The following is a 57,671-nucleotide window of genomic DNA, read 5'->3' on the forward strand; positions in this document are numbered from 1 at the left end:
CGCCGCAGGTCCATCCATAAGTGGCAGATTGCTCCGCCTTTCTCATCTCCCTCATGCGAGGAAAATGCCTATCTGGTATTAGCTCACGTTTCCGTGGGTTATCCCAGTCTTATGGGCAGGTTACCTACGTGTTACTCACCCGTCCGCCGCTAACCATCAGGAGTGCAAGCACTCCATCAAGTCCGCTCGACTTGCATGTATTAGGCACGCCGCCAGCGTTCGTCCTGAGCCAGGATCAAACTCTCCGTTAAAGTTAAGTTTGAACTGCTCATATCTTTTGACGAGGTATTGCTACCTCATTCACAAACGTTGCTCGTTGTTCAGTTTTCAAAGAACTTGTATTTCTATTTAAGCAGCTAATGTCTTGTGTCATCAGCGCTTAATTATTATATCCAATCGACATTTTCTTGTCAACAACTTTTTTTAAGTTGTTTTTGTTGTTTCTTTCAACAAGTTTCGTGTCGAAGTGACAAGAAATAATTTATCATATATCCCCCTATACTTGCAATAAGAAAAAAATTACATTTGATATAAAGTGATGAAGAGCGGTATATAATATGCCGCCCTTCATCCTTATTACCTATTAGCCGCTGTCATTCTGTCTGTTTGGTTCACTGTAATACGAGAATGCTCTCCGTCTCCGGTAATCAAAGCACCATCCTTAATCGTAACGATCCGATCACATAAGTCGAGCACACGCTCATCGTGGGTGACCATGACAGCAGCCTTTTGTCTAGATTTCACTTCGGCAGCGAGCATCTCCACTACTGCTCTGCCCCGCTTGGAATCAAGGCTCGCTGTTGGTTCATCTGCTAGTATAAGATTAGCGTCATTCATCATCGCTCGTGCGATCGCAACACGCTGCCGCTCTCCGCCAGACAACTTATCCGGATAGTGATGCATGCGATGCACCATATCCACTTCTTTCAGCAGTTCCACCGCTCTATCATTCGCAATCTGGTCGCTGCATTTCGCCAGCTTCGCCACTAGACGCAGTTGGTCAATTACCGTTAGATAAGGGACTAGATTAGAGGATTGAAATACAAACCCGATATGCTCTAACCGAACACGGTTAAGCTTTCCCGGAGATACAGCAGTAACATCCGTTCCTCCAATCATAACGCGGCCGCTCGTTGGTGTAAGCAGTGCACCTGCAATAGAAAGAAACGTACTTTTCCCCGAGCCCGATGGGCCTACAACCGCCACAAACTCACCTTTTCCCACACGAAGTGATACTTGCTTAAGTGCCGTTACTACCGTGTCCCCTTCCCCATAGCTTTTACTCACTTTATCCATTACGAGTATATCTGTCATCTACTCCACCCTCCCAATCGCTTCTATGGCATCTACCTTCGCAATTCTACGAAGTGACAATAACGCGCCTACGATGGAGACCCCGATAAGCAGTGCCGAGTATGGCGCAAGTACACCTACTCCCAATTCAAACGGCATCGTATCCGGGAACATAGAGGTCATCCCGAAGGTTAACCCAATACTGAGCGCAACCGATACAATCGCAAGCATTGCCACTTGACCTATTAGATTGGTGGCCAGGTAAGAGGTGCTCGCCCCAATCGCCTTAAGAACGCCGAACTGATTCGTTTTTTGCAACGTAATAACATAGAAGAACACGGCTTGAACAAACGCCGCTATCACTACTAAGAAGGACAGCATCATGGAAAGCGAGCTCTGTTCTTCCTTATATCCTGGAATCCCCTTCAGCGCTTCCTGCTTCGTTGCGATCTGAATTCCTTCTACTTTATCAGTAAGAGTCTGTTTGATTGCTCCATCTCCCGTAACCGCTACTGCATTTAGATTCGGCATTCGCTGGTCAAGGGAAGTCATAAGCGAATTCAATCCCTCCATGTCCATAAAGACGACCGGCATATGACTTATCGACTGATGCTCCGCAAAACCTACTACATTCAAAACTGCGTCAGTATCTTTAATATGAAGCGTATCTCCCAGTTTGACACCCTTCACCTTAAGCGACGCATCCACTACAACCTCATGGTTCCCGCTTCCGGACAATGATTTCCCTTCCGTAACCTTCGGCATAAGAATGCTGTTATGTTCAATGGCGAACAGCGTTACATCTACTTTCTTGTCCGCCTGCTCTGACGCCACTGTTAGCATCGTCTGAATAAGTGGAGCTGCAGCCGTTACTCCTTCTTGTGCTCTTATCTCTTCAAGCTTCTCCTCCTTAAGTGAGGAACGATTCAATTTATTATCGCTATCTGCTTGGAAGACAAGATAGTCTGCATTCATTTCCTTAATGGCTGACGTTGTTGCAGCTGATAGACCATTCGCAAGCCCTGATACGATAAACGTCAAACAGGCAACCAGCACCATAATGAGTCCAATCAGCATAAATCTCGATTTGGCATGCTTCATTTCTCGAATCGCCAAGAACATCTCTCTTTCACTCCTATCTACTACAGAATATGAATTCAAAGGCAGCGGCCTACCGCATAGCAAGCCTCTTCTGCTTCGGTATTCCGAGTCAAGCTCTAACCGAACTTCTCTGTGAACATGTTCTTATTGTAGATAGGCTTCATGAACCGAATATGAACATCCGATTACAGTTCGACTTATATAGAAGGAAGAATTAAAGTTATCAGCGTGTTCGACATCTGATCATGATTGAATGGGGAAAGCAATAATAGTTCTTATGAAGGAACAAGTTCACCGTGGATACGGAGCACAAATTTTCATTGTCCAAGTGAAGAGGCGATCGTTTGCCTACAAAAAAAGAGCAAGTATTTACCCCATGATGAGATAAATACCCGCTCCTATTCTTGCAGCAATTAGCAATTACATTGTTATATTCAATTCGATACGAGCTGCACTCTCTGGAAGCTTCACACGAAGCTCCTGACGTGCTGCGTCATAGCTCCAACCGGAAACTTGCTTAGCCAACTGCTCAGCAGATACGGATCCGCCGAGTTCGCCAACGCTCTTCGGAGCAGATGCAAGACCGATCAGGCGGAAACAGATGCTGTCGCGCTCGGACTCATAGCCACGTGTTGTATATTCCGTAGACAACTGAATGCACTGTTCGGACTCTGTCACTTGGATCAACATTTTGTTCCATTTGCCGTTCTCATATTCGAACGTCAAGCCGTCATCTTCATACCATTCAAATTGAGAAGTATGGCCTGCGCCTTGCAAGTAAGCGACTGCTGCCACATACTCTTCTGCAGCCTTCTCGCCTGCATGCTGACGTACTGGGCCTTGCAACAGAATAGCTCCTGAACGAACGAAGATCGGAAGCTTCTCAAGCGGTGCATGCACATGAATATGCTGCTTGCCTGCAAACCGCTCCCCGTTCCAGTAGTCCACCCACTCGCCTTCTGGTAAATATACGGAACGGTATTGTGTATTTGGACGATAAATTGGCGCGATGATAACCGAATCACCAACCAAGAACTGATCGCACAGGTTGTATACTTCAGGATCTGTCGGGTATTCCAGTACAAGCGGACGCATGAATGGAAGACCTGTTGTAGAAGCTTCATAGAACCAGTGGTACAGGTAAGGCATCCATTCGTAGCGCATCGAAATGTACTGCTGGCAGATCTTCTCGATTTCTTCACCGAACGACCATGGCTCCTGACGAAGCATATCAATCGCACTATGGTTGCGGACATATGGGAAAAATACACCCATTTGCGTCCAGCGAGCAAGCAATTCGCCGCTAGTATGGTGTGCAAATCCACCGATATCCGGACCTGCAAACGGTACACCGGATACGCCCAGGTTCAATACCATTGGCATTGCCATAGACATATGTTCCCAGAAGCTGCGGTTGTCGCCTGTCCATACGGCTGCATAGCGCTGTACACCGCTGTAGCCTGCACGTGTCAAGACGAACGGACGCTTGCCTTCAAGCAACGCCTTTAAGCCTTCGTAGCTTGCTTGGGACATGAACATGCCGTACAGATTGTGAATTTCACCATGCGTCTTGCGGTCGCCTTCATTTTTATGAATGACGTTCACGTCCATCGTCTTCGTTTCATTGAAGATTGCTGGCTCGTTCATGTCGTTCCAGATGCCATCGATGCCGAGTTCGGTATAGAAGCTCTGCTTCTCCTTCCACCAGTCACGCACGCGTGATTCCGTGAAGTCTGGGAATGCACTCTCTCCAGGCCATACTGGCCCTGTGTAGATTTCGCCTTCCGCTGTCTTACAATAATAGTCGTTGTCGACACCTTCCATATATACCGCGTACAACGGATCCTTCTTCACGCCTGGATCGACGATCGGCACGATGTGGAAGCCAAGCTCTTTGAGCTGATCCATCATGTCCTTCGGATTCGGGAAACGATTCTCATCGAATGTGAAGACACGATATCCGTTCATATAGTGAATGTCGAGATGGATAACATCACATGGAATTTCCTTCTCACGGAACGTATGAGCCAAGTTCAATACTTCCTGCTCATCCATGTAGCTGTAACGGGATTGGTGATAGCCAAGTGCCCATTTTGGCGGCAGTGGCATACGTCCTGTCAAATCACCGTAGCGGATAATAACATCCTTCATCGATGGCCCTTCGATCCAATACAAATCAAATTCGCCTGTCGATGTTTGCATCATCGCCATATCGGCAAACGTACGCATATCAAATACGGTTTTGCCTGGGTTATCCAAGAACAAGCCATAACTATTGCCTTGGTTCAAGACCGTCAAGAACGGGATAGATTGATACAATGCTTCCATTTCCGGTACATGCGGTGCATATACATCTGAGTTCCACATCGTATAGCGCTCGCCGCGCTTGTCGAGGAAGCCTGTTTTCTCACCTAGTCCGTAAATATGGTCGTCCTTGTCCAGGGCAACAAATGCCGTATAGTCGCCCACGGATTCACGGTTACGCTGCAGGCTGACCAATTCTACATTTGGCTGGCTCTCGTTGCTAATGCGGAACGCACCAGATTGACGATCCACTTCGAGAAGCGTGTGGCCGATTGTAATAGATACAAGCTCCTCCGTAGTAGACCACTTCATCGTTTGTGGAATACGACTGTCCTTGTTCACGATTGCCGGGGACGTCTTCCAGTCCGGCTGATGTCCTCTATATGTCTTGATGCGGATTACTCCGGCACCAACTGAAGTGATTGCGAGATTGAAGTATTTACCGACTAGCCATAACGAACCATCTTGCTCAGCAACACGAGAGATCGCTCCTAGCTGTACACCTGTCTGTGTATGTGTCTGTTCACTTGCATTGTCCGGATGTATAGCTGCACTAGTATCTTGCATGATAATCCCTCCGCTGTTCTACCCTAGAATTTGTATCGTCCGCTTTTTGATCACGAGATCATTTACGATGCAACCGGGCATCGAGTCTTGCATTTACTCATGGAGTTCATGCAACCTTCCCAATGATGAAAAGCGGACTTTCTTTCTGCCTAAGTTAAAACCTTCATTTCCCTCTGCACATACCGCAGGCTCATCAGCCCTTGCTTGCACCTGCTGTCAAGCCTTCCACGAGGAAGCGCTGCAGGAACAAGTACAGTAGTGCAATCGGAACTGCGATCAATACCGCACCAGCGGCAAACATCGTAAAGTTCGTCGATGCATTATTGACCATGTCCCACAGTCCAATCGCCAGTGTGTAGTTCTCTTTGGAGCGAAGGACGAGACGGGCGAAAATAAAGTCACCCCATGCGCCGGCAAATGTCATTAGTCCCACGTACGTAATCATCGGCTTCGACAATGGCAGCATGATTTTACGGAATACAATCCAGTGCGTTGCACCATCGATGCGAGCGGATTCCTCCAAGCTCTTCGGAATCGTATCGAAGAAGCCTTTGACAACAAATGCCCCTAGCGGCGCACCCGCTGAATATACGAGAATCAACGCGAAATGCGTATCAAGCAAGTTCAATTGCATCAGCAAAATGTAAATCGCAATCATACTCATGAAGCCTGGGAACATCCCCAGTACAAGCATCCCAGACATGAGGTTTTTACGGCCATAGAACCGGAACCGAGATAATGCGTATGCCGTCATGACGACGAGAATGACACCGAAGATCATATTGAAGGTTGCAATCTTCAATGTATTCAAGTACCACAGTCCATATTGATATTCCTTAGAAGTAAACAAGCTTACGTAATGTTCAAAAGTCGGATTGCTTGGAATGAGCGAATCACTGAACAGCGAGGTACCCGGACGAATGGATGACATGACGATCCAAATTGTCGGATACAGGACGCATACTGCAATTGCAATAAGCAGCAAATAACTGAAGGACAGACGAATAAGCGACTTTTTCTTAGCTCCTGTACTCATTGGATCATGTCCTCCTCTTTGAATGATTTCGTCCGGCGGTAACTCCAGATCGAAAGAGATGCAACAATAATAAAGATGATAATACCGATCGCTGCTGCGATGTTGTACTTGTTGTTATCGAGTGTCAGCTTATATAACCACGTAACAAGCAAGTCGGTGCTTCCCGCGTACTGGTACTCACCATTTGGCGGGTTACCGTTCGTCAGCAAGAAAATAACGTTAAAGTTGTTAATATTACCTGCGAACTGACCAATCAAAATTGGTGCTGTTGAATACAGAATCATCGGCATCGTAATGGCCTTGAACTTATGCCATGCAGTTGCTCCATCTACCTCAGCCGCTTCATACATATCTTTAGGAATGGTTGTCAAGATCCCGATAACAAGTACCATCGTAACGGGAATACCTACCCACATGTTGACAATCAATACCGTTACTTTCGCCCAGAAAGGATCAGAGAGCCATGGAAGCTTACCTAAGCCGAAGTAGCTCAAGTATTGGTTGATCGGCCCAAATTCTCCGTTAAACATGTTCTTCATAATCAAGAACGACAACATTTGTGGAATTGCGTATGGGATGATGAAGATTGTGCGCCACATGGTCTTCATTTTCACACCCGGTTGTTGAATCAAGAGTGCGACCAGAATACCGCCGAAGTAGCAAGTAACGGTAGCAAGTATTGCCCAAATGATGGTCCATGTCAGTACGCCATAGAACGTGCCGCTCCATGTACCAAGCTGTAGAAGATCAACAAAGTTCTGGAATCCAACCCAGCTGACCAGATTTTTCGGTGGAACATGATCCGGTGCAGAATAGTTCGTAAAGGCAAGCAAAATCATAAAGATGATCGGCATGATCGTAAAGAACAATACCGCTGTTGCTGGCAGTGCCAGGAACAAGTAAGCAAACTTCGTTTCTTTGACATATGCCAAACTTTCAAGGAAGTTATTCGGTTTCTTGCCTTCTTCCCGCAGCTTCCCAACTGCTTTCGCGTCTTTGACGACGAGTACGTATATCCAGATGAAGATAAACAAGACAAGAAGTGTGATTAATCCGGTAATGAGCAAATGAATAGAATGGTCACCATGTACGGGTTTGTACACTCTCCCGACCTTAACCATTTGGGATGTTTGTGTTCCGAGCGTGTATATTCCCCATATCGCTCGCGGCAAATAGTTAATCAGGTAAAATAGTCCGACTGCTTCAAGCAGCATCAGCAAAATACCTTTGAGGTACTGACGATTAAAGAGTTGCCCCAATCCCCAGAACAGAGCAGACAACACAGCTGCCTTCTTGCCTGTGCCAGGCGAAGCTTTCATTGGCGACGGCTCTTGCGAAGGACTATTCGTATGGTTTGCGGTTGTCGACACCGATTGTGTAGTGCTCATATCGCCTTTCTCCTTTCCTACTCTCCAATAGCTATCCAATAAGTATGCATGGTAGGCATGTATCTAGGAGGTCTGTCTAACAAACAGCCCGGGCAAGCGTGATTCACTCCCCGGGCCACTTGTGTTACTCCTTACTTGATCGCATCTTTTATTTGTTTAACGGCGTTATCAAGCGCTGCCTTAGGATCTTTGCCTTTATTCAAAATGTCTGCCAAGCCTGCGGCCATTGGGCTCCACACGTTACCCATCTCAGGGATAACCGGCATTGGGTAGGAGTTCTTGAATTGCTCAAGTACAGCTACTGTGAATGGATCGCTTGTTACTTTTGGATCTGCTGCTGCTTCTTTATTAGAAGGAACAAGACCGTTCAATTCGTAGCTCTTCAATTGAGCTTCCTTCGTGGAAGCGAACTCTGCGAACAATTTCGCTGCATTTGGATATTTCGTGTAAGAGTTAACATACCAAGCTTTTACACCAGAGAATGTTTTGGACGGTTGGCCGTCAATGCTAGGAATTGGAGCTGCACCCAGGTTAATGCCTGTTTTCTTCAAGTCTTGGATTGCCCAAGGCCCATCGACGTTCATTGCCAATTGGCCGTTCGCGAACAAACCTTTCTTAACATCGCCTGTTACGTCAGACGTCGTAAGTGGAAGCACTTGCTTCGCAAAGTTTTGCAGGAACTGAGCACCCTTCAATGCGCCTTCGTTGTTCAAGCCAACGTCTGTCTTGTCAGTGCCTTCTTTACCGAATACATATCCTCCCGTGGAAGCGAGGAACAAGTAGTCATAGTAGAAGTTTCCGATTTCCCACATGTACGTATATTTTTTATTTTTCAAGTCATTCATTTTCTTCGAAAGCTCAATTACTTCTTCCATTGACTTAGGTGCTTCTGGAACAAGATCCTTGTTGTAGAACATGATGAGTGTTTCTACGGAACGCGGATAGCCGTACAGCATTCCGTCGTAGCTTGTTGCGTTGATTGCCAATTCAGAGTTTTGTGCACGTGTTTGCTCTTCAAAGTAATCGTTCGGCAAAAGAAGTCCGGCTGTAACTGCCTTACCCAAGTTATCGTGTGGGAATACGACTACATCTGCCCCGATGCCAGCTGGCCCATCATTCATCAGCTTGTTTACTTGGTCAGGTGCTGCTACTTCTTCGTATTTCACGTCAACATTGTACTTCTCTTTGAATTGCTTCGCGATTTCTTCCATAAACGTGCGAGATTCTTTACTTTCCCATACGAGAAGGGATGCGCCCTCTTCCGGCTTAAGCTCTTCGTCGCCTGCACCGTTATTCGCTGTTTCCTCATTCGTCGTTGAGTTGTTGTTCGCAGAGGAGGAATCTTTCCCGCCTGTGGAACATGCTGTGATTGTAAAGACCATCATGACTGACAACAACATTGCTACCCATTTCTTCATGTTAGAAATAGCCCCTTTCAATTCTGGTACAGGATCTGCATGGACAATGCGCAAAGGTGAAGGCTGATGTTGTATTTCAAAGCAATTGCGCTATATTTATGCAAACCTTTGCACAATGAAGTAAAAAAAATGATTCCTTGCTAGTTATAGTGTTGTAAACGGTTACCTTCAAATCGAATTATACACACTGTGCCTATGCATGTAAAGCGTTTGCATAAAACTTTTTTTTGCATTATACTTTGGGACATCAACGGAATATTTTCCATTATTAAGTGAGGTTTCGATTATGGCAGTAACCATTATAGATGTAGCTGAGAAAGCCGGCGTGTCTCCATCTACGGTATCGCGTGTTATTTCCAATGACTCTCGTATCAGTCAGAAGACAAGCCGTAAAGTACGTAAAATCATGGATGAACTCGGATATCACCCGAACGTGATGGCGAAAAGTCTTGTTACGAAAACGACGAATAATATTGGCGTTATCCTCCCCCGCCCTGCGGATGAGTTGTTCCAAAACCAATTCTTCTCCGAAATAATTCGAGGAATTGTGAGTAAAGCTGCGGCATGCCATTACGATGTATTGATGACCTCAGCAACAAATGAAGAGGAAGAAATTAAAGCAGTCGAGAGACTTGTACATGGCCGCAAGGTAGATGGCATTATCCTATTGACTGCACATAAGGATGATCCGAGCATCACTTTCTTGCATGAAAAGAAGTTCCCATTCGTGCTTGTCGGACGCAGTGAGCATTATGCCGATGTTACTTCTGTCGATAACGATAATATTGCAGCATCACAAGCCATTACACGTCATTTGATCGAACTTGGGCATAAACTAATCGCGTTCGTCAGCGGCCCATTCGAACTGACCGTATCAAAGGATCGTCTGGATGGCTACAGTAAAGCTTTGTTAGAGGCCGGCATTCCATTTGATAACAATTATACATTTGAAGGCGCATTCACTCCGGAATCCGCGGGTCAGATTACAGAAAAGCTCCTTCAGCTGGAGCAGCGACCTACTGCGATTATCGCCATCGACGACGTAGTCGCATTCGGCATTATCCGTACGCTCTGGAACAACGGGCTGCGTGTTCCTGAAGATTTCAGTGTTGTGGGCTTCAATAATACGCTATTGGCTGAAATGTGCTTGCCGCAAATCTCTAGTGTAGATATCGGTACGCATCAGATGGGTCAATCCACGGTGCAAGCTCTTGTACAGCGCATTAAGGGCGATGGCTTTGATCAAGCCCGAATTCTTATCCCGCATCAAATTATTTGGAGAGATTCTGTGCAAACGCCTGCATCAGAATAGTTTGTATAAACGATAGTTTAGTAGATCTGTGAATAGTTCTGTGAATAGTGCTGTTCGTAGCGCTGTCCGTAGTTCTGTCTGTAGTTGTTCGAGCGGTCGCTGTTGCTTGAGGTTGTGGACATATGTGTAATTGAATCAACCGGATCAACCCTATAGTTTGAAATACATCGATATAACCTGCAACGAGGAGAATGATCTCATGACCATATCTAGCAAGTGGATGAATTGTTTACGAACGGCATTTCTCGTGTCGGCCATTTCTCTCGTATTTACAGGCTGCCAGTCGCAGGCGACTGCTCCTTCTTCAGATAAGACCGTACAGAACAATAAATCTACCGAGGCTGCTTCGGGGACAGTTACAAGCAAGTTGAAACTGGCTGATGCGTTGACGCCGATGGGGATAAGCAATGGGGTCTACTATGAAATTTTTGTTCGCTCCTTCTACGACACGAATGCAGATGGAATCGGTGACTTAAACGGTGTTACGGCGAAGCTTGATTATTTGCAGAAGCTTGGGGTTAAGCAGCTCTGGTTAATGCCAATCAATCCTTCCCCGTCTTATCATGGCTATGATGTAACGGACTATTACGGAATCAATCCGGACTACGGAACGATGGACGACTTTAAGCGTCTGCTTGAAGAGGCCCATAAGCGAGACATCAAGATTGTGATGGATTTCGTGGTCAATCATACGAGCAGCGAGCATCCGTGGTTCAAGGAATCAATGAAAGGCAAAGACAATCCAAAGCGTGATTGGTATATGTGGGCCGAGGACTTGAAGCTTGATCCAGCAACAAGAGGCGCTTGGGGACAGCAGGCTTGGCATGAGAAAGACGGAAAGCATTATCTCGGTGTCTTCTGGGAAGGCATGCCTGATCTGCATATGGACAATGCTGAGGTACGAGCCGAAATCAAAAAAGCAGCACAATTCTGGCTGAAGCTAGGTGTAGATGGCTTCCGATTGGATGCAGCCAAGCATGTATATGAGGACTTTTACAATACGAGTCAGAATCCAGATGTCGTGCAGAACAATCAAAAATGGTGGCAGGAATTCCGCCAAGCTGTTCAAGAGGTAAATCCTGAAGCCTATCTCGTTGGCGAGGTATGGGATTCTCCAGCGGTTATTGGACCCTTCCTTAAGGATGGACTGCACTCCGCATTCAACTTCGATATGGCGAAGCGAATGATTTCGATGGTGCAGGATGAGAAGGATTCCGATATCGGTTCAATGATGAGCCGTATCTATACGTTTTACAGTAAGCAATCAGACGGCAAGTTCGTCGACGCTCCATTCCTGACGAATCATGATCAGAATCGGGTCATGAGCGAGCTTCAAGGCAATGTGAATCATGCGAAGATGGCTGCTTCCGTACTGCTGACACTGCCAGGCAATCCATTTATTTATTATGGTGAAGAAATCGGCATGCTTGGCTTGAAGCCTGACGAACGACTCCGTGAGCCAATGAAATGGACGGCAGATGAGAAAAGGGCAGGGATGACTACATGGGAGCCCGCTTCTTCAAATAAAACGGTGACTGCTGTAGAGCAGCAGATGAAGGATCCGAGTTCACTGTGGAGCCACTATAAAAAGCTGATTGCGTATCGCAATTCGGATAAGGTGCTGCAGCAGGGCGGCATTCAATCGTATAAAACGAACGTCTCTGAAGTAGCCGGTTATTACCGTGCGACTAAGGAGGACGCACGCCTTGTGCTCCACAACTTGTCCGGCAAAGAGCAACAGATACAATTGTCAGCGGACACGGCTGCTGTACTGGAGACATTGGCGTTCTCTAGTGTGGACGGCGCTGCTCTGAAGGATGGAGCTTGTACACTTCCGCCATACAGTACGATCGTGTTAGCGCCATAACATGTGGAGTTTACAGGCTTTTGGTGAAATGGAGTGCAGTTGTCTAGCGATGGCGATGTCTTTCTGTTTCGGCTAGGTTGGCTATGTAAAGCTATTCGCTTATTTTATTCATATTGTTAATTGTTAATGATGATCTGATTTAATACGACCATGTTAAGGGAGGACTTTAGATGTTACTCGAAGCTATTTATCACCGTCCGAAGCAAAACTGGGCTTATGCGTATGACCGTAAAACCATTCATGTGCGCATCCGTACGAAGAAAAATGATGTTGAGCGTGCTGCCGTTTATTTTGTGGACAAGTTCGATTGCGAAGGCGGTATTGGTAGAGCGGATATCGTTCCGATGACATGTTTGTATCAGGATGAGCTGTTCGACTATTGGCAAGCAGAGGTTGTCCCTCCTTTCCGTCGCTTGGCCTATGCCATTAAGCTAGAATCCGGGGCTGAGCATGTATGGATGACAGAGCGCGGATTCCAAGAGGAAGATCCTGTGCCTGCCCATCGCTGGTTTGAGTATCCGTTCTTAAATCCAGCTGATATCTTCACTCCCCCAGCATGGGTAAAGGATGCGGTATTCTATCAGATCTTCCCTGAGCGCTTTGCGAACGGTGATAAGAGCAATGATCCCGAAGGTCTGCTGCCATGGGGCGGAGAGCCAAAGCCGGATAATTACTTCGGCGGGGATTTGCAAGGGGTTATTGATCACTTAGATCATTTGGAGAAGCTGGGTATTACCGCGATTTACTTTACGCCGATCTTTGAGGCGACTACGAACCATAAGTATGATACGAAAAATTACATGCAGGTCGACCCTCATTTCGGCTCAAACGAGAAGTTGAAAGAGTTAGTTGAATCCTGCCATAGCCGAGGTATTCGCGTTCTTCTTGATGCGGTGTTCAATCATAGTGGTTATGCGTTCGAACCTTATCGGGATGTTCTCGAAAAAGGAGAGCAATCTGCTTACAAAGACTGGTTCCATGTTCGCCAGTTCCCGTTAGAGGTTGTGGACGGGATTCCATCATTCGATACGTTCGCATTTACACCGATGATGCCAAAGCTGAATACGGAAAATCCAGAAGTGAAGAAGTATTTGCTAGAAGTTGCGCGCTACTGGATCGAAGAGGTGGGCATTGATGGCTGGAGATTGGACGTGGCCAACGAGGTCGATCACCAATTCTGGCGTGAGTTCCGTCAAACGGTGAAGGCTGTGAATCCAGACGCCTATATTCTCGGCGAGATGTTCCATGAAGGCATGATGTGGCTGCAGGGTGATCAGTTCGATGCTGTTATGAACTATCCGTTCACGTATGCAATGCATGATTTCTTCGCTGAGGAAAAGGTAGACGGATTGCAGTTCTCGCAGGCGATCCAACATCAGTTAGCGAGCTATCCACAGCAAGCTAATGAAGTGATGTTCAACCTGCTCGACAGTCATGATACGACTCGCCTGCTTACGCTGTGTGGCGGCGACAAGCGCAAAATGAAATTGGCTGCCTTGTTCCAACTGACGTTCCTCGGTACGCCGTGCATCTATTACGGTGATGAAGTAGGCTTGGATGGCGGACATGATCCAGGCTGCCGCAAATGCATGGAATGGGATGTATCGAAGCAGGATCAAGATCTGCTGAGCTTCTATCAGGGCGCAATTGCGCTTCGCCATGCCAACGCTGCGCTTCGTACAGGAAGCTTCCGCTTTGTTCATGCTTTGGAGAGTGACCGAGTAATTGCGTATGAGCGTGCTGATGAGGATGGACGTTGGTTGTTCGTGTTGAATGCATCTGAGGGGACGCGCACAGTGAATGTAGCAGCATTCGATGGCTGTGAAGGAAATTGGACGGACGTTGAGCTGGTCGGCGGTGAAACTAACTGTAATGGAATTCAAGGTTCTAACGCTGGGCTGCAGGTCGAGGTTGAGGGCATGAGCTGGCGGATTTTGAAGCTGGAGAAATAATGTTCTTCATGCAGTAGAAAGGATCTCCTAGTGAAAGCTAGAAGTCTAGTTGGTTGAGTATGAAATATTCATTCTTGCTCTGCTTACCTACTTAAAGAAAAAAGTAGACCGCCCTCTCGCAAAGGAATGCGGTCTACTCCTGTAGATTTACTCACTTCGATAAAGCTAGCCGCTCATTCAGCGGTTATTGTGGGAAGAAGGTCGCAGTTACCGCTGCGATCTTCTTTTTATTGTATCCAAATTTGAACATACATATTCTTACTGTTCAATCGCCTCGATGTATCAGGTAAATAATTGACTAAAATCGTAAATCTAGTTATTTGGAAATGATTGTGATATATTCATAGCAACACAATAATGGCTTATGGGTGGTTGGCTAGTCTCCTGTAAAGGAGGTGATGCCAGTGAGCGTATTTGAAGCATTGAGTCTAATGTTCCTTTTCGGGATGTTCATTCTTGCTTTGCTCACCTACTTAAAGAAAAAGTAGACCGCCCTCTCACAAAGGTATGCGGTCTACTTACGCACTTTTGATAAGCCAACCGCTCATCTAGCGGTTATTGTGGGATGAAGATCACAGTTGGCGCTGTGGTCTTCTGTTTATTATAAGCAAATTGTAGCATACATATTCTTACTGTTCAATAATGCGATTGCTTCAACTGCCGTATAGAACGTAACTATACAGATGCAAAACGTGTCGATTGTGAAAACATATCATTGATGTTGTGTCGATATAGTCACAAATACAGTCAGACATGTAGTCATTTATACAGATACTGATGCTGTTACTACTGTAGTTACTAATACAATTGATCTTTCGCTCACTAGTTTAATCTCTGACATAGTTGAGCATTAGCTTCTATTCCAGCCACTTCTTTCCCTTACCTTTACTTTGATTATTCTTCAGAACTTCCTGTGCCAAGCGCCTCATTCAGTAATTGGATCAGCTCATTCTCGTCAGTAATGACTGGGATTCCGAGTTGCTCGGCTTTGGCGAGCTTACTACCTGCCTTCTCTCCTGCGATAACCAGATCGGTCTTCTTCGATACGCTGCCCGTTACTTTCGCACCGCATGCTTCCAGCTTGGCAGTCGCCTCATCGCGAGTTAGTAATTGCAGTGAACCTGTTAATACGACCGTTTTGCCATAGAATATCGAATCTGTATTTACCTCAGCCGGCTTCTCAGCTGTTTGCGGCTTCACACCCAGTTCCAACATGCGGTCGATGCTCGCGCGGTTAATTGGGTCCGCAAAATACGTTACGATACTGTCGGCCACAATCGCCCCTACATCCTGAATCGCCACGAGCTCCTCTTCAGAAGCCTGCATGATGTTCTCCAGCGTGCCGAAATGCTCAGCCAATGCCTTCGTCGTCGTTTTGCCCGTATTCGGAATTCCGAGCGCGAACAAGAAGGCCGGCAAATCACGTGTTTTACTCTTCTCAAGTGCTGCCAGCAAGTTGCTCGCCTTTTTCTCCCCGAATCGATTCAAACCAACCAATTGATCAAGTGTAAGTGCAAAAAGATCGGACGGCTCATGTACATTCAATTCATCGTGCAGCTGCTCGGCAGTCATCACGCTGAATGTTTCGATGTCCATCGCATCTCGCGAAGCAAAATGCGCCAGCCGTGCAACAATTTGCGGCTTGCAGTTCAGCTTGTTATTGCAGAACAAGTGCGCACCCCGCATCTCAAGTGTGTAACCGCAGGACGGGCATTCTGTCGGATATACGATTTCTTCGCCGCCTTCCTCATCAGGAACACGCCCAAGAATTTCTGGAATGACATCGTTCGATCGACGAATAAATACGCGTGCGCCAAGCGCCTGCTTCAAGTTTTTCCGTTCAATATCACCAATGTTGTTCAGCGTACAGTTCTGTACCGTTACACCTGCCAGCTCAACAGCTTCAACTCGGGCAACTGGCGTAATCTTGCCGGTACGTCCGACTTCCCAGCTAACCGATTCCAGCACGGTTGTTGTTTCTTCCGCCTCGAACTTGAAGGCAACCGCCCAACGCGGGAATTTATCCGTGTATCCAAGCACCTCACGCGTACGCATATCGGTCAGCTTGACGACAGCTCCATCGATTAAGTAATCAAGAGATGGGCGTTGTTCCTGAATCTGATGGAGTTCCGCACGCACCTGCTCAATCGTATCGAAGTACGTGACATACGGATTCACCTTGAATTGATTGTCCTTCAAAAATTGCATCATTTCCTGATGGTTATCGAAAGCAACCCCATCGGCATAGCCTACGTTATAAAAGAAGGCACTCAGCTTCCGCTGTGCTGTCACCTGTGGGTTCAAGTTGCGAAGCGCTCCAGCCGCTGCGTTGCGGGCATTTTTGAGCGGCTCAGCTGCCGTCTTATTATAAGCCTCAAGCACGGACAGGTTCATAATACCTTCACCTTGAACTTCGATCGTCCCTTCCTTGAAAGGTATAGACAGAGGCACGGAACGGATCGTCTTCACCTGTGCAAGAATCCCCTCACCAATGACACCATTTCCACGTGTGGAGGCCTGAACCAGCAGTCCATCCGTGTAAGTCAAATTAAGCGTCAAGCCATCAAACTTCAGCTCCACGACATAAGATGGAGCCGGCAGCGGCTCCTCGTTCGGATGCTTCGTGTTATAATCCTGGATCAGCTTCAGCACGCGCTGGTTCCAAGCGAACAAATCTTCTTCATCCTGCGCTTTGTCTAAGCTCCATAGGCGGGATAGATGACGATGCGGCTCAAATCCTTTGAGCAGATCTCCCCCAACCCGCTGGGTAGGAGAGTCGGGCAATACGATGCCCGTCTCCTTCTCTAATGCTAGCAATTCATCATAAAGCTTATCGTATTCTTTGTCCGAAACGACAGGATTGTCCAGCGTATAATAATGGTGATTGTATCGATGTAATTCCGCCACGAGTTGTTCCATGCGGGTTTGCGCATTCGCATTTGTCAAAGAGGTGGCTCCTTCCTCATTTCAAATCATCTATTGGGTAGTGGTAGTCTACTTATACTTTGTTAACCGGGGCAAAAGCAGCCAATAATCGCTTCACGCCCACTGGCGCTGGGAAGGCGATTTGCAGCTCCGTATCCGTGCCCTCGCCCCTAACCGACACGATTACGCCTACGCCCCACTTGGCATGGGATACTTTATCCCCCGGCTGATAGTCTCCGGCTTTGGCCCCCGCCTGCTTCACTTTGTCTGCTGCAGATGTTACGGTCACACTTGAGCCGCTGCTTGCGGAGGTCTTGCCTGCTCCCGCTCCACCTGCAGCACGCCATCCAGTTTGAGCGCTGCTCCCTATGCCGTTCGTGCCTGGAGTTTGTGCTCCGCCACCACCGCCGGAGTAACCCAACCCACGTCCGCCGTATGAAGCAGAAGCGGCATTGCGGCCATAACGATCGACTCTTCCATAACGTGTGCCTTCAGGCGTTGCATCCTCTTTTAATTCATCTGGTATCTCCTGCAGGAAGCGAGATGGTGGATTGGCACTCGTTCGACCGAACAACGTACGTGTGCGTGCGCAAGTAAGGAATAATTGCTTTTCAGCACGAGTAATGCCCACGTATGCCAGTCGACGTTCCTCTTCCAACTCTTCATTGTCGCTGAATGCACGGCTGTGCGGAAACACGCCTTCTTCCATACCGATGATGAAGACGACTGGAAATTCCAGTCCCTTCGCACTGTGCATTGTCATCAAGATAACGGCATCTTCCTCTTCGTTACCTTCTTCGTCGTTCATGGAATCGATATCTGCAATCAGCGCCAGATCCGTCAGGAATGAAATCAAGGATTTATCCTCATTACGCTGCTCGAATTCCTGCGTAACCGACAAGAACTCGTCGATGTTCTCAAGGCGCGCCTTCGATTCCAGCGTATTCTCTCGCTGCAGCTCAAGCTTGTACTCAGATAGTTCGAGCATTTTCTCCGTCAATTCCGTAACGGACAAATACTCCACCATATGATTCAGATTATCGATAATTGCACGGAACTCCCGCAGAGCGCCCTTGGTTTTCGGCGAAATATCCAAGTCATCCATGTCGGCGATTACTTTCATCATCGATGTACCGCGAGTTGCTGCTGCTTCAGCCAGCTTATTCATTGTCGTAGCTCCGATACCCCGCTTCGGCACATTCACGACACGCTCTAAGCTGATATCATCATCCATATTCGAAATGAGTCGCAGATAAGCAAGCAAGTCCTTAATCTCTTTACGATCATAGAACTTAACGCCGCCTACGATCTGGTACGGAATATCCGACTTGATCAGAATTTCCTCGATAACACGGGATTGCGCATTCGTGCGATACAATATCGCATGGTCGGCGTAATGCTTGTTCGCCATATGGTTCTTTTTAATCTCCGAGGTAACGAAGTAACCCTCATCATGCTCCGTATCTGCTTGATAGAGCTTAATCTTCTCGCCTTCACCCGATTCCGTCCACAGCTTCTTCGGCTTGCGGCCAGTGTTCAGCTTAATGACCCCATTAGCGGCATTCAGAATATTGGAGGTTGAGCGATAGTTCTGCTCCAACATAATCGTCGTAGCCTTCGGGTAATCACCCTCGAAGTTCAAAATATTCGTAATATCGGCACCGCGCCAGCGATAAATCGACTGATCACTATCACCGACAACGCAAATGTTCTGATGCTGATCAGCCAGCATCCGGCACAGCATATATTGCGCACGGTTCGTATCTTGATACTCGTCGACGTGAATGTATTTGAATTTTTTCTGATAGAAATCCAATACTTCAGGGACGTCCTTGAACAACTGAATCGTCGACATGATGAGATCATCGAAATCAAGCGAATTATTGCTCTTCAGACGTTTCTGATACATCGTATATACCTTGGCTACAATTCCATCAAAGTGGTCGCCAATCTTCTGTTCGAAGCGGCTTGGCGTCAGCAATTCGTTTTTCGCCGTGCTAATTGCAGCTTGTACTGCGCGCGGATCGAATTTTTTCGTATCCAGGTTCAATTCCTTCATGCATCCACGGATAACGGACAACTGATCCCCTGAGTCAAGAATCGTGAAGTTCGAGGTAAACCCGATACGTTCAATATCCTTGCGCAGGATTCGCACACACATGGAGTGGAACGTGGATACCCAAATGTCTCTTCCATCTGGACCAACCAGCTTGGATACCCGCTCCTGCATCTCTCGTGCAGCCTTGTTCGTAAACGTAATGGCTAGGATGCTCCATGGCGGTGCCTTCCTCGTAGCGATTAGATATGCAATGCGATGCGTTAGTACTCGCGTCTTGCCTGATCCCGCTCCCGCCATAATGAGCAATGGCCCTTCCGTGGTCTCAACAGCGCGTCGTTGTTCAGGATTCAAGCGCTTGATAGCGTCTTGAATGTCGATAGATGCTCCATACCCTCCGTATACGTTCGAATTTGTGTTCGAATTTGAGTTACCATTGGAATCCGGTCGTAAAAAGTCAAACATTTCGTGCGCAGTCTCCTTTCTGCAGTTATGTGAATGAATGTTTATGTGGTCTAGTTATTATCAATAAGCTATAACGACAACTTTGTCTCTTTTACCGCATGGACGGTCGCGATGGCAGCTTCCAAGTCATCATAGACGACATTGCCTACAACCACTGTATGAGCTGAGGCTGCCGCTTCTTGGGCTTGTTCTACCGTACGGATTCCGCCACCGTAGAAGAGCTGGGCTTGGCTCAGTGAGCCTTTTACCTTCTTCACTAGCTCCATATCGCCAAACATGCCGCTGTACTCCACATACACGACAGGAAGACGCATCAGTCTGTCCCCTGCCTGTGCGTACGCAGCTGCTTCTGCTGGAGACAATTGCGTATCCGCTCCTGTAATCTTAGCTGCTGTAGCATCTGGATTCAAAATAATATACCCTTCTGGGATTAACAAATCCCATGGGATCATATAACCATATTGTTGAATCGCTTCACGATGCTGACCAATCAGCCAATTGGCGTTATTCGTGTTCAGCACCATTGGTATCATATAAGCATCAAAGCCAGGCACGACCGCATCCAATTCCGACACTTCGAGGACGGTCGGCAGTTCATATCTCCGAATTCGGGACATCAAGTCTACCGTGTTCTCGAAAGTGACTCCGCTCGATCCCCCGACCATTATGGCATCAGTTCCAGATAAACATACACGATCCAGCGCCTCATCGCCAATTTCTTTGTCCGGGTCAAGCTTGAATACGTGCCGCCAGTCATCTATCGGTTGTAAAGGCGTCTTCACGTGCGTTTCCTCCAGGTCTGCCGCTCACGGATGTAAGTGGTACGATGAGCGACCTTAATTTAAAAGTTCTATATTGTAGTGTACCAGAAATATGCCTAGGGGTGGAGGGAAATGGGTGCCATATATGAGGCTGAGAAATAAGAGCGAATAGAATGTATGTTCTTATTGTAATGAAAGGTAAGGGAAATGTCACGAGGGAATTGATGTAGCATCAGAAATATAGCAATCGTTCATTTTATCAAAATATATAAGACCCCCAAAAGGACACACCAGAGGATGACTCCTGTTATAAAGGAAATAATCCAGCCTCGTCCTACTTCAAGTTGTTCATCATCTTCTTCATGAAAGTAAGGCATAAAACAACTCCCCAAATGTGAAATATATTCACAGTGTGGGGAGTTTGTGTCTAAGTTTAAACTCAAAATATACATTTTGTAATCTGGATACTTTTTTATTCTGATTCTCTAGTAATTGCGACCTCACTGTGACCGCTATGTAAATCTATTTTCTTATTACTAAGATTAATGACCTCACGCACAAGATAGAGCGGTCTCCTTTTGGTTTCATTATAGATACGACCAATATATTCCCCAATAACGCCAAGAGTTATTAACTGAACTCCACCAAAAAATAATATCGCCACCATTAGTGAGGGGTAGCCTGGAACTGGATTACCTCCAACTAAAGTAGATACGATCATAAAGCCTGCATAAATTAATGCCAGAATTGATATAGCGAAGCCTAAATACATTGCAATTTGCAACGGTGCGAAACTAAATGATGTTATTCCCTCAATTGCAAAATTCCATAGCTTCCAGTAGTTAAAACTAGTTTTTCCGGCAAATCTAGGTTCCCGTTGATAAATGATACTTGTTTGTTTAAACCCTACCCAGCTGAATAGCCCCTTCATAAAACGATGTTGTTCCGGCAACTGATTAAGTGCATCTACAACTTGCCGGGACATCAAACGGAAATCCCCTGTGTCTGCAGGAATATTTATTCGTGTTATTTTTTGAATAAATCGATAGAAAAGGTGGGCAGTAGCCTTTTTAACAAAAGTCTCACCTTCCCTTCTAGCACGAGTTGCGTATACAACATCATAACCTTCTTGCCATTTTTCAATAAGTTGGGGGATCAACTCCGGAGGATCCTGAAGATCAGCATCAATTGGTATAACAGCATCCCCTGTTGAGTATCTAAGTCCCGCCGTCATCGCGATTTCTTTCCCAAAATTTCTAGACAGGTCAACAACTTTTATGCGTTTATCTTTTGTAGCAATTGCTGAAATACGAGAAAGAGTTTGATCCTTACTCCCATCATTTACACATACTATTTCATATTGATAATTATTTGATTCAAGTACATTGGTAATCTTGGAATAAAAATACTGAATATTTTCTTCCTCATTGTACATTGGGACTACAATTGAAAGTTTAAATTCCATGGCTCTCCCTAGATTCATGTTTTAATATGCATTTTTATTTATAAACCCATTCCAGATCGTCTTCCATATAATTTTAATATCAAATAATAAGGACCAATTTTCAATATAGAATATGTCGTAACGAATCCGTTCTTCTATAGATGTATCACCACGTAGACCGTTACTTTGTGCCCAGCCTGTAATTCCAGGACGAACATGATGTTTAACCATGTACTTCGGAATTTCTTCCTTAAACTGTTCTACGAAAAACGGTCGTTCCGGTCTAGGACCAACAATACTCATATGACCGAAAAGCACATTGAAAAATTGCGGTAGTTCATCCAAACTCGTCTTTCGAAGGAAGCTACCAAATTTCGTACGACGTGGGTCATTTTCGGTTGTCCATACCGTATCTGATGTTTTTTCTGAACTTAGCTTCATGGAGCGGAACTTATACATCATAAAGTTTCGCCGGTTGAGCCCTACGCGCTCCTGTTTAAAAATGACTGACCCAGGAGATGTCAGTTTTATGCCGATTACAATAAACAGCATAACGGGAAATGTTAATATTATTGCAATGAGTGAAAACGCAATATCGAAAGCTCTCTTGAAAACCCGGTTACGCAGCACATCGAGTGGAATATCACGTACGTTAATCATCGGCATTCCTGCAAAGTTATCGAAATAAGGCCGTGATGGCAAGTAGTCGAAAAAGTCCGGAATGATGAGTGTACGGACACCTGCTTTTTCACAACTATTTATAATATTAGGAAACTTATGATGTGCATCAAGTGGTAGTGCCAGAATGACCTCATCAATAAGACGATCACCTAATATTTGTTCCAAATCACTCAATGCACCTAAAATCGGTTTAAATCTTTTCGACTCCAAAGTTTTCCATTCAGCGTTATCATCAAGAAATCCAATGACTTCATAACCTAGTTCTGGATAACTTCGAAGGTTTTCATAGAACCGTTTGCCAAGCGTACCGGCACCAAGAATAAGAATGAATTGTTTATTATAGCCCTTTTGTCTTATCGAACGTAGCATAACTTTAACCGAGTATCGATAAAATATCGTACATAGAGTTGACGCCGTCACAAATATCGCTAAAAACTCCCGAGAAATATGGATCTGTTTAAAGAAAAACAACAATCCCAGCAAGATGAACATGCTTATAATATGTGTCTGAATGATACGTATCAACTGGTCGGCGAATCTCTTTTTTCGATGAAAATGATACAAAGAGGACATGGCTCCTACGACAAGAACTACTCCTGCATAGACTGCCCCCCAACCGACATATGTAGAGAATGGCAACGGGGTATCATTATCAAGCCAGTTGCTCATAAATTTCAATATCCACGCAATGCCAAACGACAACATCATCGTAATCACATCAAAAATCATATAAATCTTCGACAAAAACTTTTGATTTTTGCGAATCATTGTGTAAACCTCTTTTTCCAAGGATGTAGTGGCACATCCATTATACTAGAAATGAACGTTTAAGTTAAGATGAGAGGGTATGATTGTTAATTACTTTTCGTGTTCTGTCGAATTGCTGTCATCCCTTTCGCTAAAGCGTTAAGTAGAAGTGCCACAGACATTTTTAACCCCATTCCCGCATACATAAGCCCATTTATCCAGAAAGGGTACTTGTTACAAAAATGCTTATTGTACAGAACAAAGAAGGATCTATGAAATTCATACGTAATCTTAAATGGTTTATTACGACTACTGGCGCGTTTATAATGAATAATTTGCGTCTTTGGATAGTAATAATTTACCCATCCTGCTTGCTTAATACGGTAGCACCAGTCAACATCTTCACCATACATAAAGAAATTTTCGTCTAACATTCCAACCTGTTCAATAGCCCCACGCCTTACCATCATAAATGCACCTATAAGGCAATCGATTGGATACTCTTCATCTGGATTCAAATCCTCTCTATGATAAGCATTTATACGCGGACTCGTTGGAAACAGCTTAGATAATCGAGATACGTAAAAAAACGTAGCAGAAGGAGTAGGAAACCCCCGACGACACGCTTTGTCCAGAGAACCATCTGGCAGCACGACTTTACAGCCGGACGCCCCTACGTTAGGATGGTCGTCCATAAAACCAATCATGACATTAAGTGTATCAGGTTCAATCACAGTATCTGAATTTAAGAGAAGGACATATCGTCCCTCAGCAATTCGCATACCTTGATTGTTTGCTTTGGAAAAGCCGAGATTATTCGTATTGGAAATTATTCTTACTTGAGGATACCTGTCGGCAATAGCTTGAACCGAATTATCATGCGAAGCATTGTCGATCAAAATAACCTCGATTTGATAGTTTGTAATTGACTGATATACCGATGCCAAGCAATTAAGGGTTAGTTGCTTCGTGTTATAATTAACGATAATGACAGATAAATCGTTCATTTCAATATGTCTCCCTTAATCATCATAAATCGAAAAACGAAATTATCCAGTCTGGATTGACGGTATAGCCGTGTGTTCAATGCATAACTCGCTCTCCTCACTATTCCACGATTCGTAAGAAGAAATTCTTCTAGTTCCGATTGGAATTCCAGAGGCAAATCATCTCCCCAGCACCGTTCAAATTCTTTTGCTTGATTCCACAGTATTTTTTGAGTTCTATGTTTTTTATAGCTCCTCCATTTTTTTACCCACTTATCATAGAAACCTTGCTGTCCACCGATAACATTGTTTTGATGCTGACGATAATAGATATACGGCTTATCATCATAAATCACTTGGCCATATGCAGAAACGACCAAATATGCCCACCAGTCATGCATTACAATACGTTTCGTGTTCGGTAGATTCTGTTGTAGTATATTAACAGCCAAGCAATTTAACACTGTAGTCGCTCCAACTGCGATATTCTCTACCAAAGCATTTAAGAATGACACTCCCCGCTGTGGGGTTGGGGGCCAAATATTAAGCGGCGCCATCGTTTCAGTAACCATTTGAGTTGGGCATACGTACATCATTGGAATCTGACCGGCCCGCTCGTTCAACAAATATATGGCCCTTTCCAACTTTTCCGCCATCCAGACATCATCTTGATCACAAAAACATACGTACTCTGAATCACTATGAGTATGGCGCGATAGTAGGTTAAAAAAGCTCGCGATAACTCCAATGTTTTCTTCGTAATAAGCCTCGATTTTTTCTGGGAACTCAGCTACATATTCTTGGATTATTGCTACCGTATTGTCAGATGAGCCGTCGTCTCGTATCGTGATAAAAAGATTCGGATGGGTTTGCTCCAATAGGCTATTAAGTTGTTCCGCTAAATATTTTTCCCCGTTATAGGTTGAAAGCAGAACTTGAATTTTCCCTCCTCGCTCCCCCATAGATTATTCATCCCCAATTCTAAACTTATATTTGTTAATATACTCTTCTAGTGCCTCCCGCCAACTTCTCAATGGATCGAAGCCATTTACTCGAATAGCCATAGACTCCATTGCTGAGTATCGCGGCCTTACCGCCGGACGTTGAAATTGCTCTGTAGTACATGGTTCTACTATAACAGGAATATCGGACAATTCGAAAATCGCCTGAGCAAATTCATACCATGTACATATTCCAGTGTTTGAGGCATGATAAATGCCATACTTTTCAGATAATACAAGCTCTTCTAAAAATGAGGCGAGATCCCACGTATACGTTGGTGATCCCCACTGATCATTAACGACCTGTAGGCAATCGCGCTCTTTTCCCAGTTTGAGCATCGTCTTGACAAAGTTAGTACCCGCTACTCCAAATACCCAGGATGTTCTTACGATGAACCATCGAGAGCAGAGGGACTGTACTAAATGCTCCCCTGCCCGCTTTGATTTTCCGTATACAGTTAACGGGTTTGTATTGTCATATTCATAATAAGGACTTGAGTTGGTTCCGTCAAACACGTAGTCCGTACTAATGTAACATATTTTTGCCTTTACCCGTTCAGCAGCGGCAGCAATGTTTCTGGTTCCGATTGCGTTAACCAAATAAGCGTTATCTATATCTGTTTCTGCATTATCTACTGCTGTATATGCCGCACAGTGTAAGATTGCATCTGGTTGAAGTTCTGTAATGGTATCACTGCACGATTTCCCATCCGTAATATCCAATTGGGTTCTGTTTAAACCGACTACCTCATGTCCCTTATTAGAAAAAAGACGTAATACGTCCGTACCCAATTGCCCATTGGCACCTGTTATTAGTATTTTCATTTCATCTTATACCCCAGCCGTTTTGCATATTGTTGCTCATAATATTCTTGATATGCTCCAGAATGTATTCTTTCCCACCATATTCGGTTATTTAAGTACCATTCAATCGTTTCGTTAATTCCAGTTCCGAAAGTATGTTTGGGTCTCCACCCGAGCTCGCTCATGATCTTGCTAGCATCAATACCATATCGACGGTCATGTCCAAGTCGATCTTCGACGAATTGGATTAATGAATCCGACTTTCCAAGTCGCTCCAATATCGTCCTTACTATATGAATGTTCGAATGCTCATTACTACCGCCAATGTTGTAAACCTCTCCACTTCGCCCTTCATGAATTACTAAATCGATAGCACTACAATGATCCTCAACGTACAGCCAATCTCTAATATTTAGACCATCCCCATAAACAGGGAGTTTTTTACTATTCAAGGCATTTACAATCATCAATGGAATAAGCTTTTCCGGAAATTGATACGGTCCATAGTTATTCGAACAACGCGTGATATTTACAGCAAGGCCATATGTTTCATGGTATGCCCGAACGAGCAAGTCACCTCCAGCTTTACTAGCGGAATAAGGACTATTGGGCGCAAGTGGAGTCGTTTCTGCAAATAACCCCGTTTCTCCTAGCGAACCATAAACTTCATCTGTTGACACTTGAACAAATTTTGAGACACCATGCTTTTTAGATGCATCGAGCAATACTTGCGTACCAAGTACATTCGTTTTAATAAAGATATCAGGTTCTAAAATACTACGGTCCACATGAGATTCTGCTGCAAAATTGACGACAACATCAACGCCTTCTTTAAATATACACTCCATTGATTGAGCATCTGTAATATCCGCTTTTACAAAGCGATAGTTCAAATTACTATGAATGTCTTTTAAGTTTTCAAGATTACCGGCATATGTTAATACATCTACGTTTACAATTTGATAATCAGGATACTTTTTTAGCATGTAGATGACGAAGTTGCTTCCGATAAATCCTGCACCGCCAGTTACGAGTAACCTCATAAGACTTATCTCCTATTCAAAATTATTAATTTCTGCTTCTTCAAGAACGGGAAGTAACCTATCCTTATCCGACAATATTGGCTTAGATGTTGGCCAATCAATGCCTAAGGATGGATCATCCCATCTAATTCCCCGATCATGCTCTGGCGAATAATATTCATCTACTTTATATAACACCTGTGTATTAGGGTTTAGCGTACAAAACCCATGCGCAAACCCCTTAGGTACCAATAGTTGCCGGTGATTATGTTTAGTAAGGATTACTCCAACCCACTGTCCAAAGGTTGATGAACTTTTTCGAATATCGACTATAACATCATATATGGCGCCAGATATCACTCTAACTAACTTCGTTTGTGCCTTTGGTTCAAGCTGAAAATGCAATCCTCGAATTACGCCTGTTTCTACAGATAATGATTGATTGTCTTGGATAAAATTGAAATCTATCCCTAGTTCGTTTAATGTTTTTTTACTATAGCTTTCCATAAAAAAACCCCGGTGATCTCCATGAATCACCGGTTCGATAATATATGCATCTTTAAGGGGTAAAGCTTTTACGTTCATACATTTCCACTCCTTACAGCTTCAGTTTACCAAACTCTTCGCCAAGTCTAATGTCTTTTGCAAGCTCATTCGCTCTTGCTAGCGATACATGCGTACCTGCATCAGTCCACCAGCCTTGAAGGACATCGAATGTCAGCCCATTTTGTTTTATATATACATTATTCACGTCTGTAATTTCAAGTTCTCCACGACCGGAAGGCTTTAAAGTCTTAATAATATTAAACACAGTATGATCAAACATATAGATACCAGTTACTGCATAGTTGCTTTTTGGTTTTTGTGGTTTTTCCTCAATAGAAACAATGTGTTCTCCTTGCAGTTCTGCCACGCCATAACGATTTGGATCATGTACTTCTTGAAGAAGAATTTTTGCTCCCCGCTTTTGATCTCTGAAATTCTCCACATAAATGGAAATGTCATCTTCAAATACATTATCACCTAATATAACTACCATTTGGTCATTACCTACGAATTGTTCAGCCAATCCAAGTGCTTGCGCAATTCCACCTGCCTCGTCTTGTACTTTGTATGTAAAGGAAACCCCCATCTCACTTCCGCTTCCTAGGAGGTTTACTACTTCCCCCATATGATCTCTGCCCGTTACAATAAGAATGTCATTTATATCTGCTGTTTTTAACTTATATATCGAATAATATATCATTGGATATTTACCAACAGGCAATAGGTGTTTATTGGTGACTTTAGTTAAAGGAAAAAGGCGAGATCCCGTCCCGCCCGCTAAAATAATACCTTTCATTAAAAGTTCCTCCTATTCACAATATCAGCAATAACATTATATAGTTCATTTTATATGGTTATTTAGAATTGACTGTACTTCTAATATTCTTTTTCCCCAACTATTGTTACTGATAAATTGTGCAATTTCTTCTTCTGACTTTCTAGGATCTGAACAGTTCTTTATTTTAGTAATAATGTCAATCAAATCATCACTAGTTGAATATAAATATATAAAATCACTAAACTTTAGTGTTTCAGGATACTCTACAACAATTGTAGGCTTTCCAAGGGCAATATACTCATAAATTTTAACCGGGTCAACTGACAAAATAAGATCGTTAACAACAAATGGCATTATAAAGGCGTTAGCCTTATAACTTATTTCGAGTAAGTCCTCATGCTTAACAACTCCTTTATATTGGATTCTGGGATGTAAAGGTACTTCAACTTCCTTTGGTCCGTAAAATAAAAACTCGATGTCACTAAAATAATTTGCTATTTTTACAACAACATCGAAATCGATCCAACTTCCAATTGTCCCAAAATAAACAATACTAAAAAAGCTTTCTGGATCATTAGCTTTAGTTATTAACATTTTATTTGAGAATGTTTTTAAATCCATCGCGTTATTTATAATATGAATATCTTGCTCAGCACCCCTTTCCTCCATTTTTTTTGACAAATTAAATGATGACGTAAATACAACGTCTGCCCGTGCAAGAAGTTGTTTTTCTAGATTATACACATAATTTATTACAGCTTTATTCTGAGGGAATGAAATAACATCATCCATACAGTCATATACAATAACTTGGGAAAAATGAAATTTATTTAAATCAATAAATTGAAGCATTATTGGGGATGTAATCCATATTACATCATATTCCCTTCTATATATTTCACTTACAACATTAGAGTTTATTACTTTCTCGATGTTATTTAATAACTTACTCCGGGCAGACAAGGGCATTTTTATAATTGTTTCAATATTATTAAATTGTGCAGACAAACTATTATTAACCAAGTTTTTACTAGTTATCTTTTTAATATATAACAAATCTACATCAAAGTACCTAGTCAATTCTTCGGCCATAAAATGCGGACGTTGCTTAATCCAGTTCCAATCCACATGCATTAAGTATGCCATTCGATTAGACATTTGTTCCACTCCACATTTTGTAATTATAAAGATATAGGAATATATACTTTATTTATTTTTAAAGGTACCCCATGAAAGAATAACTCTATACATAATAATAAAAACTAAAAAGTCAAACACGACATTAAACATATAGAGCTGCTTAGCAGTATCAAGTCCACCATCTCCGATAGTCGGAAGTACGTACTGTATGCCACAAAAAATAATTAAAGTTGCAATATACAAACAAGCAATCCTATTTTGTATTTTACTATTTTTTAAATATTTGTAAGTAGCTACAAATAGATAAAGGAAAAAGAAAGTTAAAACAAACACAAATCTTTTGGGGATCATAATTTTTTTAAATGCATAGTACCCTGAAAAGAATTCTACGGCGACGGCGTCTTGACTAAAGGATTTCGTCCGATTCCCTAAATGTTCGGGCTTATTGATAAACGTGACTTCTCCAGTTGAAAACATACGTGTCATTAACAAATCAGGATGCCTCAAATAAAATAATACAATGTCCTTTTTTCCAATTTTATCATAAAAATCCCTTCTGAATTCTTCTGAGTTTATATCAATTGGGTAATCACTTTGGAAGCCATTGGTACCAGCTAATGCTTTATACTTTTGATCTAGGCCCAAATCATGAAGAAAATCTCCAGCAGTTTCTTCATTTTTCAAAATTCCGCTAAATACAGAATTATATGTAGTAACTTCATTTAAATATTTGGGTTGTATAAAAAACAGGATACTATTTATACCAATCATTAAAGTAAAACAAATAGTTAATATGATGCGACTTCTTTTTGTATTATAGAATTTAAAAAGATATAGAAATAGAGGTAAAAACAAAATAGCTAAAGGAGCATATTGTATTTTTGATCCTAAAAATAATGTTGTACTGATAAAAAATAAAATTCCGTCAAGTAATTTCGGCTCCTTCTTTTTTAAAATTGATGATAAAAATGAAAGAGATAAAATGAAAAATACATATGCATTAGGTTCGGCATATAAACTATTAAAATAAAGAATATTTGAACTATCAGCAATAATCAGTGTCAAAAGTGTAAAGATAATTATGTTAATCCAAACATTTTTGGTTTTTAAGTTTTTCATAAGTATAAACATACCTAGTAAAAGTAACACTATATAGATAAACGATAAGAATCGAATATCAAATTTATCACTGGAATATACAATAACATTGATAGTTTTAGCTAAAAGTACGGTTAGAACATGAGTGTTTAAGTAATTGTTATCAATAGTCGGCAAAGGATTTAAAATATCATATTTATGGTTTACATATTTAAAATATAAATCATCATAAGTTTTATCTTGCTCATACCACATATGAGTAGGTCTTAAAACTCTATTAAAATCACCATTGTCAGCAATCCCTGCAATTTTCCCATTAAATAAGATTATTGTTATTACAATTAAGATTATAGCTATAAATATCATTTCTAGTTTGATTTTACCCTTCAAAATTCGCATTTTTACCCCCCTGTTTCCTTTTACTTCTTAGGTAACTCAATGATTCCCTTAAAGATTTAAAATTCCTTTTAAATAAATTAAACATACAAAACACCCCCTTAAGGAGGTGTTTTGTAAACTTTGAAATTATCTTTCACGTTTTTTTAAATCATTACGTTTAATTTCAATAAGTTTTTCATAAGCCTCGATATTTGATTTTTTATAAACCAAATCAATAGAACTTTCTTCTGTAATTTTATCCTTGTTAGTTTTAGAATATTCCTCTTTTAAAATATTTAAATGCTCAATATCATAATCAAGATTAGATTCCATAGGGGCATACAAATCTACTTGTAGCTGATAGTTGGTAATCAAACTACTTAACATAGTTTTTTGAACATGTTCAATTGTATATCTTGAATGATCTACATCATGAATTACTTTCATTTTTGGATTCAATGCAACTTTGTATCCAATTTCTTTCATCATAAATGAGACTACAATTTCCTCTCCGCCAGCATAATCATTTCCTTTACGTCCATATGACGTTCTAAAACCACCTATCCGAAGCAATGAATCTTTCCTAACAGCATAATTTGCTCCGTATGGGAACTCCCATTGATAATTTGAATATTTCATTTCATTATCACTAATAATTAACTGGCTCCAATATGCTTCCGTACCTGGTCTTACAATACCCGGCACAGGATCAGGCAAATTAAGAATGATGTTACCTCCAACTACACCTAGCTTGGAATCGGAACTAAAGCAATTGTATGTCTCTTCGATAAGATTATCGTCTGCAAGGGCATCATCATCAATGTATAAAATAATTTCCCCTCTGGCAGAGAACATCCCTACATTGCGTGCGAATGAAAGACCCTTTAAAGGAGCAACATGATATCGAATAAAGTCCTCCGTTAGATTAAATTTCTCCTTATATTCTTGAACCAATTGTAATATTTCATTATTGTATATATCATTATTGACTATTATTATCTCATAGTCATTTTTCAAGAAGCTTTGATTCACTACTGAAGCTAATGCGTTTGCTAACTTTTCTGATCTCTTATAGGTACAAATAACAACTGATACCTTTTTTGAATATTCCCTCTTTGTTTCAATCTTTTCTTCAATACGATATAATTGATCATTTTTCAATTTTAAACTAATGAGGCTATATAGTGATTCAGAATCGGTCACCTGAAACACTTTCTTACTATTAAATACTCCATCATAAATTTTCTTGTCAGTCGAACAGAATAAATCCCAATCTAATGCTGTATTTTTTAATAGTTCATTTTTATTAACACAAATCACTTTATGAACTTCGCTTGGCAAATGATCAGGAAATCCATGAGTCACGCTTTCATTCTCAGATATATATAAATAACAAATTGGAATAGCTAAATTGTCACTCGTTAATTTACCTAAATCCTCGAGTTCAAGTAATGTGTCCCCTTTTTCCCTAAATTTCTTTTTTATGAATTCTAAATCGCCGTCCCCATCAATAATCCATACTATAGGTGAGAGGTAATAATCTCTTCTATAATCGTCAAGCACCATTAGCTTATATCGATTTGAAGTAATCCCCAGTTCAGAATCCTGCGCAGTTAACGATTTATCATGCCATCGGTAATCATAAATCGGTTCATGAAATGAAGTATGACACAAGTTAAATAAGGAATTCATCCTCATCCAATAATCATAATCCTCTAGGGTGTGTTTGAAACTAGAGTAGTCACCCAGTACATGCGCCGCTTTAGCTCTATACATAAACGCCGCGCCTATAGTATTATTAGGGTAAATATTAAGTTCGAGAGTAGTAGTAGGTAAGGAAACAACCCCACTCCCTTCGGGGATTTCATACCAACCGTGCCCGCTTATAATCTTTCCTTGCGAATCAATAAGATTCATATTGGCATAGACCATACCCAAATTTTCATCTTTCTTTATCTCGTTTACCATATTTTCTATGAACGTTTTATGCATTATGTTATCAGCACTTGTCCAGGTATAAAATTCACCTTTAGCCATTCTAAAGCCCCTAGAAAGAGTTTTAGGTATTTTACTATTTTGTTGGTGAATTACCTTGATTCTACTGTCTCTTTGCTCATATTGATTTAAAATATTTGATGTGTTGTCAGTTGAACCGTCGTTAATAATAATAATTTCAAAATGCTTATATGTTTGTTGTAATATACTCTCAATAGCAGAGGATAAATATTCTTCACCGTTATAGACTGGTAGTACAACAGAAACTAAATCTTTTTCAAAAGAAAAATTAATATCGTTAAGACTGAATTGGTACGTTTCGTTAAACTTTTCTTTAAATCGAAAGAACTTATATTCATACCAGTTCATCATTTCTTCCTGTATAGTATTTGAGGTTTTAATGCTTCTATCCTCAACCTTTTCATTATTCTTCATTTTATTTAAGTATTTCGAGATTTTTAATTTTGATTTTTTGAAAAACACCTTAAACCCATACTGTTTCCATGTTGAGTATCCTTTATGAATATAAATGAGCTTTGACTTATAAAGTAAACCCTTCAATTGATTAGCCACTCTCCATCTTTTAGATAAATAAATATTTTCTAGTTCTTTCCTTAACGTCTGATTTATCAAATCTTTATCATTAACCAATTGCTTCAAATTCTCTTCACTTGTTTCGGAAGTTTTTAATTGATTTTCTAGAGTTCTTAATTCATTTTCTTGAGTTCTTAATTGAACTTCTAATTGATTTTCTAACTCAAATTCCCTTTTGTTAGCATCAATCAGCTTTTTTTCTGTTTCAGATAGCTGAAGTTTTGATGTCAGCAACTCTATTTCCTTATCTTGAAATTCAGAATACAATGAATTATATCTAGTTTTGAATTCATCCTGGATTGATTTTAATTCAGTATTTTCACTACCCACCCTATTAATTTCATCCTTAATTCTTTCATAATCTATATTAAGATCATCATATTTCTGATTTAATTCAGATATTTTACGCTCCTTGGTCAAAAAATCTTTTACTAAATGATTATGTCCTGCTATATACTTTTCATCTATATTATGATTCAATAAATCATGAATAATATTTATAATTTTGTGAATTGTCATTTCCCCATTAACAGGAAATAGATCGCTTGCGAATTCTCTCCTTTTCTTGATGATTGTCTCATCAAATAATGCAGTGAATAATTTTTCTCTTAATTGTCCTTTTTCTTTCACAACTGGTACAATATTTTTTCTTACCAACTCTCCTTCAAGAGGTAGTAACCCCTCAAATGAATCAGTTTCGTTTTGCGGAAATATAACAATAGGCGTATCCGTATATAAAGCATCAAAAATGGCTCCGGATCCGTCTGATAAAATCACATCAGTTCGCGCAATCAAATCTACTAGCGAGTCTCTATGGTCGAGAACTTCCGGGAATATCCCCTTGATAAGTTCAACCCTTTCTTGCTCTAAATAGGTTGTTCCGTGATGAAGCTTAATCGTAATATTAAATTCGTTTTTTAATTGTTCTAATTCACTAATTACTTGTTCAATAGAAGACTCTACACCATAAGTGGGTAAATATAGTAAATTAGGTTTGCCATTATCTCTATCACTTTTTATTTTCTGAAAGTTCGCAAACTTCAATAGCCCAGTTATTTCACATGCTGCATAAGTACGAAGAACTGAATAATCATAAGTAGAGTTACATAAGATATAATCGAACCGCAAACTCCAGGCACCGAAATTCCAATTAGGCTTAGCCATGCCATACTGGTATCGAATAGTATATACGGAGTCAACTTCAATATAATATGGTAGATATGGATAAAAAGCTATCGTGTATTTTTTTAGCGGTTTATCGTTTATTAATTCTACTTTCTGATGAATACTTTTTAAAAATTCATAAGTATCTGCAGCCATATCACGCCACTTGTCTTCATATATTTCTGGAATAAATAGATCATAGCCAATATTCAGTCTTTCAAGTTCTATTAAAACTGGCTTAATGGTTTCATATAATACTGTATTATGAATGACAAAGGCTATCGGCTCATTATTTATTTCACGCACGATAATTATCCCTCTTCTTTATATTATTATTACAAGTCATTCCTTAATTTTATTAATGTCTCGTTTAATAAAGTGGACGAGGTTCCTTTGGTATAAGGAAAATATATTATTTTCACGCCCACCTCTTGAAATTGTTGCTCGTACTCTTTCCACCTGTTATTTTCATACCAATCATCGCCTACAAACATCACATCAAACTTTATTTTCCTCCATACTTCCATCTTATCTAATGTTTCTTGCGGTATTACGGCATCGACATATTTAATACTCCTAACTATTTCCATCCTCTCATTAAAAGGAATTACAGACTTTTTATGCTTGTATGACACTAAATCATCTGTTGAGACACCAACAACCAATCTATCGCATAATGCGCTTGCATTTTTCAGCAGGTTTAAATGACCTATATGGAAAAGATCATATACCCCAGAAGTATAACCAATAATCATAAGTTCCCCTCCAACACAGCCAAATTGAAATCAAACCAGCTGTCGTACGAGACACTGTGTGTTTTTTGTCCAGCAAATATATCGGTAAGAGGTACTGGAAAGCCAACTTTTTTTCTTTCTATTACTTCTACAGGCAATAAATCCCTAAACACTCTTTTTAAAGGAGCCTTTACGACTCGATTTTCCATTTTATACTCAATAGAAACACCTGAGAGTCTTTCTATCAGTCTAAAGTCTAAAAATGGCGATCTTGCCTCTACGGAACACATCATTGTAGAATTATCCAATCTACGAAGTAGACCTCTTAAATGAGCTTCTTGAAAAAATGATGCGACTATGGATATCGGTTCCTGGTATACCAAGTAGGGATTAATTGCATCCTCAATGATTTCAATATCATCATGAGAGCCATATGAATATAAGTCATTAAATCCTTTTATATCCCAATGAGTGGTTGAAGCCGCCCACTTAAAAATTCGATCATATCCGAAAAATAACTCATCTGCGCCTTCTCCACTTAATATTACCGTATTCTCTGATTTTGCTTGGAGTGTCATGAAATATATAAGTACTTCATTAGGCACAGTTAAAAGTTCTTTTCTTTCAGTAATCAACTTCCTCGCAGTCTCCAAAAATTCTTCCCTATTTATCGATATACAATGATGTTCTGTTCCGAATTTATCTGCAGCGAGCTTTGACCATTTGAATTCATTTTCATTTTCAAACCCGATAGTCCATGTATGATTTACATTTGCCAATGCAGTAACTATGGTGCTATCAAGTCCTCCACTTAAATAACTGCCTACACTAACATCTGAAATTTTTCGGTAATTAACTGCCGATTCAATTAAATATTTTAATTCCTCGTCAGTTGGAGGAGCCTTTTCACTGTAATTATTCGACCAATACCTAGATACTTTTCCGTTACAACTGAAGTGGGCAGGTGGGAATTCGCGAATGTTCTTATACATTGTTCGGTTATTAAAAAAATTTCTCATTTTTTTATATTGACGTATTGCTGTTTCATCTAGATTTGCTGAAGTAAAGTTAAGTAACGGAGCAACTTCTGAGCTGATGATTAATTCACTATTTTGTTGCACATAGTATAACGGTTTAATTCCCAACCTATCTCTAGCAATAAAATACTCATTCGTTAAAGTATCCAAAATAATTAAACTAAACATGCCATTTAGCTTGTTTAACATTGAAGAACCTATTTTTAAATATAATTTTAGTATTAGCTCAGTATCTGAACTCGTTTTCATTTCGATCATATACTGAATGGCTAATTCCCTATAATTATAAACTTCGCCATTATATATCATCACATATCTTTGATCATCCGAGAAAAAGGGCTGGTTCGCCCGTAAATCTAGATCCATAATACTCAGACGATTGTGACCTAGCATGAAATCATTGTGCTGAAAAAAGCAAAGGGGGGCATCCGGACCCCTATGCTTAATAATGTTCAGCGAGCTTATAAATTCGTTTTTGGTAATCCGATTACTTTTTGCAAATAATATGCCGCACATGATATCCCTCTTATATATTTATTACTTGACTTTCAATTTCATTATCTACAAAGATTAATCCTGGAACATAATTATTCTCAATTTTCCTTACTTCAAAAACAGCCGCAATACTTATGCTGTCAAAATATAAAGGCTCAAAAGGCTTGGGTTTCAAACCAATGGATATTGTATATTTTCCGCTCTCAGATAATAAATTCACAAATTGGAATTTCACTTCTAATATCCCATTTTTCCTCATTGGTGGTAAAAGTCTTGCTTTATTATAGATATTCATTCCAAATATATCGACACCATTGTGATTACGAATCATATATCCAATTGTTCCTTCTGTATCAACATCCATATAGTATTGCGCTACTAACCGTAAAGTTACTTTATCCCCAAAAGACAATGTGTTTGTTTTTTTTCCGTTGACAAGTAAATCAGCTCGAATGAACCGTGCTTCACCAGTTCCCGAACGAAACTCATTAGCCATTTTAGTAAAATTAATATCTTCCTGATATAATAATGAAGTGTTATTTTGATCAGAAATGCCACCCTTAACAAACTTATCGAGTGATTGTACACTCTTCATGTCAGCAATTTCTTGATTCATCATATTTTCATAGGTCTGGACTACTTTTTTGACGGAACCATACTGAATCATCTTACCCTCGTTTAGCAAAATAGCCGAATCACAAAAGCTTTTTATTGTATCCATCGAATGCGATACGAATAGAATTGTACAAGTTTTAGATAATTCTTTCATTTTAGTTACGCATTTCGCCTGAAAATAGATGTCCCCAACCGACAGCGCCTCATCAACAATAAGAATCTCTGGTTCCACATTGATGGCTACAGAAAAAGCTAAACGAGCAAACATACCGCTTGAGTACATTTTGACAGGCTGATGAATAAATTCCCCGATATCCGCGAAAGAAATGATGTCGTTAATCTTGTCATCCATCTCTCCCTTATTATACCCCATCAAAGTACCATTCAAGTAAATATTTTCTATACCAGTTAAATTTGGATTAAATCCTGCCCCTAGTTCCAATAGAGCCGCGATTTTCCCATTTCGAATAATTTCTCCTTCTGTAGGAGTTATCACTCCAGTCACCATCTTTAATAAAGTAGATTTTCCAGAACCATTTTTGCCCAAAATCCCAACTATTTGTCCCTTATTAACGCTGAAAGAGACATTGTCTACAGCCCTAAATTCTTTATGATACTTCTTTTTTGTTAGATTAAACGCCTCTTTAATACGATGTGAAGGATTATCATAGATTTTATAGATCTTAGTTACACTCTTGACTTCTAACACTGATTTCCCCATTGTCTTCTCCTTTAAAGCACGTCAGCAAAGTGAGAACGCATTTTTTTATATAAAAAGATCCCCAAAAGTGAACTGAATGTCACAAAAGACCAAAAATACAAAGTTTGCCATGGATGATGCCAGAACCACTTGTCATTTATAAAAGTATCTCTATAGCCCTCAACAATATAGAATATAGGATTAACTTTAAAAAATATTTGGTATTCTTTTTCGACAATATTTAGATTCCAGAATATAGGCGTCAACCAAAATAAAAGTTGCAGCATTACAGCTACTATTTGACCAACGTCTTTAATAAACACAATAAGCGTAGAAGAGATCAAAGAAAGAGCTAAAGAAAGTGCCATTGAACAAATTAGATAATAAACCAATTGGATATTATATATGTTTGGGTACCAACCATATAAAGCAAACATTAGAAATAGAATTAATATAAAAAACAGATGGACAAATAAAGACGAAATAATTTTTATTACTGGCAGAACGCTAACTCGGAACACTATTTTTTTAACTAAAAAACTGTTCTCCGTGATCGAGTTTGTAGCGTTTGCCCAGCTTTCTGAAATAAATAACCAGGGAACCATTCCAGACAATAGCCAAAGAACAAACGGAATGTTGTCTACAGGTACTGTCTTAAAACCAACTTGGAAAACTGTCCAATATACGAGAATTGAAATTAGTGGATGGACAAATGCCCAAAGAACCCCCATAAAAGAACCTAGATATTTTGATTTTATATCTTTCCTAGATAACTCCAGTATTAATTTATAGTTTTTAAATACATATGAAATATAGTTCACTTGAAGTTTCACTTCCTAAAAAAAATTTGATGATCAATAAATTTTGGTTAAATGTGTATGATGAAATATTTACAAATTACTATAGTAAAGACGCAAAAGTTGTCTACATTATGGGTATACCATCTCCAAAACCACTAAAAATTCTGATAATTCCAAGGTGACTTAGATACTCTATTTTTAGTTATACCCTTATTTTACTTTGTTCCACATTTAAAGTTGCATTGTTTAGCAGAAAACATCAGACTTCGAGTAGCCAATATATGTAACCATTGCTCTCAGCTATCAAAACGTAGCTAAACATAACAGATGATTGGAAACATAAATCGCATGATCCGAATACAACTAGGCTATGCTTAGCTAATATTCCTGCCGCCCAGCAGCCTTGCACTGTCTATGGAAATAACTGCATCCCAGTACTTAGCAAAACATGCTGTTTATCACGCTTAAACAAGGTTTTTTGTCGCTTTATCTATTATAACGCAAGACGGTGTCTTAAATCGAACATTAAATCTAGCCATCATGATCATTTCTTGCATTGTCGTCTTTTTTGTTATTCCATCGGTTAGGAAATGGTTCCGTAGCTACAACAAGTGCCAACTAACAAAAGTAACGCTTGCATGCAGCCTTTCTGAGCAGTTCTAATGATGAATGTTCCAATTTACGAGTATATGCTGAGTTTCTTGTGACTTTCATTTTCTTTGTTCAGGCATCATTGTTCGTTTTGAAACCCCAAAGAAACTACTTATGTAACGAAAGACGTTAACCCGAACAACCAAGAGCTTCCACGCTGGTAAGTAGCTACAACGATTCTACAAGGCCCTGAAATCAAGATGTTTCAATAGGCCCAGTTCAGAAAAGAGCAAATTGTTCAAATTTCAATGAGGAATGCGACATAAAATAAATATAAAAAACCGACCCTTATGTGGGTCAGTTTTTTTATAAGAGTACAACTATTCATATTTTGTTATGGCCTCTTTCATGAATTTCAATAAATCTACTTTTAATTCCGGACGCTGAAGCGCATAATTTAGTGTTGTTTCTATAAAACCAAGCTTTTCCCCCACATCATGCCGTTGTCCTTCGAAATGATACGCCATAATGTCTTCTAATGTTCCTAATTTCGCAATAGCATCTGTAAGTTGAATTTCTCCATTTACCCCAACCTCTTGCTGCTCTAATAAATCGAAAATACGAGGAGTTAGTATATAACGACCCATTATCGCCCAATTAGAAGGAGCCACTTCTTTAGCAGGTTTTTCAACAAGACGTTCTGCCTTCATGATTCTTTCACTTATTTTGTTACCCGCGATAACTCCATATCGAGAAACCTCTTCCCAAGGAACGGGCTGGACACCAACCACAGAGGACTCATATTGCTCATAAACCTCTAGCATCTGTTTTAGACAAGGTTTTTCAGCTTGAACAATATCATCGCCAAGTAAGACAGCAAAAGGTTCATTACCTACAAATTTCCGGGCACACCAGATCGCATGCCCCAAGCCACGCGGTTCTCTTTGACGTATGTAATGAATGTTCGCCATTTCAGAAGATTTTCTGACTTCTTCAAGCAATGCTAGTTTATCTTTTTCTAACAGATTATGTTCAAGTTCAAAATAGTTATCAAAATGGTCTTCAATTGCCCTCTTCCCCTTACCTGTTACTATAATAATATCTTCAATGCCTGAGTCTACAGCTTCCTCAACGATATATTGAATAGTTGGTTTATCAACTATAGGAAGCATCTCTTTCGGCATCGCTTTCGTTGCCGGTAGAAATCGTGTTCCCAAACCTGCAGCTGGAATAATCGCTTTTCTAATTTTCATTTTGTTCCTCCAATTAATATCATAACTCTATACCGTTTCCTAATAATCATACTATACTAGTATACATGAGACTTTTATAAAACTATAGTAATTTAAAGGAGAATAACATGAGCATACTCGTCACTGGCGGAGCAGGTTACATTGGCTCTCATACCGTACAAGCACTGCTGGAACAAGAGGAGCAAGTCATAGTCGTTGATAATCTGTCTACCGGGCATCAAAATGCAGTAAAGAACGTTGAATTGGTTCAGTGCGATATACGTGACAAAGAAGCACTCAGCCAAGTATTTAGAAATTATAATATTGAAGCCGTTGTTCATTTCGCTGCAAGTTCACTTGTGGGAGAGAGCATGCAGAAACCTGGAAAATACTATGATAACAACATATATGGAACGTTATGCCTGCTAGAGATAATGGTTCAACATGGGGTTACTAAAATCGTATTTTCCTCCACTGCTGCAACATACGGCAATCCAGAAATCATTCCGATTACAGAAAGCGAAGCAACAAAACCGACAAATGCATACGGCGAAACAAAGTTAGCCATGGAATCTATGATGAAATGGTTCGACATTGCTCATGGGTTAAAATATGTAGCACTTCGTTACTTTAATGCTGCCGGTGCACACGAAAATGGGATAATTGGCGAGGATCATCAGCCTGAAACACACTTAATCCCATTAATATTACAAGTTCCATTAGGAAAACGTGATTACATTTCAGTATTCGGAAATGATTATGATACGGCTGATGGTACTTGTATACGCGATTACATTCATGTAAGTGATTTAGCCGATGCCCACATAAAATCAATTCACTACCTAAAATCCGGTGGAGAAAGTGCCGTATTCAATTTAGGAAATGGTAACGGTTATTCAGTTCTAGAAATGATTAATGCGGCTAGAGCAGTGACTGGACACCCGATTCCAGCGAAAATGGAAGAACGTCGAGCAGGTGATCCTGCTGTCTTGGTGGCTAACGCACAAAAATCCAGAGAGATATTACAATGGGAACCTAAATGGACAAACATCGAAGAAATTATTCATTCAGCCTGGAAGTGGCATTCTGCAAATCCCAATGGCTATGAAAGATAAATAACAATTCTACATACAAGTAGAGCCTGTAGGCTCTGCTTTCTTTTTTGTAATGGACAGTTAGGTCAGTCAAGAGTTTAATAAGTTCATTCAAAAATGATTTGTAGGCCGTTTACCAACTCAGCTATTTTTGACCGCTTTTGCATGAGTCATAACGATTGAGCAAATGGTCGAGTACAGTGGTTGAAGATTCATTATTCTTTACAATTGTCTAACTTAAAATGACCAAAAATCATCACACGTTCGGAAATCATTTAGTCGTTTTCAGTTGTTCCAGTCTTTCTGATGAATTTTACATGAAGCAATCAATAGTCAAATTTACAATAATGAACGAAAACACTTCATAATTTATACTCTGTTATAATGTGTCGAAAATGAAATTAGCTCGTTAATAGTATTTTGTGCTAGAATTAACAATGAATATTTAATGTAAAGGAGCATAAAAAAATTGATGACTTATGGATATACCGGCTCCAAATCAAAAAACAGCGAAGGTTCTAAAGGGCCTTGGCTGCTGCTTGGAGTCATTATTTTATTTTTACTATGGTCCTCATTCAAAGTTGCACTATTTAACGGACAAATGGCAGATTTCGATCAACCAATATATGTAGCAGCACTGATTTCCGCTATTATAGCTATGATAGCTATCGCTGTTGGTTGGAAGCAATTTAATTGGTCTAGCCGCAAAGACATGTTATCTCTTTTCGTATTCTTATTACCTGCCAGCTTCGCGTTATCTATGATTGCAGCAGCATCAAATTATTTGGCAGTTAACATGCTAATTATCATGCTTATGTATGGCATATTTTTTGTCGCTTCTTCCATTATAGCGCAAGATGGTGTCGTAAATCGAACATTAAATCTAGCTATCATGATCATTTCTTATATCGTCGTCTTTTTTGGGTTGTTTCATTGGTTAGGAAATGGACCTGGTGTGACATCACTTATCAAGTGGCTGGGGATTTCAACAACGCCATCTGGAGCATACTTGAATGCAGTTATGAGTGACTCTAATGGCGAGCGGCTTGCATCTGTCTTCCAATATGCAAATACATATGCTGGTTTTTTAATGGCATTTCTATTGGGAGCGTTATTCTTTATTAGCAAGTCTCAAAAATGGTGGAGGAAATCTATCCATGCATTTATGATTGTACCCATTATGTTGTCAATCTTTTTAACTCTATCTCGTGGTGGATTACTTCTCCTCCCCGTTGCGTTTATCGTTGTTCTAGTTTTTTTAAAGCCATATCGTCAATTGATGTGGTTTTTGCATTTAGTTATCAGCGGAGTAATTACAGTTCTTATTTTGAATCCCGTTACTGAGATCGGCTTACGGGTTCAGAAAGATTTTTCCGTATCTGATTCCTTGAAGGGCTGGTCCTATATCATAGTAGGCTCTTTACTCTCTGCAGCAATCTCTTATGTACTTGAACGCTGGATTTCGCCGTGGTTAGAACAAAAAACAACTGCAGTTTCTAATAAACGATGGGGAAGTTTCCTAATACCTGTCGGCGGAGCAGTTTTGGCAGGTCTTCTGTTGTTTATTCTTATAGGAACGAATGTTAAAAATATGCTTCCTGAGAACATTACAACACGGTTGGAAACTATTAACTTCCAACAACATAGTGTTCTCGAGCGGATTACTTTTTATAAAGACTCCATGAAGCTCGTAGCGGATTATCCTCTCATCGGGGCTGGTGGTGGCGCTTGGGCTGCACTTTATGCGAAGTATGAAAATAACCCTTACGACGTTCAACAGGCACATAGTTTTTATATGCAGTATCTCGTTGAAACCGGGATCATTGGAATGCTCGTTCTTATGGCTTTTCTTATCTATATTTATTGGAACTACATCCGTTCGTATATAAACGCCAATGATCAAGAACGTGATAGTTATTTTTTGTACTTCATACTTTCAACGAGTATTCTTATTCATAGTGCAATGGACTTTAACATGAGTTATGTGTACATTGGTATACTTGTTTTCATATCTCTTGGGGGGATGACTGCTTCCATTAAGTCAAAACCAATCGAGAAACGTACGCAAAAAACATACCAGATTGCATTGACAAGTATTCTAGGAGTAGTTGGTATCGGCCTTTTCATTACTTCCATTCTCTTTGTTCAAGCATCTAGCTCGTTTGCAAGTGCAAAACAAATCGTCCTTGCAACTCAGGATTTTAACAAGACGATGGATCAGTTAAGAAAAGCAAAGAGCATTCGCTCTACTCACCCGGAATACGCAGCTTTCGAAGCGAATCTATACATGTCAGTATATGAACAACAAAAAGATGAGCAGTTCTTCGCAGAAGCGGAAAAGGTGTTGAAAAATGCACTGGGGGATAACCCTCATAATAAATCGCTGCTATTGCAGCTAATCAAGCTCTATAACATAAAGGGGCTGGACGAACAAGTCTATACCGTATATTCTCAAAACTCATCCAACTTCCCTTGGGACATGAAATGGTACGGTGAATATATGGATAAGGCTTTACGCGAGGGGTATAAAGCTATATCAACAGCACCAGACCAAAAAGAAGGGTATTTGAACGAGGTCATCGCCGCGTTTGAGCATGTCAAAGCAGGCGTGGAGCACTTGAAGACATTGCCGGAAGGACAGCTTCAAGGTAATCCATTTTACGTTACTTCTAGTATGGCTATGAATGCAGGACGCGCATATGTAATGAAGGGGGATCCTGCTAAGGCGGCTGAAACGATGAAGCCATACTTGCACGAGGACTTAACTGACTCGAAAAACCCTGAGAATACCCCTGAGGACAATCGTGAGCTCGCACGTTGGTACGTAGCTGCAACGATCAAACAGGGGCAAGTGGATCAGAATTGGTATAACAAACTTGTTGCACTAGGTTCAGACCAAAAAGAGCAGATTGATCAAATCGTGGAAATGAAATTTTAAGCTGAATAAACGAATGGATACAACAAAAAGGAACGTTCCAATGGCGGGACGTTCCTTTTTCTGTTCACCTTTATTTTTCATACTCAACTATCATACGCTTCATATACTCAAGTAAATCTCCCCGCAGCTCTGGGCGCTGCAGTGCGTAATGCAGTGTCGTCTCAATAAAGCCGAGTTTCTCACCAACGTCATGCCGTTGACCATCGAAATGATAAGCTAACACACTTTGTTCTGCGCTTAGCTGTGCAATCGCATCCGTGAGCTGTATTTCTCCGTTGACACCCGCTTCCTGCTGTTCCAACAGTTCAAATATACGCGGAGTAAGTATATATCGTCCCATGATGGCCCAATTCGATGGAGCCGACTCTTTGTCTGGCTTCTCTACTAGCTGTTCTGCACGAATGAGTCGCTCTTCTACAGAAGGGCCTGCTACGAGTCCGTAACGTGACACATGCTCCCAAGGGACTGGCTGTACGCCAACAATCGAGGATTCGTAACGATCATATACGTCAATCATTTGTTTCAAGCAAGGTACCTCGGCTTGTACGATATCGTCTCCAAGCAGTACAGCGAACGGTTCATTTCCGATAAATTTGCGAGCACACCATATCGCGTGTCCTAATCCCCGTGGCTCTCTTTGCCGGATATAATGAATGTTGGCCATCTCGGAGGATTTCCGTACTTCTTCTAACAGCGCTAGCTTATCTTTCTCCAACAGGTTATGCTCGAGTTCAAAGTAATTATCAAAATGATCCTCGATAGCCCGCTTTCCCCTACCTGTAACAATAATGATATCTTCGATGCCGGAGTCTACTGCCTCTTCCACAATGTACTGAATCGTCGGCTTGTCTACAATCGGCAGCATTTCTTTTGGCATTGCTTTTGTTGCAGGCAAAAAGCGCGTACCCAGCCCTGCGGCTGGAATAATTGCCTTTCTAATCTTCATCTTAAGCCTCTCCAATCTCAATCGTTCATCTAACTCCATCCGTTCATACCTGATGCTAACTTTAGTATACATGAAAAGGGATCAAGAAATATACTTACCAAGGTATACGTCATTGATTTTATTACTCATTTAACTTATTGCTCCTGTTCAGTATCATAGTTAACGTAAATAGCAATAATATGCATCCATCTTTTTTGAAGAATCTCCTTCTGTACTTCCTCCTTCGGATAAAATCTACAGATTACTCACCGTAATCAGTAAAAGATATGAACTCGAAATGGACGCCTTTCTAACAAAAAAACTCGAACCCAGATTTCCATGCAGTTCACTACACATTCCATCTAGGTCGAGTCGATTATTGTAACTTTACGTTATTAAGTTAATGACCACTACTTACTTCACCAATTGCCCACGCGTTACGCCGAGCTGGTTGGTTGCCTTCAGCTTGCGCCATACTTCCGTGCCGCTGATTTCACCGCGAAGTGCACGGCCGTACAGGTCGATTACCTCTTGCACTTGCTCTGGCGTTTCCTCCAAGAACTCGACACGGTATGTGCCAACGCCAAGCTCCAGGAAGTTAACCAAATACTCTGCACCCGACTGCTCAATCGCGTTGTACACGGTATTACGGCAGCCCTCGTCTACCCGAACAGGGTGGGACATGCCGATGCGGTCACGCAGGGATACACGGTGCTCCTCGCACGGACGACCGCAGTTCGTGTAGTCTGTTCCTTCGCTTAGGAATGTGCAGTACACGCAGTGCTCGGTATGGAACATCGGCAAATGCTGATGGATGACGATCTCCAGCATCGATGTATCTGCATGACGCAGCATATCGACCATTTGCTGAATGTTCAAGTCATATGATGGTGTAATGCGATCCAATCCTGCTTCCTTGAACAGCTGTACCGTCTTATGGTTCGCCACGTTCAAGGAGAAGTCCCCGATCAGCTGCGGGAACGGCTCGCCTTCCGGCTTGCCAGGGCAGATGGCCAGCTGCGGATCATTTGCAGCCTGCTCTATAACCTCTTGGCTAGGCATCCCTGATGACGCCCTCTTGCTCTCCCATTCCGCCTTCTCCAACTGGTAGTAATTCAGTGCACCCGTGTTGCGGACGAGCACTGCATCCGGCTTCAGGTTCAAGATGTTGCGATGGTATCCGTTCTCGTTCGGCATATGGATGCGCGGCGTTACCAGTGCAATCGGCTTGCCTGCTGCGCGGCATGCTTCAATGGCAGCAGGGAACTGCTTAATGAATTCAAAGTCAGCGTAAATCAACGATACATCTGTCTTCACGGCAGCCTGCACCTGTTCCAAGTTGCGGCACATCGCTGTCAACTGAGCACCGCCAAACGGTACTGGCGTCTGCTCCTTAACAGCATCACCCATAGCCGCGATATCGTGCTTCACGTATACCGGCGGTTTCGGACGTTCTCCTGCAAGCTCCTCCACGGCATGGCGGCGAATCGCATTCAACTCGCGCATCGGAACGATAACATCGCCTTCAAGCGCCGATTCCAATGCCTCAAGCTGATACACTGTACCGCCCAGACGACCGAGTTGCTCACGCAAGAGTGCCTCGTCCATCGGACGTTTTTGTGCAACCTCAAGCGGAAGCTCCGAATCCACTTGAACGACTGTTCCCTTTTGCACGTCCGTCCACCACGTACGCAGTGGCTCGCCAGCACGGCCTTCAACACGCACATGCACAGGGAAGACACGGTAAGGCTTGTCCGTCTCAAACGTGGCACGCATACGCTTATCGAGCGCCTGGTCGCTCGTCTTCCAGATCCGATCCCCAACATGAACGCGGCGCAAGTCCACGTCATTGCGTCCTGGCACGATGTCTACAATCCAGCCTTCCTCCGCTTCGCCTTCCAGCTTCACGCCTTGACGACGCAAATCGTAGATGCGTCCGCCCTCTTCCTTCTTCGTCGGATCACCAGCATCGAAGCCAATGCCGTCGCCGCGCTTCAGAGGCGCTTCCAGTTTACATACGACACCGTCACGCAGCACCTGCTGCACCGTACCCACATATACACCGCGGCTCTTCGGGAACGTTCCGTCCACAAGCTGCTTGTTGTTCGTCCCTTTCAAGAAGCCGTGCGTGAAGCCGCGAGAAAAGCTTTGCTGAAGCTCGCGAACTTCTTCCTTAGAAGGGCCTGCCCAATTGCCATCGAAATAGTCATCAATCGCTTTGCGGTACTTGCTCACCACGTTCGCCACATATTCCGGCTGCTTCATGCGCCCTTCAATTTTGAAGGACGTAACACCCGCTTCAATCAACTCCGGCACAATATCAATCGCCGCCAAATCCTTCGGCGACAGCAAATATGTCACATCACCCATCGGCTGATGCTCCCCGTCAACCATCATGTCATACGGCAAACGGCAAGCCTGCGCGCATTCCCCTCGGTTCGCCGAGCGGCCGCCCCACATTTCGGACGTTAAGCATTGTCCAGAGTAGGACACGCACAACGCACCATGCACGAACACTTCCATCGGTACGTTGGCCTTCTCACCGATCTTTTGAATTTGCTTCAGGTTGTTCTCACGGCCAAGCACAACACGTTCCATGCCATACGGCTTCGTAAATTCAGCCGCTTCTGGTGATGTAATCGTCATTTGTGTTGAGCCATGAATCGGGAAGTCAGGCGAAATTTCACGAATCATTTTCACCAACCCCAAGTCCTGTACGATAACCGCGTCTACACCCGCATCAATACAAGCCTCGATAAGCCCCTTTGCATCCTCAAGCTCATTTTCAAACACCAATATATTAAACGTCAGAAATCCTTTAACCCCATAACTATGCAAAAACGCCATAATGTCTGGCAAATCATCCATCCGGAAATTGTTCGCACGCGCACGTGCATTGAACTTCTCTACTCCGAAAAAGATCGCATCCGCGCCATTTGCCACTGCGGCACGCATGCAATCCCAATCCCCAGCCGGCGCCAGCAGCTCAATATCTCCACGCTGTATCCCTTGCTTCATTGTCGACATGCTCATCCTCCAAGCTAATTTATCCATTGCCGCATGATGCGGTCATCTCTATCTACTTATTTAAATATGCTTCAATTAGTATAGCGATCTTTACGCCGAAACTCCAGCATAGGCTAGAACTTCCTGCTCACTATGCCGCATACCTACACATAAGCTTGCTCGCTGCAGAGTTGCGTAAGGAGATTTCCACCTGCAACTAGACAACCAGCTGCACACGTAAGAAAAAGAAAAGCATCCCGCCATAGCTTGGCTAGGATGCTGTCTGCATCATGACTTCTTATTCGTCACTTGCTCCGTAAATTGAAAGGATTCCATCGTACGCTTGAAAGAGTCAAGCAGTTCTGGTGTTCGCGCCGTATCCTCCATGGAATACACGACTGAGAATACTTTGCCTTCACGCGCAATTAACAGCAAATTCACGGTGAAGCTCAATTGACCGGCCTCGCTGAATACTTTCATCTCGACCGCATAAGCTTTATTGCCTTGAACCGTCGTCTTCTCTTGCTTCACGATCTCAACCTTAGTGTCGCCTTCCCCTTTATAGTAATCTTCCCATCTTGCAAGCGCCTCTTCTACTGTTCGCACTTGATCGACATACACGGAGAAATCACTATCCGGCCGTGAATAATAAGCAATCATGCCTTCGTCCAATTCAACATCATAGTTCTCTTCTCCCCAAGCATAGAACCCGCTCGTCCACCAATCCGGTACCTGCAAGGTAAATCCATAATTCGGAGCTTTGCGAGGTGAGCTGACAGACCAGTCCTTGTACCAGTCTTCCCCTTTTGGGAAGTCTTCCGGACTTTCAAGATCTTTCTTTACACTTCCATCAACCTTCACCGAGGAAAACAAGCGGTTTCCAAGAGTAACACCCTCTGAATTATCCGGACAATGATAGATCATCAAATATTGCACACCTTGATCGATAACGAGCAAATGCATGCTCACCTTCCAGTTCTTCTCGTCGACTTTGCTTTTTATTTTAATGGATTTTGCCATTTTCCCATCTGCAAGTTTTACGTCCTGCTCAGGATCGACCTGCAAATACTCAGACTTGGTGGTCATTTTCAAATAAGATAAATGATTTTTAGCAAACTGGTCGAGCGTCAAACCAGGTGCAGCAGTCGCAATATTGTAATTGGCAGACTGTTCCCAATTTTTCGACCCATACGATTGGAAATACGTATCAGACGATGCCCACTCTACCGGCAAATCCATTGTCAGCCCTTTGCCCCACAACTCCGTATTGCGGTAGCCGTCCTTCACCGAGCTGATATTGGTTGCAGCACCAGCGGAAAAGCTCGTACGGAACGTATTTATGAACGGGACGTACTGCAGCATCTGCTTCGGTCGTTGCGCATTTGTATCAAATATACGGACAATGTATCGCTTTCCGTTGGCGCTAAACACACGCGCTAAGTACATATCCTCTTCATTTATAAACACAGATTGTGCATATGCAATCCCATCAACCTTACCCGTGCTTGCTTCATACATTTCTGACTCATCGTCTAATTCTTCCATCTGCAGATACTCTATTAATTGCTGTTCCGACGCCTGCCCCTTAAACGTATCTGCCCAATGCTCAAGCGGCTTCGATGCCCAATCCAGCGCATTGATCGTTACATAGACATGTTCTGTTGGATCCGCAAACATAACAGCGAACTCCTCAGGAGATAAGCTCTCATGCGTCCAGCCCTTAGGGAGTACCATATTCCATTGATAGTAGGAATTTCCGACACGCGCAGCCTTCGCACTCACATCTACAGCAGCACCTGCAAGATTCCCTGCCTGTTTCCAGCGCAATACAATCGATTTATCCTTATCCACCGAATAAGTTGCACCAAAAGCTTGTGCCACCTGCTTCAACGGCACCATCGCAGTACCGCCAGTCATTTCCGGGGCTACTGCCAGTTTGACAAGCTTGCCGTTCAGCATCGCCTGCTTCTGGCCGATTCTCATCCGAATGGAGGCAGCATCGCCTTCCAATATGACTGCATTATCCTGTTCCCATTTCAAGGCCGCATCGAACACATTCGTGAAGATACTAAGCGGCACCATCGTTGTTCCTTGACGAACGTATGGCTTCACAATCGCTAACTTCTCACCGTTCCATGTCGCACTCGTACTGCCCACTTTCAATCGGAGCATCTCCTGCTGCCCAGCCGCGGCAGTTGCTGCCACAGCCGGAGACGGAGACACGTTCCACCCAATCGTTCCCGCTACGACGGCGGCTATTGTCATAATCGCTACACTCTTCCGCCAATGATGGCTCGAGAACGGATATCGAATCATTTTCCCCATATGAAGCACTCTCCCCTTAGCTCTCCATCTATGAAATATACCCTTCAGTTTTCATGCACTTCTACTTCTACTTCTACTTCTACTTCTACGTTACTTATCAGCTTCTGCTGACTTCTCCTTAACAGTAGGCTTTACTGCTTCACTCAGCACTATCATCTTCGCAACAAGATTCCCCTTCGACTGCATCGTTAGCTTTACTTGTTGCCCTGGCAAAAATGACTTTAGTGCCTCATGCACATCGACAAGAGTCTTCACTGGCTTACCGTTAATGGCATACAGCACATCACCTTCCGTTATGCCTGCCTTCTTCGCCTGGGCGCTTACAACGTTCGTAACCTTGATCGGAACATCTGTCGGCAATCCAACATACGCAGCCCAGCTCTCTTCCAGTTCAACGCCAATCGAGGCCCGCTTCACCTTGCTATATTTGAAAAAGTGCTGCACAATCAGGTTTACCGTGTCAGACGGTATCGCAAATCCCATGTTCTCAATCCCTACAGCAGCGAACTTCATCGAATTAATGCCAATCACTTCACCACGCATATTCACGAGTGGCCCCCCGCTATTGCCAGGATTAATAGCCGCATCCGTCTGAATCAGCTTGTAACTGGAATCGACAGCCCGGTCGATTCCGCTAATAATCCCGGAAGTTGCAGAATTGCGCAGTGTAAACGACACTGGTGTTCCAAGTGCAACGACCCCTTCGCCCACCTTAAGTGTTGGGTTCGGACGTACAAATGTGGCAGGCTTCATGTTTTGTGCATTGATTTTAATCAGGGCAATATCACTTTCCTCATCAGCGAACCACTTGCTTACCGGATAGGATTTCCCTTCCGGCGTTACGACCACTGGCTTCTGCAGAGCTAAAATGACATGCGCATTCGTAACAATCCATCCATCCTTGCGCACAACGACTCCCGTTCCGTGAGACAGCCAGTTGTCTGAATCATCTTCTGCATCGATCTGACGGCCAATAATCGATACAACGGATGGGCTTACCTTTTCCACAATAGTAGGAATATCATTAGGCTTGTACTGATATGTATTCGACTTGCTATCATATGTACCTTTGCCGCCGGCTACCTGCTCAAGCGCCTCCGCTTCTACATATACCTTGTCCTTCACCTTTACGGCTCGAAATGACGCCTCAGCACCTGCCGCAGTTGGCAGAACAGATGCTCCAACCAGCAAGGAAACGATAAATAGCACAACTCTGTTTCTTCCCATTCTTCTAGATAACTTCACTTCTGATGCATGATTTGTATGTATTCTCTTCCCTTGCCCAACCATCCGGTTGCTCCTCCTCTTGCCCCCTATGAAATCAGGGCATTCCAATCTATGCTTCCATTCTCCTCCAACCTCAGATCATATGCAAGAAAAAAAAAGACTCCTTGATGTTATCCACCAAGGAGTCTGTCTGTAGGACATGTATGTATCGCCTTATGTGATATGTGAAGATCAATTGTTCAAAGGCTTGATGGCGATTACCAACCCTGCACCATTACCCAATCCGCATATAAAAATACAAGCAAGCTCACAACGGCGAAGCCGAGCGCAAATAGGTTGCGAGGACGCTGCTTGACTTGGCGTAGAACTGCCCAGATCAAGAGTAAAGTAAACGCAATCATAAATAGATCAAAATGCTGATAGGTGCTTTCGCTCTGTTGTGCTGCTTCGGCCAAAAACATGGTGTGACCTCCCTCTACACGTTCATTATACTCATATGCATCTATGTTATATTTACCCAGCAAAAGAATCAAGGCAAATTTTTCATATTTAACAAGATTGTCACCAATATTTCATGATTTATCCCTTGTCATTGAAACCCTGCATGATAGTTGTCATTGAGTGAGAGATTAGATGGACATGTTTTCGCCACATCATTCCGTACCTGTGCCTTTCACTTTACTTGGCTTAATTCTCCCGATGCCATTCATAAGAGAAATTGAATGTATTCATCAGAAATTATAATAGCACTTGTCTTCACCATGCATTGTCGCCTTGCTGGAAATATGTTACGATTACCTCACCTATAAAACATACTATTTATATCGGAATAAACAAGTTTAGAGGAAATGAGGGACTGCCAATGGCTTATGATCCAATTTGGATGCAAGACCCTGTAAAGCTGAATAAGTTCGAGTTTGTCAAAATGGAGAAGGACGGTCTTGATGTCATTCGCGATATTATCGAGACGTATGCGCAGCAAGGCTATGAATCCATCCCCGAAGATGACAAAGGTCGTTTCAAGTGGGCCGGTGTCTATGAGCAGAAGCCGAAGGACGGACATTTCATGATGCGCATCCGCATCAATTCCGGTATTATGTCCGCCGCTCAAGCTCGAACGCTAGCCGATATCGCTGAGCTATACGGCCGAAGCCTGATGGACGTAACAACACGCCAAGCGATTCAGTACCACTGGCTGAGAGTCGAGGACTTCCCCGATATCTTCAACCGTCTTGAACAGGTTGGACTCTATTCCTATGAGGCTTGCGGCGACTGCCCGCGAACGATTGTCGGCAATCCGCTTGCTGGCATTGATCCCAATGAATTAATGGATACAACCGATCTCGTAAATGAAGTAAATGATTTTTTCCTCTTGAATCGAGACTTTTCCAACTTGCCGCGCAAATACAAAATGTCGATTTCCGCCAACATCTATAACAATGCGCATGCTGAAATAAATGACTTAGCCTTCACCCCTGCCGTCAAAATCATTGATGATGAAGAAGTGATCGGCTTCCACGCCCATGTCGGAGGTGGATTGTCCGCCAAGCCGCACTTGGCGCAAAAGCTTGATATGTTCATACGCCCTGAGGAAGTGCTCAAGGTCGCCATCGGCGTAACGACACTATTCCGTGACAATGGATTCCGTGAGAAGCGCCATCATGCCCGTCTGAAGTTCCTTATCGCGGCTTGGGGTGTAGAGGCTTTCCAGAATCGCTTGGAGGAGCTGATCGGCAAGTTCCCTACTCGTGGTGAGGATAGAACCGTCGGCTGGCAAGCAGCCTACTTCGACGGCGTACATCCACAGAAACAGAACGGCCTCTTCTATATTGGACTCAACGTGCCAATCGGCCGGTTGGATAGCCACGAGTTCCGCCAGCTGGCTGACGCAGCTGAACAATACGGTGACGGATTACTACGGACAACGATGTCCCAGAACATTGTTCTGACTGGCATACCTGAATCTCACATTGACGAGGTTCTTGCTCTCCCCGTGCTGCAGCGCATTACGCCACATCCTAAGCCATTCATGAGCCGGACGGTATCATGCACAGGCAACGAATTCTGCAACCTAGCGATCGTAGAAACGAAGGAACGCGCAAGACGCGTAGCTGACTATTTGGATGAGCATATCACCGATCTGGATGAACAAATTCGCATTCACTTCATTGGTTGTCCTAACGCCTGCGGTCAGAAGCATGTCGCTGATATCGGCTTACAGGGCTCTCTCGTGAAGACGGAGCAAGGCATGGTCGATGCTTTCGATATCGCAGTCGGTGGCATACTCGGCCCGAATGCCCGTTTCAACACAACGTTGAAAGGGCGTGTAAAGGGCGACGACGTCCCATACGTCCTAGAACAGCTCCTTCGCTTCTATAAAGAGGAGCGCAAAGCAAATGAGACATTCCATCATTTCTTCCTCCGTGTCGGTGCAGAAGCGTTCCAGCAGCGCCTGACCGAGATTCTAGCTGCTCCTATCGGCTAAGCCTAATGAGAGAGAATACATCCACCCCGCACCAGCCTCCCCTGTTATGAACAAGAGACCAACCTTAGCTAAGCGCTCTGGCTGGTCTCTTCATTTCACAGCATATGATTTATTGAGAAAAGTTCTGCATTATTACTTTTCTTCGTCCAGCATGCACCATACTCTGCGATTATTATACTGCAGCCTTCGTACGATTAATCGCCTTAGCTAAAAATGACTTGCCTAACATTGCTCCTAACATTACTTATCGTACCATGATTCAGCCTAACATGTGCTGTAAGTTGCCTTATGCCTATTACTCGTCCTTCAGTTGAATCTCCTCGTAAGAACGAATCATCACATCTGCGGATTCAGGCGCTGTATCAAATTGATTCGCTTCATCAATGAAGATTTGAAGACTTGAGCCAGCAGCGTGTCCCATTTCCATATCCCCAACCGAATCTCCGATCACAGCTATCTCATGTGGTTCCAGACCGATCTCTCGGCAGGCCAGCTCCACCATGTCCGGATAAGGCTTCCCTTGAGCTACACAATCATCGCCAACGACCGCATCGAAATAATGGCGGATTCCCATCTTCTCCAAATGCTGCTCAGATGGCCCCTTATCATCTGCTGTTACAACCGCCATCTTAAGTCCATGCTGACGGCAGCGTTCCAGAAACGGCACAACGCCTGTTACCGGGATTATATTAGCATGCTCCAGCAATTGCTCATTTGCCTGCTCAAACACCTCAGTTACCCGCTGCACAGCGCGGTTCCACGGCACTCCTTCTTTATAGAGCAAATAAGTCGCGATCGAAATCATCTGCGTCGGAGAACCCATCGCCAGTGGCCCTTGCCGATCATGCGAACGTATCGATCCATCTGGCTCGATGTGAACGCCTAAAATATATCCCGGATCTTCCGGCAAAGAGCCGCCCTCTTGCTTCAGCTCCTGTTCCAATCCCTTCATTACCGTCTCCGCCCACCAGCCCCACAGGCTAATGAACTGTAACAGCGTTCCATCCTTGTCGAACAAAATACCGCGCACCTTTGCACTGCAAGAACCTACTTGAAGCTGAACCATCTGCACCATCCTCTGCAAGATCATTATCGTTGCCCTACCATTTCGGCATACATAGCTCGGTCTCCTGCTGCATTCCTTAACTGCTTCAACATTTCTCGACATGGGATCGGGATGTTAAATGGCAATTCCAGGAAACACATCCAAAACACATTTAATAACACGTTCGAAAAACAAACTGCACAAAAAGGCACGGCCAGCTGTTATAAGCCGTACCGTGCCTGTATCGTACATCAATGAAACGATGCTGATTCTACACTTGCTGCGCTTCCCGATCCTTCTTCGTTAGCTGCTTCGTACGCTCCGCATCGCGCTCCAAGATCGGCTTCAAGTACTTGCCTGTATAAGACGCAGGTACCGTGACGACTTGCTCCGGCGTTCCGTGCGCAACGATTGTTCCGCCTCCGCTGCCGCCTTCTGGACCCAAGTCAATAATATAGTCTGCGGTCTTAATAACATCCAGATTGTGCTCGATAACGAGCACCGACTCACCGGAATCGACAAGTCGATGCAGCACTTGCAGCAAGCGATCAATATCCGCAACGTGAAGACCTGTAGTCGGTTCATCCAAAATGTAAATCGTCTTGCCTGTGCTCCGGCGATACAACTCAGCTGCCAGCTTCACGCGCTGTGCCTCACCGCCAGACAATGTTGTCGCAGGCTGTCCGAGCTTCATGTACCCAAGGCCGACATCAAGCAATGTCTGAATCTTGCGATGGATACGAGGAACGTTCTGGAAGAACTCCACTGCATCCTCGATCGTCATTTCCAGCACATCTGCGATGTTCTTCCCTTTGTATTTCACTTCCAGCGTCTCACGATTGTATCGCTTGCCCTTACATACCTCACAAGGTACATAGACGTCAGGCAGGAAGTGCATCTCAATCTTAATAATCCCGTCTCCACGACATGCTTCACAGCGTCCGCCCTTCACGTTGAAGCTGAAGCGTCCCTTCTTGTAGCCACGGATCTTCGCTTCATTCGTTGAAGAGAACAGGTCACGGATATCATCGAATACACCTGTATACGTGGCTGGATTCGAACGTGGCGTTCGCCCAATTGGGGATTGATCGATATCAATGACTTTATCGATATGCTCAAGTCCTCGAATTTCCTTGTGCTCACCTGGGCGTACCTTTGCCTTGTTCAAATCTCGCGCCAGCGTTTTGTACAAGATCTCGTTGACGAGTGTCGACTTGCCTGAGCCGGATACGCCAGTTACTGCAGTGAAGACGCCCAGTGGAATCTTTGCATGAACGCCGCGCAAATTGTTCTCCTTCGCACCACGAACCTCCAGCCAGCGTCCATCCGTCTTGCGGCGTTCCTCAGGTACGGGGATAAACTTGCGACCGCTCAAATAAGCCCCGGTAAGCGAGTTCTTATCCTTCATGATCTGCTTCGGCGTGCCTTCAGCTACAACCATACCGCCGTGGATACCAGCGCCAGGGCCGATATCGATAATATAATCGGCTGCAAGCATCGTATCCTCGTCATGCTCGACAACGATAAGCGTATTCCCGAGGTTGCGCATATGCTCCAGCGTCTGGATTAAGCGATCATTATCACGCTGATGCAGACCGA

General features: G+C 42.7%; 39 protein-coding genes and 1 rRNA gene (1 of these 40 running past the window's edge). 7 read left to right on the forward strand and 33 right to left on the reverse strand.

The genetic code is table 11. The features are described from left to right. The 7 genes from BLS15_RS23580 to BLS15_RS23610 form a co-directional block, all read right to left on the reverse strand. Positions 1-251, reverse strand: a 16S ribosomal RNA gene (locus tag BLS15_RS23580); the annotation flags it as partial. A 325-nt stretch (positions 252-576) separates the two neighbouring features. Then, complete coding sequence (locus tag BLS15_RS23585) at positions 577-1,314, reverse strand: ABC transporter ATP-binding protein (protein WP_021257052.1); 738 nt, start codon at positions 1,312-1,314, stop codon at positions 577-579. Beyond that, a complete protein-coding gene (locus BLS15_RS23590) occupies positions 1,315-2,415 on the reverse strand; it encodes an ABC transporter permease (protein ID WP_021257053.1) in 1,101 nt (366 codons plus the stop codon). 399 nt (positions 2,416-2,814) lie between these two features. Next, the gene (locus BLS15_RS23595; protein ID WP_090514053.1) at positions 2,815-5,265 is read right to left on the reverse strand and encodes a glycoside hydrolase family 31 protein; all 2,451 of its coding nucleotides are present in this window, start codon (positions 5,263-5,265) and stop codon (positions 2,815-2,817) included. 193 nt (positions 5,266-5,458) lie between these two features. Beyond that, positions 5,459-6,301: a sugar ABC transporter permease gene (locus BLS15_RS23600; RefSeq protein WP_021257055.1), complete on the reverse strand. Its 843-nt coding sequence runs from the start codon at positions 6,299-6,301 to the stop codon at positions 5,459-5,461. After that, positions 6,298-7,620, reverse strand: a complete 1,323-nt coding sequence (locus tag BLS15_RS23605; protein WP_028533447.1) for a carbohydrate ABC transporter permease — start codon at positions 7,618-7,620, stop codon at positions 6,298-6,300. The genes BLS15_RS23600 and BLS15_RS23605 overlap by 4 nt, the downstream gene beginning before the upstream one ends. Positions 7,621-7,820: 200 nt before the next feature. Further along, positions 7,821-9,107 carry a sugar ABC transporter substrate-binding protein gene (locus BLS15_RS23610; RefSeq protein ID WP_021257057.1) on the reverse strand — a complete coding sequence of 429 codons (1,287 nt, stop codon included), beginning with the start codon at positions 9,105-9,107 and terminating at the stop codon, positions 7,821-7,823. A gap of 286 nt (positions 9,108-9,393) precedes the next feature. On the opposite strand from BLS15_RS23610, the gene BLS15_RS23615 reads away from it, so the two are divergent. From BLS15_RS23615 to BLS15_RS29885, 4 genes are all read left to right on the forward strand, one after another. Beyond that, on the forward strand, positions 9,394-10,419 hold the full coding sequence (locus BLS15_RS23615; protein WP_028533446.1) for a LacI family DNA-binding transcriptional regulator: 1,026 nt from the start codon (positions 9,394-9,396) through the stop codon (positions 10,417-10,419). A gap of 199 nt (positions 10,420-10,618) precedes the next feature. Further along, positions 10,619-12,286 (forward strand): alpha-amylase family glycosyl hydrolase, encoded by a 1,668-nt coding sequence (locus BLS15_RS23620; protein WP_254777396.1) that lies wholly within the window; start codon positions 10,619-10,621, stop codon positions 12,284-12,286. Between the two features lie 170 nt (positions 12,287-12,456). After that, positions 12,457-14,238 (forward strand): alpha-glycosidase, encoded by a 1,782-nt coding sequence (locus BLS15_RS23625; RefSeq protein ID WP_090514059.1) that lies wholly within the window; start codon positions 12,457-12,459, stop codon positions 14,236-14,238. Positions 14,239-14,636: 398 nt separating this feature from the next. Next, the gene (locus BLS15_RS29885) at positions 14,637-14,726 is read left to right on the forward strand and encodes a putative holin-like toxin (RefSeq protein ID WP_254912210.1); all 90 of its coding nucleotides are present in this window, start codon (positions 14,637-14,639) and stop codon (positions 14,724-14,726) included. 406 nt (positions 14,727-15,132) lie between these two features. Here the strand turns inward: BLS15_RS29885 and ligA are convergent, their stop codons facing one another. The 19 genes from ligA to galU (BLS15_RS23720) all read right to left on the reverse strand — a co-directional run bounded on the left by ligA (position 15,133) and on the right by galU (BLS15_RS23720) (position 41,048). After that, the gene (gene ligA, locus BLS15_RS23630; RefSeq protein WP_268631779.1) at positions 15,133-17,184 is read right to left on the reverse strand and encodes an NAD-dependent DNA ligase LigA; all 2,052 of its coding nucleotides are present in this window, start codon (positions 17,182-17,184) and stop codon (positions 15,133-15,135) included. A 52-nt stretch (positions 17,185-17,236) separates the two neighbouring features. Then, the gene (gene pcrA, locus BLS15_RS23635; protein WP_254777397.1) at positions 17,237-19,684 is read right to left on the reverse strand and encodes a DNA helicase PcrA; all 2,448 of its coding nucleotides are present in this window, start codon (positions 19,682-19,684) and stop codon (positions 17,237-17,239) included. 68 nt (positions 19,685-19,752) lie between these two features. After that, a complete protein-coding gene (locus BLS15_RS23640) occupies positions 19,753-20,466 on the reverse strand; it encodes a heptaprenylglyceryl phosphate synthase (RefSeq protein ID WP_090514061.1) in 714 nt (237 codons plus the stop codon). A 451-nt stretch (positions 20,467-20,917) separates the two neighbouring features. After that, positions 20,918-21,910: a glycosyltransferase family 2 protein gene (locus BLS15_RS23645; protein ID WP_175460827.1), complete on the reverse strand. Its 993-nt coding sequence runs from the start codon at positions 21,908-21,910 to the stop codon at positions 20,918-20,920. A 21-nt stretch (positions 21,911-21,931) separates the two neighbouring features. Then, positions 21,932-23,338: an undecaprenyl-phosphate glucose phosphotransferase gene (locus tag BLS15_RS23650; RefSeq protein ID WP_090514067.1), complete on the reverse strand. Its 1,407-nt coding sequence runs from the start codon at positions 23,336-23,338 to the stop codon at positions 21,932-21,934. Between the two features lie 86 nt (positions 23,339-23,424). Then, positions 23,425-24,324, reverse strand: coding sequence for a glycosyltransferase family 2 protein (locus BLS15_RS23655; protein WP_090514070.1), 900 nt, complete (start codon positions 24,322-24,324; stop codon positions 23,425-23,427). Next, entirely contained in the window at positions 24,321-25,265 is a 945-nt protein-coding gene (locus BLS15_RS23660) for a glycosyltransferase family 2 protein (RefSeq protein WP_090514074.1), read from the reverse strand. The genes BLS15_RS23655 and BLS15_RS23660 overlap by 4 nt, the downstream gene beginning before the upstream one ends. A gap of 3 nt (positions 25,266-25,268) precedes the next feature. After that, the gene (gene rfbD / locus BLS15_RS23665) at positions 25,269-26,129 is read right to left on the reverse strand and encodes a dTDP-4-dehydrorhamnose reductase (RefSeq protein ID WP_090514077.1); all 861 of its coding nucleotides are present in this window, start codon (positions 26,127-26,129) and stop codon (positions 25,269-25,271) included. After that, a complete protein-coding gene (rfbB, locus tag BLS15_RS23670) occupies positions 26,126-27,151 on the reverse strand; it encodes a dTDP-glucose 4,6-dehydratase (protein WP_090514080.1) in 1,026 nt (341 codons plus the stop codon). The genes rfbD and rfbB overlap by 4 nt, the downstream gene beginning before the upstream one ends. A 12-nt stretch (positions 27,152-27,163) precedes the next feature. Continuing rightward, complete coding sequence (gene rfbC, locus BLS15_RS23675) at positions 27,164-27,715, reverse strand: dTDP-4-dehydrorhamnose 3,5-epimerase (RefSeq protein WP_090514084.1); 552 nt, start codon at positions 27,713-27,715, stop codon at positions 27,164-27,166. Positions 27,716-27,728: 13 nt separating this feature from the next. Further along, a complete protein-coding gene (locus BLS15_RS23680; RefSeq protein WP_090514086.1) occupies positions 27,729-28,472 on the reverse strand; it encodes a sugar phosphate nucleotidyltransferase in 744 nt (247 codons plus the stop codon). Between the two features lie 45 nt (positions 28,473-28,517). Continuing rightward, positions 28,518-29,612: a glycosyltransferase family protein gene (locus BLS15_RS23685; RefSeq protein ID WP_090514089.1), complete on the reverse strand. Its 1,095-nt coding sequence runs from the start codon at positions 29,610-29,612 to the stop codon at positions 28,518-28,520. 48 nt (positions 29,613-29,660) lie between these two features. Further along, positions 29,661-31,091 carry a glycan biosynthesis hexose transferase WsfD gene (locus tag BLS15_RS23690; protein ID WP_090514092.1) on the reverse strand — a complete coding sequence of 477 codons (1,431 nt, stop codon included), beginning with the start codon at positions 31,089-31,091 and terminating at the stop codon, positions 29,661-29,663. Between the two features lie 126 nt (positions 31,092-31,217). Further along, positions 31,218-35,129 carry a glycosyltransferase gene (locus tag BLS15_RS23695; protein WP_254777398.1) on the reverse strand — a complete coding sequence of 1,304 codons (3,912 nt, stop codon included), beginning with the start codon at positions 35,127-35,129 and terminating at the stop codon, positions 31,218-31,220. Between the two features lie 29 nt (positions 35,130-35,158). Continuing rightward, positions 35,159-35,578 (reverse strand): FAD synthase family protein, encoded by a 420-nt coding sequence (locus BLS15_RS23700; RefSeq protein WP_090514095.1) that lies wholly within the window; start codon positions 35,576-35,578, stop codon positions 35,159-35,161. After that, entirely contained in the window at positions 35,575-37,110 is a 1,536-nt protein-coding gene (gene asnB / locus BLS15_RS23705; protein WP_090514098.1) for an asparagine synthase (glutamine-hydrolyzing), read from the reverse strand. Before asnB ends, BLS15_RS23700 begins: the two co-directional genes overlap by 4 nt. 10 nt (positions 37,111-37,120) lie before the next feature. Next, positions 37,121-38,425 (reverse strand): ABC transporter ATP-binding protein, encoded by a 1,305-nt coding sequence (locus tag BLS15_RS23710; protein WP_090514101.1) that lies wholly within the window; start codon positions 38,423-38,425, stop codon positions 37,121-37,123. A gap of 11 nt (positions 38,426-38,436) precedes the next feature. Next, complete coding sequence (locus BLS15_RS23715; protein WP_217635873.1) at positions 38,437-39,225, reverse strand: ABC transporter permease; 789 nt, start codon at positions 39,223-39,225, stop codon at positions 38,437-38,439. Positions 39,226-40,175: 950 nt separating this feature from the next. Continuing rightward, complete coding sequence (gene galU / locus BLS15_RS23720) at positions 40,176-41,048, reverse strand: UTP--glucose-1-phosphate uridylyltransferase GalU (RefSeq protein WP_090514104.1); 873 nt, start codon at positions 41,046-41,048, stop codon at positions 40,176-40,178. A 107-nt stretch (positions 41,049-41,155) separates the two neighbouring features. Here galU (BLS15_RS23720) and galE point away from each other — a divergent pair, with 107 nt between their 5' ends. Together galE and BLS15_RS23730 are read left to right on the forward strand one after the other, a co-directional pair. Then, a complete protein-coding gene (gene galE / locus BLS15_RS23725) occupies positions 41,156-42,142 on the forward strand; it encodes a UDP-glucose 4-epimerase GalE (protein ID WP_090514108.1) in 987 nt (328 codons plus the stop codon). Positions 42,143-42,593: 451 nt separating this feature from the next. Then, entirely contained in the window at positions 42,594-45,059 is a 2,466-nt protein-coding gene (locus BLS15_RS23730; RefSeq protein WP_254777402.1) for an O-antigen ligase family protein, read from the forward strand. A gap of 70 nt (positions 45,060-45,129) precedes the next feature. Here the strand turns inward: BLS15_RS23730 and galU (BLS15_RS23735) are convergent, their stop codons facing one another. The 5 genes from galU (BLS15_RS23735) to BLS15_RS23755 form a co-directional block, all read right to left on the reverse strand. Beyond that, positions 45,130-46,005, reverse strand: coding sequence for a UTP--glucose-1-phosphate uridylyltransferase GalU (galU, locus tag BLS15_RS23735; protein WP_021257082.1), 876 nt, complete (start codon positions 46,003-46,005; stop codon positions 45,130-45,132). A gap of 393 nt (positions 46,006-46,398) precedes the next feature. Continuing rightward, positions 46,399-49,011 carry a U32 family peptidase gene (locus tag BLS15_RS23740; RefSeq protein WP_175460829.1) on the reverse strand — a complete coding sequence of 871 codons (2,613 nt, stop codon included), beginning with the start codon at positions 49,009-49,011 and terminating at the stop codon, positions 46,399-46,401. Between the two features lie 267 nt (positions 49,012-49,278). Further along, complete coding sequence (locus tag BLS15_RS23745) at positions 49,279-51,315, reverse strand: stalk domain-containing protein (protein ID WP_090514114.1); 2,037 nt, start codon at positions 51,313-51,315, stop codon at positions 49,279-49,281. 90 nt (positions 51,316-51,405) lie between these two features. Beyond that, positions 51,406-52,605, reverse strand: a complete 1,200-nt coding sequence (locus BLS15_RS23750) for a S1C family serine protease (protein WP_254777399.1) — start codon at positions 52,603-52,605, stop codon at positions 51,406-51,408. A 194-nt stretch (positions 52,606-52,799) separates the two neighbouring features. After that, entirely contained in the window at positions 52,800-53,003 is a 204-nt protein-coding gene (locus tag BLS15_RS23755) for a DUF2759 family protein (RefSeq protein WP_021257086.1), read from the reverse strand. Between the two features lie 401 nt (positions 53,004-53,404). Here BLS15_RS23755 and BLS15_RS23760 point away from each other — a divergent pair, with 401 nt between their 5' ends. Further along, positions 53,405-55,027 carry a nitrite/sulfite reductase gene (locus BLS15_RS23760; RefSeq protein ID WP_090514117.1) on the forward strand — a complete coding sequence of 541 codons (1,623 nt, stop codon included), beginning with the start codon at positions 53,405-53,407 and terminating at the stop codon, positions 55,025-55,027. Positions 55,028-55,322: 295 nt separating this feature from the next. Here BLS15_RS23760 and BLS15_RS23765 read toward each other — a convergent pair whose 3' ends face one another. Together BLS15_RS23765 and uvrA are read right to left on the reverse strand one after the other, a co-directional pair. After that, complete coding sequence (locus BLS15_RS23765; protein ID WP_028533424.1) at positions 55,323-56,093, reverse strand: HAD family hydrolase; 771 nt, start codon at positions 56,091-56,093, stop codon at positions 55,323-55,325. Between the two features lie 250 nt (positions 56,094-56,343). Continuing rightward, positions 56,344-57,671, reverse strand: partial view of an excinuclease ABC subunit UvrA gene (gene uvrA, locus BLS15_RS23770; RefSeq protein WP_021257089.1) — the 3' portion only. Its footprint extends 1,549 nt past the window's final position; only the last 1,328 of its 2,877 coding nucleotides appear in the window; the start codon falls outside the window, past its right edge; it ends in the stop codon at positions 56,344-56,346.

Source organism: Paenibacillus sp. cl6col (assembly GCF_900102125.1).
GTDB classification, from domain to species: Bacteria; Bacillota; Bacilli; order Paenibacillales; family Paenibacillaceae; genus Paenibacillus_B; species Paenibacillus_B suaedae.

What these genes read in the sequence shown, in the direction of transcription:
- BLS15_RS23585 (WP_021257052.1), bottom strand. Translation starts at nt 1,314, where the DNA reads ATGACAGATATACTCGTAATGGATAAAGTGAGTAAAAGCTATGGGGAA.
- BLS15_RS23590 (WP_021257053.1), bottom strand. Translation starts at nt 2,415, where the DNA reads ATGTTCTTGGCGATTCGAGAAATGAAGCATGCCAAATCGAGATTTATG.
- BLS15_RS23595 (WP_090514053.1), bottom strand. Translation starts at nt 5,265, where the DNA reads ATGCAAGATACTAGTGCAGCTATACATCCGGACAATGCAAGTGAACAG.
- BLS15_RS23600 (WP_021257055.1), bottom strand. Translation starts at nt 6,301, where the DNA reads ATGAGTACAGGAGCTAAGAAAAAGTCGCTTATTCGTCTGTCCTTCAGT.
- BLS15_RS23605 (WP_028533447.1), bottom strand. Translation starts at nt 7,620, where the DNA reads ATGAAAGCTTCGCCTGGCACAGGCAAGAAGGCAGCTGTGTTGTCTGCT.
- BLS15_RS23610 (WP_021257057.1), bottom strand. Translation starts at nt 9,107, where the DNA reads ATGAAGAAATGGGTAGCAATGTTGTTGTCAGTCATGATGGTCTTTACA.
- BLS15_RS23615 (WP_028533446.1), top strand. Translation starts at nt 9,394, where the DNA reads ATGGCAGTAACCATTATAGATGTAGCTGAGAAAGCCGGCGTGTCTCCA.
- BLS15_RS23620 (WP_254777396.1), top strand. Translation starts at nt 10,619, where the DNA reads ATGACCATATCTAGCAAGTGGATGAATTGTTTACGAACGGCATTTCTC.
- BLS15_RS23625 (WP_090514059.1), top strand. Translation starts at nt 12,457, where the DNA reads ATGTTACTCGAAGCTATTTATCACCGTCCGAAGCAAAACTGGGCTTAT.
- BLS15_RS29885 (WP_254912210.1), top strand. Translation starts at nt 14,637, where the DNA reads ATGCCAGTGAGCGTATTTGAAGCATTGAGTCTAATGTTCCTTTTCGGG.
- pcrA (WP_254777397.1), bottom strand. Translation starts at nt 19,684, where the DNA reads ATGTTTGACTTTTTACGACCGGATTCCAATGGTAACTCAAATTCGAAC.
- BLS15_RS23645 (WP_175460827.1), bottom strand. Translation starts at nt 21,910, where the DNA reads ATGGAATTTAAACTTTCAATTGTAGTCCCAATGTACAATGAGGAAGAA.
- BLS15_RS23650 (WP_090514067.1), bottom strand. Translation starts at nt 23,338, where the DNA reads ATGATTCGCAAAAATCAAAAGTTTTTGTCGAAGATTTATATGATTTTT.
- BLS15_RS23655 (WP_090514070.1), bottom strand. Translation starts at nt 24,324, where the DNA reads ATGAACGATTTATCTGTCATTATCGTTAATTATAACACGAAGCAACTA.
- BLS15_RS23660 (WP_090514074.1), bottom strand. Translation starts at nt 25,265, where the DNA reads ATGGGGGAGCGAGGAGGGAAAATTCAAGTTCTGCTTTCAACCTATAAC.
- rfbD (WP_090514077.1), bottom strand. Translation starts at nt 26,129, where the DNA reads ATGAAAATACTAATAACAGGTGCCAATGGGCAATTGGGTACGGACGTA.
- rfbB (WP_090514080.1), bottom strand. Translation starts at nt 27,151, where the DNA reads ATGAGGTTACTCGTAACTGGCGGTGCAGGATTTATCGGAAGCAACTTC.
- rfbC (WP_090514084.1), bottom strand. Translation starts at nt 27,715, where the DNA reads ATGAACGTAAAAGCTTTACCCCTTAAAGATGCATATATTATCGAACCG.
- BLS15_RS23680 (WP_090514086.1), bottom strand. Translation starts at nt 28,472, where the DNA reads ATGAAAGGTATTATTTTAGCGGGCGGGACGGGATCTCGCCTTTTTCCT.
- BLS15_RS23685 (WP_090514089.1), bottom strand. Translation starts at nt 29,612, where the DNA reads ATGTCTAATCGAATGGCATACTTAATGCATGTGGATTGGAACTGGATT.
- BLS15_RS23690 (WP_090514092.1), bottom strand. Translation starts at nt 31,091, where the DNA reads ATGCGAATTTTGAAGGGTAAAATCAAACTAGAAATGATATTTATAGCT.
- BLS15_RS23700 (WP_090514095.1), bottom strand. Translation starts at nt 35,578, where the DNA reads ATGATTATTGGTTATACTTCTGGGGTATATGATCTTTTCCATATAGGT.
- asnB (WP_090514098.1), bottom strand. Translation starts at nt 37,110, where the DNA reads ATGTGCGGCATATTATTTGCAAAAAGTAATCGGATTACCAAAAACGAA.
- BLS15_RS23710 (WP_090514101.1), bottom strand. Translation starts at nt 38,425, where the DNA reads ATGGGGAAATCAGTGTTAGAAGTCAAGAGTGTAACTAAGATCTATAAA.
- galU (WP_090514104.1), bottom strand. Translation starts at nt 41,048, where the DNA reads ATGAAAATTAGAAAAGCGATTATTCCAGCTGCAGGTTTGGGAACACGA.
- galE (WP_090514108.1), top strand. Translation starts at nt 41,156, where the DNA reads ATGAGCATACTCGTCACTGGCGGAGCAGGTTACATTGGCTCTCATACC.
- BLS15_RS23730 (WP_254777402.1), top strand. Translation starts at nt 42,594, where the DNA reads ATGACTTATGGATATACCGGCTCCAAATCAAAAAACAGCGAAGGTTCT.
- galU (WP_021257082.1), bottom strand. Translation starts at nt 46,005, where the DNA reads ATGAAGATTAGAAAGGCAATTATTCCAGCCGCAGGGCTGGGTACGCGC.
- BLS15_RS23740 (WP_175460829.1), bottom strand. Translation starts at nt 49,011, where the DNA reads ATGTCGACAATGAAGCAAGGGATACAGCGTGGAGATATTGAGCTGCTG.
- BLS15_RS23745 (WP_090514114.1), bottom strand. Translation starts at nt 51,315, where the DNA reads ATGGGGAAAATGATTCGATATCCGTTCTCGAGCCATCATTGGCGGAAG.
- BLS15_RS23750 (WP_254777399.1), bottom strand. Translation starts at nt 52,605, where the DNA reads ATGGTTGGGCAAGGGAAGAGAATACATACAAATCATGCATCAGAAGTG.
- BLS15_RS23755 (WP_021257086.1), bottom strand. Translation starts at nt 53,003, where the DNA reads ATGTTTTTGGCCGAAGCAGCACAACAGAGCGAAAGCACCTATCAGCAT.
- BLS15_RS23760 (WP_090514117.1), top strand. Translation starts at nt 53,405, where the DNA reads ATGGCTTATGATCCAATTTGGATGCAAGACCCTGTAAAGCTGAATAAG.
- BLS15_RS23765 (WP_028533424.1), bottom strand. Translation starts at nt 56,093, where the DNA reads ATGGTTCAGCTTCAAGTAGGTTCTTGCAGTGCAAAGGTGCGCGGTATT.